The 56197-nt window shown below is 64.2% G+C and carries 53 protein-coding genes, 2 tRNA genes and 2 pseudogenes (1 of these 57 cut by a window edge); 28 read left to right on the top strand and 29 right to left on the bottom strand.

The genetic code is table 11. The annotated features are described in order from the left end of the window. Nucleotides 1-463 carry the beginning of a Flp pilus assembly protein CpaB gene (cpaB, locus tag EN786_RS24295; protein ID WP_245478519.1) on the bottom strand. The gene continues 473 nt to the left of window position 1, outside the view, so the window shows 463 of its 936 coding nt (coding positions 1-463); the start codon lies at nt 461-463; its stop codon lies off the left edge, out of view. 231 nt (nt 464-694) lie between these two features. Here cpaB and parE point away from each other — a divergent pair, with 231 nt between their 5' ends. Together parE and EN786_RS24285 are read left to right on the top strand one after the other, a co-directional pair. Further along, on the top strand, nt 695-2752 hold the full coding sequence (gene parE, locus EN786_RS24290; RefSeq protein WP_135908925.1) for a DNA topoisomerase IV subunit B: 2058 nt from the start codon (nt 695-697) through the stop codon (nt 2750-2752). 43 nt (nt 2753-2795) lie between these two features. After that, on the top strand, nt 2796-4871 hold the full coding sequence (locus EN786_RS24285) for an FUSC family protein (RefSeq protein ID WP_127310420.1): 2076 nt from the start codon (nt 2796-2798) through the stop codon (nt 4869-4871). On the opposite strand, the gene EN786_RS24280 is transcribed toward EN786_RS24285, so the two are convergent. Then, nucleotides 4868-5989 (bottom strand): DUF2336 domain-containing protein, encoded by a 1122-nt coding sequence (locus tag EN786_RS24280; protein WP_127310421.1) that lies wholly within the window; start codon nt 5987-5989, stop codon nt 4868-4870. The two genes, EN786_RS24285 and EN786_RS24280, sit on opposite strands and share 4 nt — an antisense overlap. 152 nt (nt 5990-6141) lie before the next feature. Between EN786_RS24280 and EN786_RS24275 the strand changes: the two genes are divergently transcribed. Both EN786_RS24275 and EN786_RS24270 read left to right on the top strand, forming a co-directional pair. Then, nucleotides 6142-6594, top strand: coding sequence for a MaoC family dehydratase (locus tag EN786_RS24275; RefSeq protein WP_127310422.1), 453 nt, complete (start codon nt 6142-6144; stop codon nt 6592-6594). After that, nucleotides 6594-7472, top strand: coding sequence for a CoA ester lyase (locus EN786_RS24270; RefSeq protein WP_127310423.1), 879 nt, complete (start codon nt 6594-6596; stop codon nt 7470-7472). The genes EN786_RS24275 and EN786_RS24270 overlap by 1 nt, the downstream gene beginning before the upstream one ends. 3 nt (nt 7473-7475) lie before the next feature. Here EN786_RS24270 and EN786_RS24265 read toward each other — a convergent pair whose 3' ends face one another. Genes EN786_RS24265 through EN786_RS24255 form a run of 3 tightly spaced genes read right to left on the bottom strand, consistent with a single transcriptional unit; the run spans nt 7476 to nt 9398 of the window. Further along, a complete protein-coding gene (locus tag EN786_RS24265) occupies nt 7476-8150 on the bottom strand; it encodes an isoprenylcysteine carboxylmethyltransferase family protein (RefSeq protein WP_127310424.1) in 675 nt (224 codons plus the stop codon). A 47-nt stretch (nt 8151-8197) separates the two neighbouring features. Continuing rightward, on the bottom strand, nt 8198-8806 hold the full coding sequence (locus EN786_RS24260) for a flavin reductase family protein (RefSeq protein WP_127310425.1): 609 nt from the start codon (nt 8804-8806) through the stop codon (nt 8198-8200). 7 nt (nt 8807-8813) lie between these two features. Next, the gene (locus EN786_RS24255; protein ID WP_127310426.1) at nt 8814-9398 is read right to left on the bottom strand and encodes a nitroreductase; all 585 of its coding nucleotides are present in this window, start codon (nt 9396-9398) and stop codon (nt 8814-8816) included. A gap of 151 nt (nt 9399-9549) precedes the next feature. Here EN786_RS24255 and EN786_RS24250 point away from each other — a divergent pair, with 151 nt between their 5' ends. Beyond that, entirely contained in the window at nt 9550-10515 is a 966-nt protein-coding gene (locus tag EN786_RS24250; RefSeq protein WP_127283324.1) for a hypothetical protein, read from the top strand. A gap of 12 nt (nt 10516-10527) precedes the next feature. Here EN786_RS24250 and EN786_RS24245 read toward each other — a convergent pair whose 3' ends face one another. From EN786_RS24245 to EN786_RS37785, 5 genes are all read right to left on the bottom strand, one after another. Beyond that, nucleotides 10528-11466 (bottom strand): GNAT family N-acetyltransferase, encoded by a 939-nt coding sequence (locus EN786_RS24245; RefSeq protein ID WP_127310427.1) that lies wholly within the window; start codon nt 11464-11466, stop codon nt 10528-10530. An 84-nt stretch (nt 11467-11550) separates the two neighbouring features. Beyond that, nucleotides 11551-13527 (bottom strand): threonine--tRNA ligase, encoded by a 1977-nt coding sequence (thrS, locus tag EN786_RS24240; protein ID WP_127310428.1) that lies wholly within the window; start codon nt 13525-13527, stop codon nt 11551-11553. A gap of 113 nt (nt 13528-13640) precedes the next feature. Then, nucleotides 13641-14459 (bottom strand): class D beta-lactamase, encoded by an 819-nt coding sequence (blaOXA, locus tag EN786_RS24235; protein WP_128346531.1) that lies wholly within the window; start codon nt 14457-14459, stop codon nt 13641-13643. A gap of 149 nt (nt 14460-14608) precedes the next feature. Next, complete coding sequence (yidD, locus tag EN786_RS24230; RefSeq protein ID WP_127283320.1) at nt 14609-14983, bottom strand: membrane protein insertion efficiency factor YidD; 375 nt, start codon at nt 14981-14983, stop codon at nt 14609-14611. An 82-nt stretch (nt 14984-15065) separates the two neighbouring features. Further along, nucleotides 15066-15227 (bottom strand): hypothetical protein, encoded by a 162-nt coding sequence (locus EN786_RS37785; protein WP_189340629.1) that lies wholly within the window; start codon nt 15225-15227, stop codon nt 15066-15068. Nucleotides 15228-15319: 92 nt separating this feature from the next. On the opposite strand from EN786_RS37785, the gene EN786_RS24225 reads away from it, so the two are divergent. Further along, nucleotides 15320-16225 carry a LysR substrate-binding domain-containing protein gene (locus EN786_RS24225; RefSeq protein ID WP_127311327.1) on the top strand — a complete coding sequence of 302 codons (906 nt, stop codon included), beginning with the start codon at nt 15320-15322 and terminating at the stop codon, nt 16223-16225. Between the two features lie 8 nt (nt 16226-16233). On the opposite strand, the gene EN786_RS24220 is transcribed toward EN786_RS24225, so the two are convergent. Next, nucleotides 16234-16680, bottom strand: a complete 447-nt coding sequence (locus EN786_RS24220; protein ID WP_127283318.1) for an iron-sulfur cluster assembly scaffold protein — start codon at nt 16678-16680, stop codon at nt 16234-16236. Between the two features lie 243 nt (nt 16681-16923). Here EN786_RS24220 and folE point away from each other — a divergent pair, with 243 nt between their 5' ends. The 3 genes from folE to EN786_RS24205 all read left to right on the top strand — a co-directional run bounded on the left by folE (nt 16924) and on the right by EN786_RS24205 (nt 19229). Further along, nucleotides 16924-17550 carry a GTP cyclohydrolase I FolE gene (folE, locus tag EN786_RS24215; protein ID WP_127283317.1) on the top strand — a complete coding sequence of 209 codons (627 nt, stop codon included), beginning with the start codon at nt 16924-16926 and terminating at the stop codon, nt 17548-17550. A 163-nt stretch (nt 17551-17713) separates the two neighbouring features. Continuing rightward, nucleotides 17714-18172 (top strand): phosphoribosyl-AMP cyclohydrolase, encoded by a 459-nt coding sequence (gene hisI, locus EN786_RS24210; RefSeq protein ID WP_127283316.1) that lies wholly within the window; start codon nt 17714-17716, stop codon nt 18170-18172. 85 nt (nt 18173-18257) lie between these two features. Beyond that, complete coding sequence (locus EN786_RS24205; protein WP_127311330.1) at nt 18258-19229, top strand: patatin family protein; 972 nt, start codon at nt 18258-18260, stop codon at nt 19227-19229. A 20-nt stretch (nt 19230-19249) separates the two neighbouring features. On the opposite strand, the gene recJ is transcribed toward EN786_RS24205, so the two are convergent. The 5 genes from recJ to EN786_RS24180 form a co-directional block, all read right to left on the bottom strand. Next, nucleotides 19250-21034: a single-stranded-DNA-specific exonuclease RecJ gene (recJ, locus tag EN786_RS24200; RefSeq protein ID WP_127311328.1), complete on the bottom strand. Its 1785-nt coding sequence runs from the start codon at nt 21032-21034 to the stop codon at nt 19250-19252. Nucleotides 21035-21099: 65 nt separating this feature from the next. After that, the gene (gene glpX, locus EN786_RS24195; RefSeq protein WP_128276238.1) at nt 21100-22083 is read right to left on the bottom strand and encodes a class II fructose-bisphosphatase; all 984 of its coding nucleotides are present in this window, start codon (nt 22081-22083) and stop codon (nt 21100-21102) included. A 136-nt stretch (nt 22084-22219) separates the two neighbouring features. Next, a complete protein-coding gene (locus tag EN786_RS24190) occupies nt 22220-23533 on the bottom strand; it encodes a homoserine dehydrogenase (RefSeq protein WP_135908923.1) in 1314 nt (437 codons plus the stop codon). 46 nt (nt 23534-23579) lie between these two features. Continuing rightward, nucleotides 23580-24797: an LL-diaminopimelate aminotransferase gene (locus tag EN786_RS24185; RefSeq protein ID WP_127283311.1), complete on the bottom strand. Its 1218-nt coding sequence runs from the start codon at nt 24795-24797 to the stop codon at nt 23580-23582. 46 nt (nt 24798-24843) lie between these two features. Continuing rightward, complete coding sequence (locus EN786_RS24180; protein WP_189340567.1) at nt 24844-25254, bottom strand: hypothetical protein; 411 nt, start codon at nt 25252-25254, stop codon at nt 24844-24846. Between the two features lie 97 nt (nt 25255-25351). Between EN786_RS24180 and phaC the strand changes: the two genes are divergently transcribed. The 3 genes from phaC to EN786_RS24165 all read left to right on the top strand — a co-directional run bounded on the left by phaC (nt 25352) and on the right by EN786_RS24165 (nt 28918). Continuing rightward, the gene (phaC, locus tag EN786_RS24175) at nt 25352-27190 is read left to right on the top strand and encodes a class I poly(R)-hydroxyalkanoic acid synthase (RefSeq protein ID WP_127310696.1); all 1839 of its coding nucleotides are present in this window, start codon (nt 25352-25354) and stop codon (nt 27188-27190) included. 326 nt (nt 27191-27516) lie between these two features. Then, nucleotides 27517-28668, top strand: a complete 1152-nt coding sequence (locus tag EN786_RS24170) for a D-Ala-D-Ala carboxypeptidase family metallohydrolase (protein ID WP_245478324.1) — start codon at nt 27517-27519, stop codon at nt 28666-28668. A 175-nt stretch (nt 28669-28843) separates the two neighbouring features. Continuing rightward, nucleotides 28844-28918: transfer RNA gene (locus EN786_RS24165), tRNA-Glu, on the top strand. Between the two features lie 147 nt (nt 28919-29065). On the opposite strand, the gene EN786_RS24160 is transcribed toward EN786_RS24165, so the two are convergent. After that, the gene (locus EN786_RS24160) at nt 29066-30991 is read right to left on the bottom strand and encodes an adenylate/guanylate cyclase domain-containing protein (protein WP_127285542.1); all 1926 of its coding nucleotides are present in this window, start codon (nt 30989-30991) and stop codon (nt 29066-29068) included. Between the two features lie 191 nt (nt 30992-31182). On the opposite strand from EN786_RS24160, the gene EN786_RS24155 reads away from it, so the two are divergent. Then, complete coding sequence (locus tag EN786_RS24155) at nt 31183-32055, top strand: FecR domain-containing protein (RefSeq protein WP_127285543.1); 873 nt, start codon at nt 31183-31185, stop codon at nt 32053-32055. 146 nt (nt 32056-32201) lie between these two features. Here the strand turns inward: EN786_RS24155 and EN786_RS24150 are convergent, their stop codons facing one another. The 4 genes from EN786_RS24150 to EN786_RS24135 all read right to left on the bottom strand — a co-directional run bounded on the left by EN786_RS24150 (nt 32202) and on the right by EN786_RS24135 (nt 36268). After that, nucleotides 32202-34406 (bottom strand): adenylate/guanylate cyclase domain-containing protein, encoded by a 2205-nt coding sequence (locus EN786_RS24150; RefSeq protein ID WP_127285544.1) that lies wholly within the window; start codon nt 34404-34406, stop codon nt 32202-32204. 713 nt (nt 34407-35119) lie between these two features. Continuing rightward, the gene (locus tag EN786_RS24145) at nt 35120-35416 is read right to left on the bottom strand and encodes a DUF982 domain-containing protein (protein WP_127285545.1); all 297 of its coding nucleotides are present in this window, start codon (nt 35414-35416) and stop codon (nt 35120-35122) included. Between the two features lie 113 nt (nt 35417-35529). Continuing rightward, nucleotides 35530-35766 (bottom strand): hypothetical protein, encoded by a 237-nt coding sequence (locus EN786_RS24140; RefSeq protein ID WP_127285546.1) that lies wholly within the window; start codon nt 35764-35766, stop codon nt 35530-35532. A 115-nt stretch (nt 35767-35881) separates the two neighbouring features. Continuing rightward, entirely contained in the window at nt 35882-36268 is a 387-nt protein-coding gene (locus tag EN786_RS24135) for a hypothetical protein (RefSeq protein ID WP_245478495.1), read from the bottom strand. A gap of 236 nt (nt 36269-36504) precedes the next feature. On the opposite strand from EN786_RS24135, the gene map reads away from it, so the two are divergent. From map to EN786_RS24085, 10 genes and pseudogenes are all read left to right on the top strand, one after another. Beyond that, the gene (map, locus tag EN786_RS24130; RefSeq protein WP_127285547.1) at nt 36505-37332 is read left to right on the top strand and encodes a type I methionyl aminopeptidase; all 828 of its coding nucleotides are present in this window, start codon (nt 36505-36507) and stop codon (nt 37330-37332) included. A 31-nt stretch (nt 37333-37363) separates the two neighbouring features. Then, nucleotides 37364-38134, top strand: coding sequence for a DNA repair protein RadC (gene radC / locus EN786_RS24125; RefSeq protein ID WP_127285548.1), 771 nt, complete (start codon nt 37364-37366; stop codon nt 38132-38134). Nucleotides 38135-38724: 590 nt separating this feature from the next. Further along, nucleotides 38725-38931, top strand: a pseudogene (locus tag EN786_RS24120) (JAB domain-containing protein); the annotation flags it as partial. Between the two features lie 142 nt (nt 38932-39073). Beyond that, nucleotides 39074-39838 carry a TIGR01458 family HAD-type hydrolase gene (locus EN786_RS24115; protein ID WP_348630777.1) on the top strand — a complete coding sequence of 255 codons (765 nt, stop codon included), beginning with the start codon at nt 39074-39076 and terminating at the stop codon, nt 39836-39838. Between the two features lie 154 nt (nt 39839-39992). Continuing rightward, on the top strand, nt 39993-40865 hold the full coding sequence (locus EN786_RS24110) for a cytochrome c oxidase subunit II (protein ID WP_127284343.1): 873 nt from the start codon (nt 39993-39995) through the stop codon (nt 40863-40865). Between the two features lie 21 nt (nt 40866-40886). Further along, on the top strand, nt 40887-42656 hold the full coding sequence (locus EN786_RS24105; protein ID WP_127284344.1) for a cytochrome c oxidase subunit I: 1770 nt from the start codon (nt 40887-40889) through the stop codon (nt 42654-42656). Next, the gene (locus EN786_RS24100; RefSeq protein ID WP_127284345.1) at nt 42653-43357 is read left to right on the top strand and encodes a cytochrome c oxidase subunit 3; all 705 of its coding nucleotides are present in this window, start codon (nt 42653-42655) and stop codon (nt 43355-43357) included. Before EN786_RS24105 ends, EN786_RS24100 begins: the two co-directional genes overlap by 4 nt. Before the next feature lie 11 nt (nt 43358-43368). Further along, a complete protein-coding gene (locus EN786_RS24095; RefSeq protein ID WP_127284346.1) occupies nt 43369-44091 on the top strand; it encodes a heme-copper oxidase subunit III family protein in 723 nt (240 codons plus the stop codon). Nucleotides 44092-44117: 26 nt separating this feature from the next. Then, nucleotides 44118-44516 (top strand): cytochrome C oxidase subunit IV family protein, encoded by a 399-nt coding sequence (locus tag EN786_RS24090; RefSeq protein WP_127284347.1) that lies wholly within the window; start codon nt 44118-44120, stop codon nt 44514-44516. A gap of 133 nt (nt 44517-44649) precedes the next feature. After that, the gene (locus tag EN786_RS24085; RefSeq protein WP_127284348.1) at nt 44650-45123 is read left to right on the top strand and encodes an aminoacyl-tRNA deacylase; all 474 of its coding nucleotides are present in this window, start codon (nt 44650-44652) and stop codon (nt 45121-45123) included. A 58-nt stretch (nt 45124-45181) separates the two neighbouring features. Here EN786_RS24085 and EN786_RS24080 read toward each other — a convergent pair whose 3' ends face one another. From EN786_RS24080 to tig, 4 genes are all read right to left on the bottom strand, one after another. Continuing rightward, nucleotides 45182-46000, bottom strand: a complete 819-nt coding sequence (locus EN786_RS24080) for a DUF2189 domain-containing protein (protein ID WP_127284349.1) — start codon at nt 45998-46000, stop codon at nt 45182-45184. 346 nt (nt 46001-46346) lie between these two features. Beyond that, nucleotides 46347-47276: a heme o synthase gene (locus tag EN786_RS24075; RefSeq protein ID WP_127284350.1), complete on the bottom strand. Its 930-nt coding sequence runs from the start codon at nt 47274-47276 to the stop codon at nt 46347-46349. A gap of 33 nt (nt 47277-47309) precedes the next feature. Next, nucleotides 47310-47690, bottom strand: a complete 381-nt coding sequence (locus EN786_RS24070; RefSeq protein ID WP_127284351.1) for a cytochrome c family protein — start codon at nt 47688-47690, stop codon at nt 47310-47312. 275 nt (nt 47691-47965) lie between these two features. After that, the gene (gene tig / locus EN786_RS24065) at nt 47966-49456 is read right to left on the bottom strand and encodes a trigger factor (protein ID WP_127284359.1); all 1491 of its coding nucleotides are present in this window, start codon (nt 49454-49456) and stop codon (nt 47966-47968) included. Nucleotides 49457-49797: 341 nt separating this feature from the next. On the opposite strand from tig, the gene EN786_RS24060 reads away from it, so the two are divergent. After that, nucleotides 49798-49880: transfer RNA gene (locus EN786_RS24060), tRNA-Leu, on the top strand. A gap of 32 nt (nt 49881-49912) precedes the next feature. Here EN786_RS24060 and EN786_RS24055 read toward each other — a convergent pair. From EN786_RS24055 to EN786_RS24045, 3 genes are read right to left on the bottom strand one after another with little or no spacing between them, the layout of a single operon-like run. Then, the gene (locus EN786_RS24055; protein ID WP_127284352.1) at nt 49913-51361 is read right to left on the bottom strand and encodes an aromatic amino acid lyase; all 1449 of its coding nucleotides are present in this window, start codon (nt 51359-51361) and stop codon (nt 49913-49915) included. Between the two features lie 54 nt (nt 51362-51415). Next, nucleotides 51416-52000: a GDYXXLXY domain-containing protein gene (locus EN786_RS24050; RefSeq protein WP_127309821.1), complete on the bottom strand. Its 585-nt coding sequence runs from the start codon at nt 51998-52000 to the stop codon at nt 51416-51418. Continuing rightward, on the bottom strand, nt 51997-53115 hold the full coding sequence (locus tag EN786_RS24045; protein ID WP_127284354.1) for a DUF2157 domain-containing protein: 1119 nt from the start codon (nt 53113-53115) through the stop codon (nt 51997-51999). The genes EN786_RS24050 and EN786_RS24045 overlap by 4 nt, the downstream gene beginning before the upstream one ends. Nucleotides 53116-53352: 237 nt before the next feature. Here EN786_RS24045 and EN786_RS24040 point away from each other — a divergent pair, with 237 nt between their 5' ends. From EN786_RS24040 to EN786_RS24025, 4 genes are all read left to right on the top strand, one after another. Beyond that, nucleotides 53353-53493: a DUF1127 domain-containing protein gene (locus EN786_RS24040; RefSeq protein WP_006335194.1), complete on the top strand. Its 141-nt coding sequence runs from the start codon at nt 53353-53355 to the stop codon at nt 53491-53493. A 51-nt stretch (nt 53494-53544) separates the two neighbouring features. After that, nucleotides 53545-53685, top strand: coding sequence for a DUF1127 domain-containing protein (locus EN786_RS24035; RefSeq protein ID WP_126054215.1), 141 nt, complete (start codon nt 53545-53547; stop codon nt 53683-53685). Between the two features lie 447 nt (nt 53686-54132). After that, a complete protein-coding gene (gene trmFO / locus EN786_RS24030) occupies nt 54133-55542 on the top strand; it encodes a methylenetetrahydrofolate--tRNA-(uracil(54)-C(5))-methyltransferase (FADH(2)-oxidizing) TrmFO (protein WP_127309820.1) in 1410 nt (469 codons plus the stop codon). Nucleotides 55543-55545: 3 nt separating this feature from the next. After that, complete coding sequence (locus tag EN786_RS24025) at nt 55546-56031, top strand: T6SS immunity protein Tdi1 domain-containing protein (protein ID WP_127309819.1); 486 nt, start codon at nt 55546-55548, stop codon at nt 56029-56031. A 34-nt stretch (nt 56032-56065) separates the two neighbouring features. Here the strand turns inward: EN786_RS24025 and EN786_RS24020 are convergent. Next, nucleotides 56066-56197 (bottom strand): annotated as a pseudogene (locus EN786_RS24020) (IS481 family transposase); the annotation flags it as partial.

Here is a 56197-nt window from a genome sequence, read left to right as displayed (position 1 = left end):
CGCCCGGCGTCACGAAGCCGCCGACGCCGGCGATCTCATCGGTGCGGATGGTCACCGCCCGCATCCCCGGCGACAGCATGTTGGAGAGCGTCGCGCGGCCGTTCGGCCCCGACAGTTTGGTGAGCAGCACCGGCTCGTTGACCTCGATCGGCGACAGCACCACGCGGCTGCCTTCCTTGAGCAGTTCGTCGACGGAGGTGAACGCGCCCTGCGGCAGAGAATCCTGCGGCCACGGGATTTCGTTGAGCTGAGCCTTGTCGAGCTGCATGCCGTAGCGCAGCGGCGCGTTCGCCACCACGATGGTCTTGAACTCGACCTTGGGCGCCTGGGGCACCACGATCGAGGCCGTTTTCTCTTCGGAATCGGCTCTCGCCTGGCTCTTGACCCAGAAATCGGCGGCAAAGATCGAGATCGCGCCGAAAACGGCGGCGATGCCGATCATGGTTATGGCCTTGCCCCTCACGCGAAACCCCTGACGCCCGTGGTCTTTTGTTCGTTAGGGCTTACGCTAGGGGTTATTGTTAAAGAAACACGTATCCGAACCCGTTGGATTCGACCTATTTCCGCCGGCTTGGTTATCGAAAGGTTTTAGGATAAGAGGGCTCCAAACCCCGAACGGAACAGGAACCTCGTTCGCCCGTCAAAAGCGTGGCAGTATCGAGGAGTGATTCGCAGTACCGGACTCTAGGCGAGCATGGACGACAGCAACGACCTTTTCGGCAACCTGGAAAAGCAACCGCAGCCGGTTCGCGCCAGCACGCGCCCTGCAGACCCGCTGGTGCAGGCGGCGGCCAGGCGCCCGGCTGCCTCGCGCGACGGCAGCGAGGGCTACAGCGCCGCCGACATCGAGGTGCTGGAAGGGCTTGAACCGGTGCGCCGGCGGCCCGGCATGTACATTGGCGGCACCGACGACAAGGCAATGCACCATTTGTTCGCCGAGGTCATCGACAATTCGATGGACGAGGCGGTCGCCGGCCACGCCACCTTCATCGATGTCGAGCTTTCGGCCGATGGCTATCTGACCGTCACCGACAACGGACGCGGCATTCCGGTCGATCCGCACCCCAAATTCAAGAAGCCGGCGCTCGAAGTCATCATGACGACGCTGCATTCCGGCGGCAAGTTCGACAGCAAGGTCTACGAGACCTCGGGCGGCCTGCACGGCGTCGGCGTTTCCGTGGTCAACGCGCTGTCCGACCACCTCGAGGTCGAGGTCGCGCGCGGGCGCCAGCTCTATCGCCAGCGCTTCTCGCGCGGCATTCCGGTGAGCGGCCTGGAGCACCTCGGCGAGGTGCACAACCGCCGCGGCACCAGGACCCGCTTCCATCCCGACGAGCAGATCTTCGGCAAGGGCGCCGCCTTCGAGCCGGCGCGGCTCTACCGCATGACGCGCTCCAAAGCCTATCTGTTCGGCGGCGTCGAGATCCGCTGGACCTGCGATCCCTCGCTGATCAAGGGAAAGGACACCACTCCGGCCAAGGCCGAGTTCCATTTCCCCGGCGGTCTCAAGGATTATCTGAAGGCTACGCTCGGCGACGAGTTCCAGGTCACGCGCGAGGTCTTTGCCGGCAAGAGCGACAAGCAGGGTGGCCACGGCTCGCTCGAATGGGCCGTGACCTGGTTCGGCGGCGACGGCTTCCTCAACTCCTACTGCAACACCATCCCGACCGCCGAGGGTGGCACGCACGAGGCCGGCTTCCGCAACGTGCTGACCAGGGGCTTGCGCGCCTATGCCGACCTGATCGGCAACAAGCGCGCCTCGATCATCACCTCGGAAGACGTCATGATCTCGGCCGCCGGCATGCTTTCGGTGTTCATCCGCGAGCCGGAATTCGTCGGCCAGACCAAGGACAGGCTGGCGACGATCGAAGCCATGCGCATCGTCGAGACGGCGCTCCGCGATCCGTTCGACCACTGGCTGGCCGACAATCCGCAGGAAGGCTCCAAGCTTCTCGATTGGGTGATCGCGCGCGCCGACGAGCGCGTCAAGCGGCGCCAGGAGAAGGAAGTGTCGCGCAAGAGCGCGGTGCGCAAGCTGCGCCTGCCGGGCAAGCTCGCCGACTGTACGCAGAACGCCGCGGCCGGCGCCGAGCTGTTCATCGTCGAAGGCGATTCCGCCGGCGGTTCGGCCAAGCAGGCGCGCGACCGCGCCAGCCAGGCGGTGCTGCCGCTGCGCGGCAAGATCCTCAACGTCGCCAGCGCCGGCAACGACAAGCTGGCGGCCAACCAGCAGATCTCGGACCTGGTTCAGGCGCTCGGCTGCGGCACGCGCTCCAAATACCGCGACGAGGATTTGCGCTACGACCGCGTCATCATCATGACCGACGCCGATGTCGACGGCGCCCATATCGCCTCGCTGCTGATCACCTTCTTCTATCAGGAGATGCCGAATCTGGTGAACGGCGGCCATCTCTATCTGGCGGTGCCGCCGCTCTATTCGATCCGGCAGGGCGGCAAGGTCGCCTATGCTCGCGACGACGCGCACAAGGACGAGCTGCTGCGCACCGAATTCACCGGGCGCGCCAAGGTCGAGATCGGCCGCTTCAAGGGCCTGGGCGAGATGATGGCCTCGCAGCTCAAGGAAACGACCATGGACCCGAGGAAGCGCACGCTGCTCAGGGTCGACGTGATCGAAGCCGCGGCGGCGACCAAGGACAGGGTCGACGAACTGATGGGCACCAAGCCGGAAGCCCGTTTCCGCTTCATCCAGGAGCGCGCCGAATTCGCCGAGGCGGACGTGCTGGATATCTGAGTGCTGACCGGTCCATAACAGGCTCCGTTGCGGAGACGAGCATGTGACCTTGGCGCGTGTGAAAGATCTTATCGAGGCGAGGTTCGGTAGCCTGACCCGGCCGACGCGTTCGGACTGGATCTTCGCCCTGCGCACCGTTTCGGCCGGGCTGATCGCGCTGCTCGCCGCCTACGCCCTCAAGCTCGACCACCCGCAATGGGCGATGATGACGGTGTTCATCGTTGCTCAGCCCGTCGCCGGCATGGTGCTGGCCAAGGGTTTCTACCGCCTGCTTGGCACGCTGGCAGGCGGGTTAGCGGCGATCGGCATCACCTCCCTGTTCGGCGCCAATCCCTGGCTGCTGGTCGTCGTGCTCGCGATGTGGATCGGGATCTGCACGCTGGTCTCGTCGCTGCTGCGCAACCCCGAAGCCTATGGCGCCGCGCTTGCCGGCTACACCGCGATGATCATCGGCCTGCCTGCTTTCGGCCAGCCGCACCTCGTCGTCGATCTTGCCGTGGCGCGCTGCGCCGAGATCGTGCTCGGCATCGTTTGCGCCGGCCTGACCAGCCGGCTGATCCTGCCGAAGCTGGCCGCCGACGCCATCATCTCGAGGCTGAAGCGCAGCATCCTCGACCTTGCCACCTATGCCGGCGGCGCTTTTTCGGGCGGTGACGCAGCCTCCCTGGCCGGCCTGCAGAGGAAGCTGATCGCCGACGCCCAGACGCTGGCCGAGATGCGCACCTACGCAAGGCTCGAAGCGCCGAGCTTTGCTCCCCGCGCCCATCCGGTCCGGCGCACGATCGGCCAGCTCCTGTGGGCGCTCTCGGCGGCACGCGCATTGCATTCGCATGCCGCGCCGAAGAATGCCGCCCTTATCCCGGTCCGCGGCGAATTGCAGGCCCTGGTCGGCGAAATGGCGACCAGCCCGGGCGCGCTGGATGACACCGGCCCGTGGGTGGCGCGGCTCGACGCGATCGCCCATGAGGCGCGGCAGACGCCCGAGGCGTCACCGGATCCCGAAAGCGACCGCCTCGGCGCCATCACCCGTCTCACCATCGCAGCCGATTTTGCCGAAGCGCTGAAGCAGGTGCTGCGCGGGCTGGACGCGCTCCGTTCGCCGGCTTCGCGGCCCTCGCGCGACCGCCGCCAGCCGGCGCTCGTCGTCCATCGCGACTATCATGCCGCCTGGCGCAACGCCGTTCGGGCGGGCCTTGCGACGCTGTTGGTCACGGCGTTCTGGCTGACGACGAAATGGTCGGAAGCCGCCGGCACGGTCATCCTCGTCGCCGTCGTCTCCAGCCTGTTCGCCGCCCGCCCCGACCCTGTCGACTCGGCGTGGGGTTTCTTCAAGGGCACCTTGCTTGCGCTGCCCTTTGCGTTCCTCGTCGGCCAGGTCGCACTGCCGGCGCTCCCCGGCTTCGGCTGGTTCACGCTCTTCGTCGTGCCGATCATGGTGCCGGCGGCTCTCGGCATGGCCAATCCGCGCCATGTCGGCGTCGCCACCGCCTTCGCCATCAATTTCCTCGCCTTCCTCAGTCCGCATCAGGCCATGACCTACGATCCTGGCCCGTTCCTCGCCGGGTCGGCGTCGATCCTGGTCGGCATTCTCATCGCCATCGGCGTCTTCATCGTCGTGCTGCCCGCCGATCCATGGGTCACCGTCCACCGCATCCTCCAGGCCATGCGCGAAGACCTGGCGCGGCTTTGCCTGCATGAACGCGTGCCCCGAAGGTCGGCCTTCGAGAGCCTGGCCTATGACCGGGTCAACCAGTTGATGCCGCTGTTGCAGCGCGTCGGCAGGAAGGGCGACGCCGTGCTCGGCGGTAGCATCGCGGCAGTGACCGTCGGGCTCGAGATCCTGCGGCTGCGCAGCGCCCAGCAGGATGCGGAGATCCCGCCGGAAACAGCTCTCTCGATCACCAACTTCCTGCGCGGGCTGGCGCGCGAGCTGCTGTTTCGCAGGCCCGGCGAACCGCAGACGGCGACTATCGCCGTCGCCAGGCAATATGCGGCGAGCATCGCCGAGCGCAGCGACAAGGCCGAAATGCTGCAGGTCGCCGCCTCGCTGCGCATCATCGCCGCCGCGATGGAGGACTATCCGGATTTCTTCGCGAAGGGCCGGGCTGACGCCGGCTAGGCCGCTGCGATCGCCAGCGCATGCCCTCGCGCGTTTTCGCGCAGCGCGTCGAGATGGATCGACTTCACCAGCCCGGCAAGGTCGCCCTCGGCCGATTGCCCGCCGAGCTCCTTCAGCATCAGCCAGCTCACTTCCTGCACGCCGGCGACGCGTTTGCCATTGGCCACCTCGCGCCACACTTTGAGCGCGCGCAGGATGATGCCGTGGGTGGCCGCGGCAAGGCCGGCGCTGCGGAACAGCGCCTGCAGCGCGACGTCGTGCCCACCGGCGAGCAGCGCCCTCACGCGTTGCTCGGATTGCTGGGCAAGCGCCACCAGCGCCGAGCCGAAGAAGTCGACCTTGCCATGCGCGATGGTGCGGATGATGAAGCTCGCGGTGAGGTCGCCACGCAGCCTGAGATGCTCGATCAGCGCGGCATGCTCATCGGCCCGCGTGCCTTCGATCAGTGTCACCGAGGCCTTCACGCAGGCATCGCGCATGACGCGATCGGCTCTTGCCGCGCCCATCAGCGCCAGCACCAGCGGCGAGCCTTTCAGCGTCTCGCCGAGCTTGACCAGCAGCATGTGCCGGCAGTCGGCGGGCAGGCGCCCGTCGGCGATCAGCGCCTCGCGCACCAGCGGCATATGGCCGTGGCGCTCAGCCATGCGGCGGAAGCTCAGCGATGCGATGTCGGCGCCGCTGTTGGCGAGCAGCACTGCGCAGGCCTCCGGCTCGCCGATTTCGGCGATCGCCGCCGCCAGCGCCATTGAGACGACCGGCCGGTCGGCAATCAGTTTCTGGGTCGCTTTCTGGCCGCCGGCGACCCGGTCGATCAAATCGGCATCGGTAAGCAGTGGCGAACGCGCCAGCACCATGGCGGCCACTTCCGGTTGGTCGGTGGCCAGCGCGCTGATGATCTGGATCGGCGCGTGATGGCTCATCGACAGCGCCTCGGCCAGCGCGAGCCGCACTTTCGACGAGGCGTCGTCGAGCAGCAGCGTCAACGCCGCTTCCGCGGCGCAGCGGTCCTCGAAAGGCAGGTCGGAATTGATATAGGCCCGCGCCAGGGCGCCGGCCGCGGCAGCACGTTCGGCAACCCTTGCCGTATCGATCCATTTTAGAAAATGCGAAACAATCATGCCGACCAGCTTGCGCCCTTGCCGGAACGTCCCGGCCCCGTTGGAAACCGTAGGCCTGAAATGGTTTACGAACGGTTCACCATGTTTATTAACTGGCTTGCGGGCACCGCAGGCAGCGCCTATCAACCCCTGAGCCGTTGAGGAGATCGTGCATGGCCGGGCTTTATCTTGAAGAGTTCGTCGTCGGCCACGTCTTCCGCCACACGCTGCGCAAGACCGTCACCGAGAGCGACAACATGCTGTTTTCGGTGATGACGCTGAACCCGCAGCCGCTGCACATCGATTTCGACTTCGCCGCCAAGAGCGAATGGGGCAAGCCGCTGGTCAACTCGCTGTTCACGCTGGGGTTGATGATCGGCATTTCGGTCAACGACATCACCGTCGGCACCACCGTCGCCAATCTCGGCATGAAGGAAACGGTGTTTCCGCATCCGGTCTTCCATGGCGACACCATCCGCGTCGAAACCACGGTGATCTCGGTGCGCGAGTCCCGCTCGAAACCCGATCGCGGCATCGTCGAGTTCGAGCACCGCGCCTACAACCAGGATGACGTTCTCGTCGCCAAATGCACCAGGCAGGCGATGATGCTGAAGAAAGCGGCCTGATGCGCTCGCTGCTGTTCGTTCCCGGCGACTCCGAAAAGAAGCTCGAAAAGGGTTTCGGCGCCGGCGCCGACGTCGTCATCGTCGACCTCGAGGATTCCGTCGCCGCCGGCAACAAGCCCGCCGCGCGCGACATCGCGGCGCGTTTCATCGCCGGGCACAGGCACCAGACGGCCTCCGCGATCTATGTACGTGTCAACGATCTGTCGACCGGCCTCACCGACGACGATCTCGCAGCCCTTGTTCCCGTTCGACCCGACGGCATCATGCTGCCGAAGTCGAACAGCGGCCAGGATGTCCAGCAGCTCTCGGCCAAGCTTAGGGTGCACGAGGCCGAGAACGGCCTGCCCGACGGCGCGATCAGGATCCTGCCGATCATCACCGAGACGCCGGTGGGCGTACTGGCGGGGAGTTACGCCGGAACCAGCGCGCGGCTCGCCGGCCTCACCTGGGGCGCCGAGGACCTGTCGGCCGCGATCGGCGCCCGCGCCGCGCGCGGCGAGAACGGCCGTTACACCGATGTCTTCCGTCTCGCCCGCGCCATGACCATCCTTGCGGCCGGTGCGGCCGAAGTCGCGGCGATCGACACCGTCTTTCCGGATTTCCGCGACATGGCCGCCTTCGAAGCCGAATGCCGCGAGGCCGAGCGCGACGGCTTCACCGGCAAGATGGCGATCCATCCGGCGCAGGTACCGGTCATCAACGCCGCCTTCACGCCGTCGGCGGAAGCCGTAAAACACTCACAGGCAATCGTCGATGCCTTCGCGGCGGCCGGAAATCCGGGCGTGGTCGGCATCGACGGCAAGATGTACGACCGGCCCCACCTGCGCCTGGCCGAGCGTCTGCTGGCGCGCGCCCGTGCCGCGGGGATTTCCACCTGACCGTTACCAGACAAGCGGAATCAAGCGATAGCGGACATTGGCCGCGTAGTCGTCATAGCCCCGCAGGCCGGTCCGCAGCGCCTGCTCCTCGATGAAGGTGCGGATCGCCAGCAGCACGATGAAGAAGAGCACCGATGCCAGCCCCCACCAGGAACCAAGCAGAAGCGCCGTGCCGGCAAAATAGAGGATGGCGCCGGCGTACATCGGATGGCGGACATAGCTGTAGGGACCTGTGGTGATCACATGCTGTCCGCGCTCGTCCTGGATCTTCACGACGGGCGCCGCGAAGCTGTTCTCCAGCATCGTCAGGTAGCAGATCCAGAGTCCAACCAGCAGGATCACCCCGCCGATCACCAATACCCACAACGGAACCGCCGACCAGCCGAAACGGAAGTCGAGCCCCATCAGAGCCAACCACGCGAAAATGGCGACGAGCAGTGTCGAAAGCAGCACCTTGTCGACCAGAGGCTGGCCCTTCTGGATGGGAGGGCTGAGCCGCTCGTTCATCAGGCCGGGATCGCGACGGGCCAGCGACATGCCGAGCGTCAGGCTGAGCCCGATCATCACCACCAGATACACCCAGGCTCCCGGCCAGTTCAGCGTGCCGGCCGAGAGGAACAGCACGGCGCCCATGAGGCCGAACCACACGAATGTCTGCAGGATCAGTCTCGCGATCATGACCAGCCTTTCGTGACTTGCCCCGCCGGCGTCTGCCTGAGCTCTGTTCAGCCCTTTTCCCAGCGCGGCCGGCGCATCGAGAAGATCTGGTCGACGCTGGCATAGTCCATGTAGCCGAGCCGGCCGACATTGCCGGCTCTGACGATGTCGAACATGCCGTCCTTCAGGTAAGCGTCGTCGATGTGGATTCCGACCACCTCGCCGGCGACGACGACGGCACTGGTCTGCGTGCCATCGAGCGCCCGCGGCCGGATGATCTCGGTCACCCGGCATTCGAGCGCGGCGGGCGCCTCGGCCACCCGGGGCGGCGCGACGAGGCGCGACGGCGCCATGGTGAGATCGGCGTAACCGAATTCGCTGACGCCGCGCGGCGCGTCGACCGCAGTGCGATTCATCTTCTGCGCCAGCTCGCGGCTGACCAGATTGGCGACGAACTCGCCGGTCTCCTCGGCGAAGGTGGCGCTGTCCTTCTCGCCCTCGGACGAGAACCAGACGATGAAGGGCTTCGTCGAAAAGGCGTTGAAGAACGAATAGGGCGCGAGGTTGATCTTGCCTTGCCGGTCGATGGTCGAGATCCAGCCGATCGGGCGCGGCGCCACGATCGCCTTGGACGGATCGTGTGGCAGGCCGTGGCCCTTCGACGGTTCGTAGAACATCTGGCCTCTAGCCTGCCCAAGGTCCGGAATAGTCGGCATAGAGTTTTGCCGGATCTGGCCGCGGCCGCTCCGGCGCCGGTCCCTCGTAGGAGCCGATATGGACGAAGCCGATGACGCGCTCTTGCGGCGCCAGGCCAAGGATCGCCCGGCCCTCCGGCACGTCGGAATACCAGTTGCTGATCATGTTGGTGCCGTAGCCCAGCGCGTTGGCCGCGATCATCAGATTCATAGCCGCCATGCCGCCCGAGAGGAACATCTCCCATTGCGGGATCTTCGGATTCTCCTTCGGCATCGACACCACGCCGATCACCAGCGGCGCACGCGAGAAGCGCGCCAGCTCCTGGTTGCGCCGGCCCTCGGGCAGCGGTCCCTCGCGCTGCTCGGCCAAGGCCGCCAGCTTCTTGCCGATCTCGACGCGCGCCTCGCCGCGGTAGAGGATGAAGCGCCAAGGCTCGAGACGGCCGTGATCCGGCACGCGCGTGGCGGCGGTGATCAGGGTGGCGATCTCGGCGTCGCTGGGCGCCGGTTCCTTCAGCTCCGGGATCGGCGCGGAGTTCCGGGTCAGCAGGAAGTCGATGATCGGCGACGCCATGGGCGCAAGTCTCCTAGAAGATAAGTTTTGGGCTGAAGCGCGCCGGCGGGAATTCGGGCGGCTCGGGCAGTGGCGCTTCGCGCCGGACAGCAAGAGCCTTGTAGACTCTCAGGCCTTGAAATTGCCACCGCCTTGGGCTTCAACGCAAGGCATGTTTGAGGGGACACTGCGCCTTTTCCTGGTCTGGCTCGCGGCCGCACTGCTCGCAGTGCCGGTTTCGCCGGTCTTTGCGCAGAACGCGGACGGCATCAGCAACCTGAAGCTGCCGGGAATTTCGAGCTATGCGACGCCGAAAGGCGACACATCGCTGGCCTTGAGCGGCGGCGGCGCCATTACGCTATCGGCGCAACTGACCGACAAGGGCGCCGACATCACCCGTGGCATCGTCTGGCGGGTCTTCAAGCCCGAGCCGGCCAGCGACGGCCAGCTGCCGATGGTGGCTTCGGCTCATGGCGGCACCGCCGTGTTCCAGCTCGAGCCCGGCAGCTATCTTGTCCATGCTTCCTACGGACGTGCCGGCGCCACCAAGCGCATCACCGTCGGCAAGGAAGCCAAGCGCGAAAGCCTGGTCCTCGACGCCGGCGGCCTCAAGCTCGACGCCGTGCTGTCGGGCGGCGTGCACATACCGCCGAAAAAGCTGCGTTTCTCGATCTACGAGGACAAGGTCGAGGCCAATGGCGACCGCGCGCTGATCGTCCCTGACGTCGAGCCGAACGCAGTGGTGCGGCTGAATGCCGGCACCTACCATGTCGTCTCCACCTACGGCTCGGTGAATGCCGTCATCCGCTCCGACATCCGCGTCGAGGCCGGCAAGCTTACCGAAGCGACCGTCGAGCACCGCGCCGCCGAGATGACGATGAAGCTGGTGCGCGAGGCCGGCGGCGAAGCGATCGCCGACACCTCCTGGTCGCTGCTCAACGAATCCGGCGACCCGATCAAGGAAACCGTCGGCGCCTTCGCCTCGATGGTGCTGGCCGAAGGCGACTACACCATTATCGCCAAGAACCGCGACCGCATCTACCAGAAGGATTTCACCGTCGTCGCCGGCCAGAACCAGGAGATAGAGGTGCTGGCCACCGAGGCTTCGGCGATCGATCCCGAGGAAGGCGCGGACTGATCGATCTGTCCGTCAGGCCGCCTTGCGCATGCGGCGCGGCAGAAATTGCACGCGACCGCGCGGCGCGACCGGCGCCAGGTCGAAGACGCCGCGATGGAGCCGGTCGAGCAGCGCCTTGCGGTCGCGCAGCGGCTCCAGTTCGTTCCAGGTCAGGATATCGCCGACGCGCACGTCGATGGCCTTGCCCGACAGCCGCGCGAATTCACGGATGAGCAGCGACAAGCGCAGCGTCAGCGACGCCTTGCCGACGAACTTCGCCACCCGCCCTTCGCGCTCGGCCATGTTCATGGGACCGCTGACCAGATGGAACAGCCGGCCGTTCTGGCCGGAAAAATGCATGGGGACGACCGAGGCCTTGGCGTCCTGGATGAGCCTGGCCGGGAACATCTTCCATGGCAGGTCGATTGCCCGGCCGAATCCCTTCGGCGCGGTGGCGACGCCGCCGGCCGGGAAGACAACGATGGTGATGCCTTCCTTCAAGAGCCGCACCGCCTCATGGCGCACCGCCAAATTGTTCTTCAGCGCCTCCTTGGTCTCGGAAAAGTCGATCGGCAGCGAATAGGGTTCCATCTCGCGGATCTTGAGCAGATCCTTGTGGATCATGACGCGGAACGGCCGTCCGAGCTGCTCGGCCAGCGACAGCACGGCAATGCCGTCGCCGATGCCGAACGGATGGTTGGCGACGATCACCAATGGCGTGTCGGGCAGCTTCGCCGGCGGCCATGGAGCGGCGTTCCGGACCCTGACGTCGATGAGTTCCAGCATGCGGCTGAACACGCGCTCGCCGCTCGGCGCCACCTGGCGCCGCCAGAAATCATAAAGTGCTGCAAAACGGTCGCGGCCGGACAGGCCCTCGACCGAATGGATGAACCAGCGCGTCAGCGCCGGCTGATGCGGACTGGCATAGGAAAGCTCGGGAAACGGCTTTTCCCGCAGTTTCAGCTTGAGCATGGCGGCTCGTTACAGGCTCGGCGTGACAGGCATATGAAAATGGCGGTGGAGCGCTCCACCGCCATGCCATCGGGAATGTGCGGATCAGGCAGCGCGTTTGCGCTTGCGATCCGGCGTTACCGCTTCCTCGCTCAACCGTGCGATCGCCTCGGCCAGGCCGAGCGATTCCTGGTCGCGCGACCCCAGCCGGCGGATGTTGACCGTCTGCTCCTCGGCTTCGCGCTTGCCGCAAACGAGGATGACCGGGACCTTGGCCAGCGAATGCTCGCGGACCTTGTAGTTGATCTTCTCGTTGCGCAGGTCCGCTTCCGCCAAAAGCCCGGCGGCCTTGAGCTTGGCCACCACCTCGTTCGCGTAGTCGTCGGCATCCGAGGTGATCGTCGCCACCACCACCTGCAGCGGCGCGAACCACAGCGGGAAATGGCCGGAATAGTTCTCGATCAGGATGCCGAGGAAACGCTCCATCGAGCCGCAGATGGCACGGTGCACCATCACCGGCTGCTTCTTTTCCGAATCCGAGCCGATGTAGAAGGCGCCGAAGCGTTCCGGCAGGTTGAAGTCGACCTGCGTGGTTCCGCACTGCCATTCGCGGCCGATGGCGTCCTTCAGCACATATTCGAATTTCGGGCCGTAGAAGGCGCCCTCGCCCGGGTTGATCGAGGTCTTGATGCGATTGCCCGACCGGGTGCGGATCGTGTCCAGCACGCCGCTCATGATCTCCTCGGCATGGTCCCAGGCCTCGTCGGTACCGACGCGCTTGTCGGGCCGCGTCGACAGCTTCACGCTGATCTCGTCGAAGCCGAAGTCGGCATAGGTGGACAGGATCAGGTCGTTGATGCGCAGGCACTCGGACGCAAGCTGCTCCTCGGTGCAGAAGATATGCGCATCGTCCTGCGTGAAGCCGCGCACGCGCATCAGCCCATGCAGCGCGCCCGAAGGTTCGTAGCGATGGACATTGCCGAATTCCGCAAGCTTGACGGGCAGATCGCGATAAGACTTCAACCCATGCTTGAAGATTTGCACATGGCCCGGACAGTTCATCGGCTTCAATGCGAACACCCGGTCGTCGTCGGTGTCGTCGCCGGCCACCGTCACCTTGAACATGGCGTCGCGATACCAACCCCAGTGGCCCGATGTCTCCCACAGGCTCTTGTCCAGAACCTGGGGTGCATTGACCTCCTGATAGCCCTGCTCGTCGAGGCGGCGGCGCATGTAGTTGACCAGGTTCTGGAACATCTTCCAGCCCTTGGCGTGCCAGAAGACGACGCCAGGGCCCTCTTCCTGGAAATGGAACAGATCCATCTCGCGGCCGAGCTTGCGGTGATCGCGCTTCTCGGCCTCTTCCAGCATCGTCTGGTAGGCGTCGAGCTGCGCCTGGTCGGCCCAGGCGGTGCCGTAGATGCGCGTCAGCATCGGGTTGTTGGAGTCGCCGCGCCAATAGGCGCCGGCCACCTTCATCAGCTTGAAGGCGTTGCCGATCTGCCCGGTCGAGGCCATATGCGGGCCGCGGCAGAGGTCGAACCAGTCGCCCTGCGCGTAGATCTTGAGGTCCTGGTCGTCCGGAATGGCGTCGATCAGCTCCAGCTTGTAGCGCTCGCCCTTGTCGGCAAACACTTTCTTCGCCTTCTCGCGCGACCAGACTTCCTTGCTGAACGGCTTGTTGCGCTGGATGATCTCGCGCATCTTCTTCTCGATCACCGGGAAATCGTCGGGCGTGAACGGTTCGTTGCGGGCGAAGTCGTAATAGAATCCGTTCTCGATCACCGGCCCGATGGTCACCTGCGTTCCCGGCCACAGTTCCTGCACGGCTTCCGCCAGCACGTGCGCCGCATCGTGCCGGATCAGTTCCAGCGCGCGCGGATCCTCGCGGGTGATGATCTCGACCTTGCCGGACTTGCCGAGCGGATCGGAAAGGTCGCGCACGGTGCCGTCGATGGCATAGGCCACGGCCTTCTTGGCCAGCGACTTCGAGATCGATTCGGCAAGGCCGGCGCCGGTCATCGCCGCGTCGTAGTCGCGGACGGAGCCATCGGGAAATGTCAGGGAAACGGAATTCAGCATGGAGTTCTCCTATCCAGTCCCGCAAACGAGCGCGGGTGGTGAAATGCCGGATGCGTCCGGCGGCGGCAGTCTTTTATGGGCAGATGCCGCCGCCGTAAAGCTGCAGCACCCCTCTATTTGACCAGGCCGGGCAAATCCTTCAGGAACCCTGCCCGCGTCTTCGGACCCTTTGGCATATCGCTGCGGTTCGTGTCGACGACCAGCCGGGCAAAGACGATCCGGCGCTCGCCCTTTGCGGCCCAGCCGACGAACCAGCCGAGCGAGCGCTCGTCCTCGCCGCCCTTGCCCAGTCTCGTGCTGCCGGTCTTGCCCTGCACCGCCCAGCCCCCGGCCTCGAAGCTCGGGACGATCGCCTCCGCCATCTGATGCGCCTTGGCCGAAACCGGCATCTTGCCGGCAAGCAGCAGCCGCAAGAAGGCAGTCTGCTCCGCAGGCGATATCTCCAGCGAGGAATTCACCCAGGAATGTGTGAGGCCGTCATTCTTGCCGGCATTGCCGGAGACATCCATGTTGCCATAGCCGAATTTCGAAACGTAGCCGGCGAAGCGCTCGCTGCCGACCTTGCGCGTGATTTCGCGGGAGTACCAGAGCACGGAATCGCGCTCCCAGACTGTCGGATCGACCGTCTTCCGATCGCGCTTCACCGCGTTGAACTCGGGCTTGTAGTCCCAGCTCGGCGTATGTTCGTCGGTGAGAACACCGGCATCATAGCCGATGAGCGCCAGCGGCACCTTGAAGGTCGAGGCCGGGCTGAAGCGCTGGTCGCAGACACCGTCGCGATAGAGTGTGTCACCGCTCGCCGCATCCTGGATCAGCGTGCATTCGATATCTCCGAGCGGCGCCGACTGCGCGCGCATCGGGAACCCGAGCAGCCAGGCCAGCAGGAAGAGAACGGCGGCAAAAACGAACGGAAGGCGATCTATCTGGCGCATGGCAGTCTCTCTCCTGAAGGGTACAGGAGCGACTTAGCGGGGCCTCTTGTCTCGATTTTGTCTCAAATGCGCGAGTTCACAGCAACATGCGGTTAACCTAACCAGATCGTTAAGACTTGATGGTCCGGCCACCGCTCCGTGGCAGACCCTCAGGCCTCGAGATCGCCGCGCTTCTTGCCGATCTGGCGGTAGCGCCAGGGCGTGAACCAGAGATAGCGTTTGGCGAGCGTCTCGGGCACAAGGTCGATGCCATGCGTTCCGAACGGACCGCAGCGCAGCACCCGGAAAAGCCCCATCCAGCCGCCGGCCCACAGGCCGTGGCGGGCGATCGCCTCATGCGCGTATTCGGAGCAGGTCGGCAGATGCCGGCAGGAATTGCCGACGAAGCCGGACAGCGTCAGTTGATAGAGACGGACAAGCGACGTGCCGAAGACACGGCCCGGCGTCCTGCGCCAGGGTCCCGGCCAGTTGCGCCCGCGCCGGACCGGCCCGGCGCCGTGCGCATGCCCTTGGTGATCGTGCACCGCAATCTCCGCATCGCCGCGTTCTCCCCGCCATAGATGTGGAGGTTGCGCGCCGAACGCAATCCCATGTCGGCGATCGTCCTCACGGCCGCGCACGACGGATGCGATGGCGATCGATCGACGCGCTTTCGCCGCGGCCGTGGCCGGGCCATCGTTCGCCGCATCCGCCCTGCCGCGTGTCGCCCCGCCACTGGAACGTCGCGATCCGCATGACATCGTGAAGAATGTTCAGGAACTGGATCATGTCAGCTCTCCTTTGAGTGCCGATTAGACCGCCGCTGGTCTTCTCCCTCAAACGAGTATAACGTCCAGGTCGGATAACTTGAGGTTATGCGAATGAAACGCGGCCGCCTGCCCCTCACGGCTCTCAGAAGTTTCGAAGCCGCCGGCCGGCATCTGAGCTTCAGCCGCGCCGCCGAAGAGCTTTTCGTTTCGCAGGCCGCCATCAGCCGTCAGATCAGGGAACTCGAAGCCTTCCTGCGCCAACCGCTGTTCCATCGCCTGCATCGGCGGGTCGAGCTGACGGATGCGGGGCAACGGCTGTTCGACCGATTGGTCAGAAGCTTCGACGACATCGACCGGGTGCTTTCTGACCTGGCGGCCTCGCCCGCGCAATCCGTGGTCCGCGTCAGCGTCGAACCATCGCTCGCCGCCGTGTGGCTGGTCCCGCGGCTCAATCGCTTTCGCCAATTGCGGCCCGACATCGACGTGTCGCTGGAAGTCGATGTGCGACCGATCGAGTTCCGCAGCGATCAGCCCGAACTCGCCTTGCGTTTCAGCGCGCACGCCACGTCATGGCCGCGCGCTGAAGCCGAGCGCCTGGTCTCGACTGTCGATTCACCTGTCTTGTCACCGGGCTTGCTGGCATCGGGCCCTCCCCTGGAAAAGCCGATCGACCTTCGCCATTACACCCTGCTGCACGAAGAAAACCGCCAGGGTTGGGCGCGCTGGTTCCAGGCTGCCGGCGTGCCCGCCGACGCGGTAGCCGCGCGAGGCCCGATGCTGGCAGACATCTCGCTTTCGAAGCAGGCGGCCCTGCTCGGCCATGGCGTGGCCCTCGGCGATCTCCTACAGGTCGGCGAGGAACTCGCGTCAGGCACTTTGATAAAGCCGTTCGACATCGATGTTGCTTCCGGCGCCTATTGGCTGGTGGCCAGGAGCTTGCGGGATCTGCCGGAACCCGCCAAGGCGTTCGCCGAGTGGATCAGAAGCGAGTTCGCCGTGACCAGAAGAGCTGCCTAGCCCGATCCTCAGGCCGCCTGCCCGGCCCGCTTCCTCTCGATCTGGCCGATGGCGTCGACCACGGCATCGAAGGTCAGCATGGTCGAGGCATGGCGCGCCTTGTAGTCGCGCACCGGCTCCAGGAATTTGAGGTCGGCGAAGCGGCCCTCGGGCGGCGCGCCGTTTTCCTTCAACATCTTCAGCATGGTTTCGCGCACTGCGCGCAACTCATCGGCGTGGGCGCCGACGACATTCTGGGCCATGATCGAGGACGAGGCCTGGCCGAGCGCACAGGCCTTCACGTCATGCGCGAAATCGGTGACGACGTCGCCGTCCATCTTGAGGTCGACGGTGACGGTCGAGCCGCACAGCTTGGAATGCGCGCGCGCCGTCGCATCGGGCTGCTCGAGCCGGCCGATCCGGGCGATGTTTCCGGCGAAGCCGAGGATTTTCGCATTGTAGACGTCGTCGATCATATTTTTCCAATCTGCCGCCGCCCAGCGAACAAGGATTGCCGCTGATGCGTCTTTCATTCGCTCGGCACGACCATATATAATGCTGGCAGTCGGGCATCGACAAGGCAGCCAAAAGCCGCCATCGCTGCCCAAATTTGTTCACGCCGCTTGCGGGCTGGAAACCGGGCGAGTTTCTAACACCCGAAAGGTCGTGGTCCGTTCAACTCGTTCCTCCTGAGAGAGGGACTACGGGAGACGCCTTTTATGGATGCCGTCATCAAGAAACTCATGCCACCCTCCGAATACATGGAGAAGCCGATCACCGATCGGCCGAGCGAAGCCGAGGTCGAGGCCGCCGTGCGCACGCTGCTGCGCTGGACCGGCGACAATCCGGATCGCGAGGGCCTGATCGACACGCCGAAGCGTGTGACCAAGGCGTTCCGCGAAATGTTCAACGGCTACGACATGTGCCCGGCCGACGAACTCGGCCGCACCTTCGAGGAAGTCGCCGGCTATGACGACCTCGTCATCGTCAGGGATATAAAATTCCATTCGCATTGCGAGCACCACATGGTGCCGATCATCGGCAAGGCGCATGTCGGCTACCTGCCCGACGGCAAGGTCGTCGGCCTTTCCAAGATCGCCCGCGTCGTCGACATCTTCGCCCATCGCCTGCAGACGCAGGAAGCGATGACGGCGCAGATCGCCGGCGTCATCCAGGACGTGCTCAATCCACGCGGGGTCGCCGTCATGATCGAGGCCGAGCACATGTGCATGGCCATGCGCGGCATCCGCAAGCAGGACTCCACCACGCTGACCTCGACCTTCACCGGCGTCTTCAAGGACACGCCCGAGGAGCAGGTCCGCTTCGTCACCATGGTGCGCGGCTGATCGTCGGCCGTCACCTGCCAAAGGCGTAGGCTTAGTCGAAAATGGTGGTTTCCGAGGTCCGGAGCTGAGCGTATGAAAAGTACGTGAGCACCGGAAGCGGCGGAAGCCGCCATTTTGCATGGCCCAGCCTCCCCTGAATATCTTTAATAGCTAAGGACCGGCGATGTCGGCACTGCAGTTCCCAGAGGCTCCATCGGACAAGAAAGCGCTGGAGGAAGGCACCGCCTTTTCGCCGCGCTTCGATGCAGCCGGCCTTGTCACCGCGGTCGTCACCGACGCCGAGGACGGCAAGCTGCTGATGGTCGCGCACATGAATGCCGAGGCACTGGCGCTGACGCTGGAAACCGGCATCGCCCACTACTGGTCGCGCTCCCGCAACGCGCTGTGGAAGAAGGGCGAGACCTCGGGCAATGTCCAGACCGTCGTCGAGATGCTCACAGATTGTGACCAGGATTCGATATGGCTTCGCGTGAAAGTGTTGGGCCACGACGCAACCTGTCACACCGGTCGACGTTCCTGCTTTTATCGGACGGTGGGGCTGAACGACGGCAAGGCGGTGCTTGCCGACGACGGCAGCAGGCCGCTGTTCGATGCGGGTGAAACGTATCGGAAGCCGGTGTGAACCATTCAATATTCACAAACCACTCATGTTCACTATTCTCAAACATCCTTGCTGTAGAAGGAATGTGGGATAAGGGGAGATTATGATGCTCGAATGGGCGTCATTACGTGGCAGACCAGATGTTCGAGAGGCCAACGGCCCCTCCTCGTCCGGTGGCGCATCCGACCAGAAGCCTGGCAAGAAGACGGGTATTTCGCTGGCGCTCGGCGGTGGCTGCGCGCGCGGCTGGGCCCATATCGGCGTGCTGCGCGCGCTCGACGAGGCCGGCATTGAAGTGTCGATGATCGCCGGCACCTCGATCGGCGCCCTGGTCGGCGGCTGCTACCTGGCCGGCAAGCTGGACCAGTTGGAGGAATTCGCCCGCAGCCTGACCAAGCGGCGCATCTTCGGCCTCCTCGATCTCAATCTGCGCGGCAGCGGCCTGTTCGGCGGCCTGAAGCTCGACGCAAGGCTGCGCGAGCATATGGCCGGCATCCGCTTCGAGGACCTGTCGAAGCCCTTCGTCGCCGTCACCTCGGAAATCCGCACCGGCCATGAGATCTGGCTGTCCAACGGTTCGCTGATCACGGCCATGCGCGCTTCTTATGCGCTGCCGGGCGTGTTCGAGCCGGTGAACTGTAACGGCCGCGTTCTGGTCGACGGCGCGCTGGTCAACCCGGTGCCGGTTTCGGTCTGCCGCGCCTACGAGCAGCCGCTCGTCGTGGCGGTCAACCTCCACTATGACCTGTTCGGCCGCGCCGCCGTCATCAAGCACAGCGCCGGCGAGCTGGTCATCGAGAAGGACGCGCCTCAACCCGGCCACATCGATGCTGCGCACCAGTCGCACCAGACGCGGCTTGGCATCACCGGCGTCATGGTCGAAGCCTTCAACATCATCCAGGACCGGATCTCGCGCGCCAGGCTCGCCGGCGACCCGCCCGACATGTCGCTGCAGCCCAAGCTCAGCCATATCGGCCTGACCGAATTCCATCGCGCCGACGAGGCGATCAGCCTCGGCTACCAGGCGACGAAGGCGCAGATCGGCGAACTGACCCGGCTGCAGACCGTTCTCGCCTAATTCACGATCACCCGAAAGCCTCAGGCCAGCGCCGCGTCGGTGATGCGGAACTGCACCGTGCGGTTGCCGTTCCAGTAGTTGCCGGACAGCGACCCGGCGATATGCACCGTCCTGCCCCGGTTCCTGAACAGGAATTCGCCGAGCGCCGTATCGACGGCGCGAAAGGCGATCGCCTGGATGCGGCCGCCGCTTTGCGACTGCAGCTCGGCGCGGATGTGATTGGTGCCGACCGGCCGCGCGTCGGTCAGCCGGTGGCGCGGCAGCGCGAACACCGGCGCGACATGGCCGGCGCCGAACGGACCGGCCTTTTCCAGCGCGTCGAGCAAGGCGAGCGTCGCCCCCTCGGCGGCGAGCGCGCCGTCGATCGCCAGGCTCTCCTCGTCCTGCAGCCTGAACATATCGGCCGCCGCGCGCTCTTCGAAAAAGGCGCGTAGCGCGCCGAGCCCGGCCCGCTCGACCGTGATGCCGGCCGCCATGCCGTGGCCGCCGCCCTTGACGATCAGCCCGGCATCGGCCGCCTCGCGCACCAGCCGCCCGAGATCGAAGCCAGACACCGATCGCCCGGAGCCGGTGCCGACGCCATTGGCGTTGAAGGCGATGGCGAAGGCCGGCCGCCTCGCATGGTCCTTGAGCCGCGAGGCGAGCAGCCCGACAATGCCCGGATGCCAGGTCTGGCTGGCGGTGACGACGATGGCAGGGCCATTGCCGCCGGCAAGCTCGGCATCGGCTTCGGCGCGGGCCTCGGCCAGCATCTCCAGCTCCATCTGCTGGCGCTCCTGGTTCAGCCGGTCGAGCGTCTCGGCGATCGTGCCGGCCTCGACCGGGTCGTCGGTGGCAAGCAGGCGGCTGCCAAGCGCGGCGTCGCCGATGCGCCCGCCGGCATTGATGCGCGGCCCGATCAGATAGGCGAGGTGGAAGGTGCTGATCGGCTCGCCGATGCGCGACACCCGGGCAAGGGCTGCCAGCCCCTCGTTCTTCTGCTGGCGCGCCACCTGCAGCCCCTTGACGACGAAGGCGCGGTTGACGCCGGTGAGCGGCACGACGTCGCAGACGGTGGCGAGCGCCACCAGGTCGAGCAACGACAGAAGGTCCGGCTGTGCCGCCTCGGGCAGCCGGCCGCGCAGCACCTTCGCCGTCTGCACCAGGCAGAGGAAAACGACACCGGCGGCGCAAAGATGGCCCTGCCCGGAAAGATCGTCTTCGCGGTTGGGATTGACCACAGCATTCGCCGCCGGCAGCGGCCCGCCGACCTGGTGGTGGTCGAGCACCACGACATCGGCGCCGGCTTCCTTCGCCGCCTCGATGGAGACGGCGCTGTTGGTGCCGCAGTCGACGGTGACGATCAGCTTGGCGCCGCGCGAGACGAGGTCGCGCATGGCTTCCGGATTGGGGCCGTACCCCTCGAAGATGCGGTCGGGAATATAGATTTCCGACGGCACCGAGAAATGCGCCAGGAAACGTTTGAGCAGCGCCGACGACGCGGCGCCGTCGACATCGTAGTCGCCGAAGATCGCCACCTTCTCCTTGGCGACGATCGCTTCCGCGATGCGCGCCGCCGCCCTGTCCATATCGGTGAGCGAGGCCGGGTTCGGCAACAGGTCGCGGATCGTCGGGTCGAGGAAGCGCTCGGTCTGCTCGGCGGTGACGCCGCGTCCGGCCAGCACGCGTGCGACGATGTCGGGCACGCCGTGGCCCTGGGCGATGGCGAGCGCGTTCATATCCTGCCGTTCGGTCAGCCGGTGCTCCCAGGAGACACCGGTGGCCGACTGCCTGACATCCAGGAAAAGCCGTCTTTCGCCCGTCATGCGACGCGCCGCCCGCATATTTTCATAGTGCCGATACTAATATGCGACGGCTAATCGGGACGGAATCAAAACTTTTCCAGATCCTGGTGGCGCGCCTTGATCTCGCGCACCGTCCGCGACGAGGACCGCAGCACGATGGTGTGGGTGGTGATGAAGGTGCGGCCGAACTTGACGCCGTCGAGCATGTTGCCGTCAGTGACGCCGGTTGCCGCGAACAGCACGTCGCCGCGCGCCATGTCCTTCGCCTGATAGACCCGTTTCGGATCGGAAATGCCCATCTTGGCGGCGCGCGCCACCTTCTCCGGCGTGTCGAGGATCAGCCGGCCCTGCATCTGGCCGCCGGTGCAGCGCAACGCCGCCGCCGCCAGCACGCCTTCCGGCGCGCCGCCGGTGCCCAGATAGATGTCGATGCCGGTTTCTTCCGGATCGGTGGTGTGGATGACGCCGGCGACATCGCCGTCGCCGATCAGCCGGATCGCCGCGCCCGTCGCGCGCACCGCATCGATCAGCTTGGCGTGGCGCGGGCGGTCGAGGATGCAGGCGGTGATGTCGGACACCGCGACACCCTTGGCCTTGGCCAGGCTGGCGATGTTGTCGGCCGGCGCGGCATCGATGTCGATGACGCCGTCGGCATAGCCGGGACCTATGGCGATCTTGTCCATATAGACGTCGGGCGCGAACAGCAGGCTGCCCTTTTCCGCGATGGCGATGACCGCCAGCGCGTTGGGCAGGTTCTTGGCGCAGATCGTCGTGCCTTCGAGCGGATCGAGCGCGATATCGACCGCCGGGCCTTTGCCGGTGCCGACCTCCTCGCCGATGTAGAGCATCGGCGCTTCGTCGCGCTCGCCCTCGCCGATCACCACCGTGCCCTTGATGGCGAGGCGGTTGAGCTCCTGGCGCATGGCGTCGACCGCGACCTGGTCGGCCGCCTTCTCGTCACCCCGCCCGCGCAGTCTGGCGGCCGCCACCGCTGCCCGCTCGGTGACGCGCACCAACTCCATGGTGAGTATCCGGTCGAGGCCGGCGACAATGTTCTGCGCGATGTTCATAAGCGGCAGTTCCTCGTTGAAACGCTGCCTCCCGCCAGAGGCGCGTTTCTTGTGTCAAAGCTCCGTGACAACGGCAAGACTTGGCCGCGGATTTTTTGAAATCCAAGCAATATCAATCGATTAAAGGAGAGTTTGGCTATTCCGCCCGCTCGATGCGGATCACCTGCGGCTTGTCGGTCAAATGGCCGTCCTTGGTGATGCCTTCGACAGCCTTGCGCACCGCGGCCTCCGTCGTCTCGTGGGTGACGAGGATGACGGTCTTCTGGGCGTCGGTTTCAGGCCCGGCCGCCTGCTGGACGATCGATTCCAGCGAGATGTCGTTATCGGCCATGCGCTTGGCGATCGCGGCGAAGACACCGATGCGATCGTGCACGGTGAGCCGGATGAAATAGCCGCCGGCATGGCTGCGCATCTGCGCTCTTTTGTAGGGCTTCAGCTCCTTCGCCGGGCGGCCGAAGACCGGACCGTGCTGGAAGCCCGGCCGGCTCTTGGCGATGTCGGCAATATCGCCGATCACCGCCGAGGCGGTGGCATTGCCGCCGGCGCCGGGGCCGGAAAGCAGGAGCTCGCCCAGGATGTCGGTCTCGATCGCCACCGCGTTGGTGACGCCGTGTACCTGCGCGATGACGGAAGCCGTCGGCACCATGGTCGGGTGCACGCGCTGCTCGATGCCGCTCTCGGTGCGCTGCGCGACGCCGAGCAGCTTGATGCGGTAGCCGAGGTCGCCGGCCGCGCGGATGTCGGCCTGGGTGATGTTGGAGATGCCTTCCATGTAGATGTCGTTGGCGGCGATCTTCGTGCCGAAGGCAAGGCTGGTCAGGATCGACAGCTTGTGCGCGGTGTCGTGGCCCTCGATGTCGAAGGTCGGATCGGCTTCGGCATAGCCGAGCCGTTGCGCGTCCTTCAGGCAGGCGTCGAAGGTGATGCCCTCGGCTTCCATGCGGGTCAGGATATAGTTGCAGGTGCCGTTGAGGATGCCGAAGACGCGGGTGACCGAATTGCCGGCCATCGCCTCGCGCATCGTCTTGATCACCGGGATGCCGCCGGCGACCGCCGCTTCGTAGTTGAGCAGCACGCCCTTCTTCTCGGCGATCTCGGCCAGCTGCACACCATGCTTGGCCAGCAGCGCCTTGTTGGCGGTGACCACATGGCGGCCGGCCTCGAGTGCTGCTTTCACCGAGGCCCGCGCGGGGCCCTCGTCGCCGCCGATCAGTTCGATGAAAACGTCGATATCGGCCGCCTCCGCCATCTTGACCGCATCGTCGAACCATTGAGCGCCACCAAGGTCGACGCCGCGGTCGCGCTTGGGATCGCGGGCCGAGACGGCTGCCACGACGATGTCGCGGCCGCACTGGCGGGTGAGCTCGGCCGCCTTGTCGCGCAGCACGCGCGCCACCGAGGCGCCGACCGTGCCGAGGCCGGCAATTCCAACACGCAACGCTTCAGCCATGTCCGGCGATGCCCCTCAAAAATTCGATCGGTGATGTCAGGCGAACTCAGCGGTGCGCGGAGAGCGGCACCACATTGTTGGGCTGCTTGGCGGTGGACGCCAGGAAGCGCTTGATGTTGCGGGCCGCCTGGCGGATGCGGTGCTCGTTCTCGACCAGCGCCACGCGCACGAAATCGTCGCCATGCTCGCCGAAGCCGACGCCGGGCGCCACCGCCACGTCGGCGTGCTCGATCAAGAGCTTGGAGAATTCGAGCGAGCCGAGGTGACGGAACTGCTCCGGGATCGGCGCCCAGGCGAACATCGAGGCCGCCGGCGCCGGAATGCTCCAACCGGCGCGGCTGAAGGAATCGACCATCACGTCGCGGCGCTTGTGGTAGACCTCGCGCACCTCGGCGATGTCGGCGCCGTCGCCGTTGAGCGCATGCGCCGCCGCCACCTGGATCGGCGTGAAGGCGCCGTAGTCGAGGTAGGACTTCACCCGCGTCAGCGCCGAGATCAGGCGCTCGTTGCCGACGGCGAAGCCCATGCGCCAGCCGGGCATCGAAAAGGTCTTCGACATCGAGGTGAACTCGACGCAGACGTCGATCGCGCCCGGCACCTGCAGCACCGAGGGCGGCGGATTGCCGTCGAAATAGATCTCGGAATACGCAAGGTCCGACAGGATGATGATGTCGTTCTTCTTGGCGAAGGCGACGACGTCCTTGTAGAAATCGAGCGAGGCGACCAGCGCCGTCGGGTTCGACGGATAGTTGAGGATCAGCGCCAGCGGCTTCGGGATCGAGTGGCGGATGCCGCGCTCGACCGCCGGGATGAAGCCGTCGTCGGGTTCCACCTGCAGCGAGCGGATGACGCCGCCCGACATGATGAAGCCGAAGGCGTGGATCGGATAGGTCGGGTTCGGGCAGAGGATCACGTCGCCGGGCGCGGTGATCGCCTGCGCCATGTTGGCGAAGCCTTCCTTCGAGCCAAGCGTCGCCACCACCTGCGTGTCGGGATTGAGCTTCACGCCGAAGCGGCGCTGATAGTACGCCGCCTGGGCGCGGCGCAGGCCCGGAATGCCGCGCGAGGAGGAATAGCGATGCGTGCGCGGATCGCGCACCACTTCGCACAATTTGTCGACGATGGCCTTCGGCGTCGGCAGGTCCGGATTGCCCATGCCAAGGTCGATGATGTCGGCGCCGCGCGAGCGGGCGCTGGCCTTCAGCCGGTTGACCTGCTCGAACACGTAAGGCGGAAGCCGGCGGACCTTGTGAAATTCTTCCATGTCAGTTCCAGACATTCAAAGGTGGTTTTCGGCGCGCGATATATCCCTAATTGCAGCTAGGGTCGAGGGCGGGATCGCATTTCGTCTCGATCTGCTTCAGCGCCTGGTCGCCATGGTTCTTGGCCAGCGAGTTGAGCGCCGCCGGGCTTGCGGTCTGGCCGCCGCCACCGCTCTTGGCGAGTTGCGCCTGCTGCTCGCCCTTCAACTGGGCAAGCTTGGCGTCCGTCTCCTCCTTGGTGAGCTGCTTGGCGGCCACTTGCGGCGGAATGTTGAGGTTCGGATAGGAACCGGTGTCCTTCGGCCCTTCGACGCCGGCGACCGGCGCCGTATTCGAAGTGTTGCTGGTCGAGCAGCCGCCCGCCGCCAGCATGCCGGCCGACAGCAACGCCATCGCCGTGGCGTTGCGGCAAATGCGACCAGCGTCCGAAAAAACCGTCTTGCCAATATTAATCGTCATATTGTTTTCCTGGCAGCCGGGTTAGAGCGTGTTGGACCCGGTCAGATGTCCCATGATAATATGTCAAGAAAACGCCCCGGGAGGAACCCCGCGAACCATGTCCAAAGCTGCCGATTCGGACAAAGCGGAAGATGGCGGACCTTCGTCGGTCGAGCAATATCTGGTCAAGGACCCGGAACGCTTCGCGTTGAACATGGCGCGCATGGTCGAGCAGGCCGGCAAGGCGGCTTCCGCCTGGGCCGAGCCGCGCGAGAAGGGCGAGGTGCGCGACCACGTCGCCGAGCCTGTCGTCGACATGGTCAAGACCTTCTCCAAGCTCAGCGAGTACTGGCTGGCCGACCCGCAGCGCGCGCTGGAGGCGCAGACGCGGCTGTTCGCCGGCTACATGACGGTATGGGCAAACGCCATCCAGCGTGTCAGCCCGAATGGCGAGGCGCCGCCTGACGACGCCGTCAAGCCCGAACGCGGCGACAAGCGCTTCCAGGACCCGGAATGGGGCCGCAACGCCTTCTTCGATTTCCTGAAGCAGGCCTATCTCGTCACCTCGCGCTGGGCGGCCGATCTGGTCGAGCATGCCGAGGGTCTCGACGAGCACACGCGCCACAAGGCCAGCTTCTACGTCAAGCAGGTGTCCAACGCGATCGCGCCGTCGAACTTCATCCTGACCAACCCGGAACTGTTCCGCGAGACCGTCGCCTCCAACGGCGAGAACCTGGTTCGCGGCATGAAGATGCTGGCTGAGGACATCGCCGCCGGCAAGGGCGACCTGAAGCTCCGCCAGGCCGACTATTCACCCTTCGAGATCGGCAAGAACGTGGCGACGACGCCCGGCAAGGTGGTCGGTCGCAGCGACGTCGCCGAGATCATCCAGTACGATCCGGTGACCGAGACCGTGCTCAAGCGTCCCTTGCTGATCTGCCCGCCATGGATCAACAAGTTCTACATCCTCGATCTCAACCCGCAGAAATCCTTCATCCGCTGGGCGATCGAGCAGGGCCACACCGTCTTCGTCATCTCCTGGATCAATCCGGACGAGCGCCACGGCTCCAAGGGTTGGGAAGCCTATATCCGCGAAGGCCTGCAATTCGGCCTCGACATGGTCGAGAAGGCCACCGGCGAGAAGGAAGTCAACGCCATCGGCTACTGCGTCGGCGGCACGCTGCTCGCCGCGGCGCTGGCGCTGCTGGCGCAAGAGGGCGACAACCGCATCAAATCGGCGACCTTCTTCACCACGCAGGTCGATTTCACCTATGCCGGCGACCTGAAAGTATTCGTCGACGAGGACCAGGTCGCGGCGGTCGAGCGGTCGATGAACGAGAAGGGCTATCTCGACGGCACCAAGATGGCGACCGCCTTCAACATGCTGCGCTCGGGCGACCTGATCTGGCCCTATGTCATCAACAACTACATGCGCGGCAAGGATCCCCTGCCCTTCGACCTCTTGTACTGGAATGCCGATTCGACCCGAATGGCGGCGGCCAACCATTCCTTCTACCTGCGCAACTGCTATCTCGAGAACAACCTCTCGCGCGGCACGATGGAGCTTGCCGGCCGCACCGTCTCGCTGGGCGACGTCAGGATCCCCGTCTACAACCTGGCCACCAAGGAGGATCACATCGCGCCGGCGCTCTCAGTGTTCCTCGGCTCGCGCTATTTCGGCGGCACCGTGGAATATGTGGTGGCGGGCTCCGGCCACATCGCCGGTGTCGTCAATCCGCCGGCCGCGAAGAAGTATCAGTACTGGACCGGCGGCAAACCGGTGGGTGATTTCGGCCAGTGGTTCGCCGCCGCCGTGGAGCATCCCGGCTCCTGGTGGACGCACTGGCAGCACTGGGTCGAGACCCAGGACAAAGCCCGCGTGCCGGCGCGCAAACCCGGCAAGCATATGAAAACCTTGGGCGATGCGCCGGGCACCTATGTCAAGGTGCGCGTGTAACAGTCTGTAATGTCTGGTGAGTTGACGGCCCGCTAAAACAGGTCGAAATGGTGACGTCAACTATCTGGCGGCTTCAATTCGCCTGGAAAAAACGATTACTTCCGAGGCTTGCAGATTTGACACAGGTCCCGTTTCCGGTTTGGGAACAGAACAGCCGTTGCGAGGGGCGTAGAACGCTGCGGCGATGACCAGCCGGCCGGATACCGAGGGGGAATTTGGGTTTGAAATCAGGTGGTTGGCGTCTCGCGCGGAGGGAAGGTCGCAGCATTGCGGCAGCGCTTTTCTCCGTGCTTCTGGCCTCCTGCACCTCCGCCGGCGACCCCACGATGTCGGTCGGCATGCCCGGCTACAATGCCACCTCCACCGAGATGAGCGCTGCAACCAGCGCCAAGCCAGCGACCTCGACCGATTCGTCTCTGCAGGTGACCTCGGCCTCGTCGGAGGCGGTGTCGACCGTGATGGGCGAGGACGACAAGCCTCTGCCTGAGAAGGTTGCCTACGTGCCGGTGACGAAGCCCGGATCGGCCTTCCCGATCAACGTGCCCGCCGGCGCCGACACCATTGCCGGCAACACGCCGCAGCCACTGGTGCAGCAGGCCCAGGCAGCCGAGCAGACGCAGGCCGTCGCGCAGCAGGTCGCCGCTGGCGATGCCGCCGCGACCGCGGCCAAGCCGCAGGCCGAGGCCGCCGCGCAGCCGATGGACAACGGCGTCTACGTGACCGCCGGCGAAGCATCCCAGCAGCCGACCGCCGCGCCGAAGAAGGGCCTGTTTGCCTCGCTGTTCAGCACCACGCCGGCGTCGGCGGCGCCCACGCCGCTGGTCAACACGCGCTCGGGCGAACAGCCGGCCGCCGCCAAGGCGACTGCGCCCGCCAAGCCGATCATCACGCTCGCTTCCGCCACCGCGGCCGAAAAGCCGGTGCAACTGGCTTCGCTCGACGACCCGAGCAACCATATCACCGGTGCCGATGCGTTGCCCGGCGTGCGCCAGACGGCGCTGTTCGAGATCAAGCGCAAGTCCGGCATCGACGACGAGAGCGACGTCGACCTCAACGAGGATGAGGGCGGCTCCTACCAGGTGGCGTCGGCCGCCGGCATGGCGCGTCTCGCGCCCAACGGCCTCTTGAAGCAGAACGAAAGCGTCGACGTCGCTTGCCTGAAGCCGTCGCTGGTGCGGGTGCTGAAAACGATCGAGGGCCACTACGGCCGCAAGATGGTCGTCACCTCAGGCTATCGCGACCCGTCCCGCAACCGCCGCGCCAACGGCGCCAAGAATTCACTGCACATGTATTGCGCCGCCGCCGACATCCAGGTTCCCGGCGTCTCCAAATGGGAGTTGGCGAGCTACGTCCGCTCCATGCCCGGCCGCGGCGGCGTCGGCACCTACTGCCACACCGAATCCATCCATGTTGACGTCGGTCCCGAGCGCGACTGGAACTGGCGCTGCCGCCGGCGCAGCGGCGGCGGCGACGGCTGATCCTTCACCAGCCTTGCCGATTGCCGGCACTGTTTCCGAAACCGCTTGGGCTCGAAACCCATCCCTCGGCGTGCCCAAATCGCGATTTTTGCCACTGTTGAAAAAAGTTGTCGCAGGCGGCGGCAGACGGGTTGCCGGTTGCGAACAACGCAATTATAAGCCGCTTCATCTGAGCGCGCCCATCGTCTAGCGGTCAGGACACCGCCCTTTCACGGCGGTAACAGGGGTTCGATTCCCCTTGGGCGTACCAAATTCCCAAGTGCCTTGATTTCATTGAGTGTTCGAAGACGCTTCCGAACAAACGAGAGAGCTGTTCCACCGAGCGCAGCGCTGTGTTGTCCTCGCAGTCCCCTGTGCCCCCCACAGCCGTCATCGCAATCCTGTACGGGAAGTGGCGCTAAGCTCCACCAGACCGCGCTTCGGGCGCGCTGGTTGATCGGCCTTCCGCCTCGGCCAAGCTGATCTCCAGGCGCTCGATCAGCGCCCGATAGCGCGGATGATCGCGCAGCGGATTCATATCCACGTCCTGCGCCATCCAGTGCACTTGCTGCAATCCAAGCTGCGGCACGCTGTGCTCCAACGTGTCGATCGCCTTTTCGACGGCGCCGATCGCCGCCAGGAAACACGCGACATTGTAGTGGCTGTTGTAGTCCTCCGGATCGATGGTGATCGCGCGCTCGGCCCACTCAAGGGCGCGTTCCTCCAGGCCGAGATTGTGGAGGATGTAACAGCCATAGGCATAGGCTGCCCCATCGTCCGGATACAGTTGCATGGCTTTCTCGATGCGGGTCAGCACCCCCCGTGAAAGCCTGTGGGCCTCCTCCTCGTCGCCCAGGGTCTTGCGGCAATCCCACAGCATGCACATCGCACCATAGCTGTTGCGATCGACCTCCGCCGCCTTCTCATAGGCGGCTGCGGCCTCTGCAAACCTGCGCTCCATGCGCAGCACGTCGCCCAGGGTCCTGTGCGCCTCGTAGAGATTGGGATCGAGCGCGATTGCTCGCCGGCAGGCAACGCCTGCCAACTCGATCTGCTCCTTCTGGAAATGTGCCATCGCGTCGGCCACGTGTGCTTCCGCCAGCGTCGAGTCCAATGCCAGCGCGCGCTGCGCCTCGGCGCTTAAGGTGACGAGATTTGCGCTGCGATCTCCGGATCTCAGCAACATGCCTTCAGCCAGCGCCAGCCCGGCCCGCGCCAGCGCGTATTCGGGATCGATCTCGAGCGCTCGCTGGTAGAGGCGTCGGGCGGAAAGGTGATTGCGACGGCCCAGACGCAGGAAATGCTGCCGTCCCATCAGGTAATATTGATAGGCTTCGACGTTCTCGGTCGTGCGCTTGCCGATGGCAGCATGCTCGGCCGGCATCAGCCGGATTTTCAGGGCATCGACGATGGCCCGCGCGATCTCGTCCTGGAGCGCAAATATGTCGTTGAGATCGCGGTCGTAGCGCTCGGCCCACAGATGATGCCCACTCATCCCGTCGATCAACTGCGCGGTGATGCGAACGCGACTACCCGCCTTGCGCACGCTGCCTTCCAGCACATGCGAAACGCGCAATTGCCGCGCCGCTTCGCTCACGTCCATTGCCTTGCCTTTGAGGGCGAAGGTCGTGTTGCGCGCAGTGACCGCCAATGCGCCGACCTTGCTGAGGTCCGTTATGATGTCCTCGGTGATTCCGTCAGAGAAATATTCCTGCTCGGGGTCGCCGCTCATGTTGTTGAAGGGAAGGACGGCGATCGACGGCTTGGCCTGGGCGGCCGGCTCGGTTTTCTCTCGAGCGATCGAGGCAATGGATCGGGGCGGCGCGTCTGCGAAGAGGTCGACGTTATAGACCCTGACCGGCCGCTCGATGTTCTTCAATATCTGCTCGCCCGTATCCTCGAAGGCCAAGTCGAGCCGGTTGCCAACATTGTCGCGGACCGAGCCGGATACTGCTACGCCCCCCGGCCTGGCCATGCTCTCGATACGCGCCGCGATGTTGACGCCGTCGCCGTAAATGTCGTTGTCCTCGACAATGACATCGCCGAGATGGACGCCGATGCGGAACTCGATCCGCCTGTCTTCCGAAACGTCGACATTGCGCTCGCGCATTTTGCGCTGGATCTCGGCGGCACACGCCACGGCGTTCACCACGCTTGGGAATTCGACCAGCATGCCGTCGCCGGTGAGCTTGACGATCCGCCCCCGGTGTTCGGCAATCTTGGCGTCCGCCATCTCGCGTCGGTGGGTCTTCAGCGCCGACAGCGTGCCCGCCTCGTCCAGCCCCATGAGCCTGGAGTAGCCGACCACATCGGCAGCGAGGATCGCGGTAAGCCGGCGCTCCATTAGTGAAGTCCGAGTTGTTCAGAGAAGTCCAAAGTATCAGGTTCGATGGTACGTGCTACATGGAAATTCCGCTGCCGCAGCCCTTGGGCACCAGGAGGGATTGTGGCTCTGCCCTACTCCATTTGAGGTATGCCCTGACGTAAGGACAGCCTTTTGCGCATGTGCTAATAAGCCATGGCAGGAGGGATGCCATGCCGTCCTTGAGGTGGGCTGCTGTTGTCGCGCTTGCCGCGACGCTCAGCAATACGACACCGATAGCCGCCGCCGAAACAGTCGGCAAGGCCGTCGTGATCAAGACTGCCGTCACCGGCGCAACCGGACCGCTGGTGGTCAGCGCGCCCGTTCATCGGGACGAACGTATCAGGACATCCAATACCGGGCTTGGCCAATTCGTGTTCCTGGATGGCACCAAACTGGCTGTAGGGTGGGGCTCTTCCGTCGTCATCGACAAGTACGTCTTCAACGATGATAATTCGGTGAAGAACCTTACTATCCGCGCCGCCAAGGGAACGTTTCGCTGGATAAGCGGAAGCTCGTCCTCGTCCGCCTACCAGATCGTCACGCCCGCGGGCACGATAGGGGTGCGGGGAACAGCATTCGACGTTCACATCGCGCCCAACGGCAAAACCGCCGTCGTGCTCCTGAAGGGGTCGGCTCGGTTCTGCAGCGGTGGCGGATGCAGGGAACTGAAGCAGCGCTGCGATTGTGTGGTCGCGTCGCCATCAGGCGCAATGAGCGACGTTACCAAGGTCAATCGATCTGTGCTCACCGCACTCGGCACCCAGCGGGCGTTGCCGTTTCTGACCGGCACTCAGCAGCTTTCGGGAGGCTTCGGTACCGGCGGAAATTGCGGGCTTAAGGTCGCCATTCAGCAGGAGCATACGCCGCGGCCGCAGCAGCAACGGGCGCCCAGTCCACCCAGTCCGGGCACACCCAATCCGCCGGATCCGCCGGACCCGCCGGCCCCGCCAACGGATGACGGCAACAACGGTCATGGAAATGACCCGGGCAAGCACGACCCCAGCAATCCCGGAAAATCCTACGGTCCTGGCCGAAAATACTGATAGGGCAAGCGCAACAGACAGCCGCTCTTTTTCCTGGCGCGTCCTGCGCTCGGCTTCGCTGGCCGGTCGGGGCTGAGTCCTTCTAGATCGGTGTGGCCGAAAAAGAGCAGCGAGCGCGGCGGCCAACTGCCGTGTCCAAATGCAGGTCAGGAGTTGGAGCCGAATTGTTGCTCCGCATAGCCGGCAGTCGCTTCCACCCCCGCTCCCGCCCGTTTGGCAAGAAAATCATCCGCTCTGCGCGATATCCTGCCATAGAAGTCCTGCAAGCCCGCCGGCAAGCCCGCGGCCTTGGCTTTGGCCGCCGCGATGATCTTTCGGCTGCCTGGCGAGCGCGAACGCAACGCCTCGATGAGCTTGCCGTGCAGAAGCCGCAATTCCGCAAAATCCGGCGACGAGGCAACACTTTCATCGCCGACGACGGCATTGATTCTCGTCCTCGCCCTTTTTCCCTTGAGCTCCAGCGATCCCGCGTCGAGGAAAGCCCAGCCTGGCAGCGATCTTACGGTGTCGTCGGACGCGAGGATGTCGAAGCTCACCGTCTTGCACACCGTCTCGATACGCGCTGCGGTGTTCACTGCGTCGCCCACCGCCGAATAGTTGAATCGCGACTCAGCACCCATGTTTCCCACGCAGGCGACGCCGGTATGGATTCCGATGCCGATGCGAACCGCCTGCTCGGCCCCGAATCCGAATGCGTCGCTTTCGTTGAGGCGGGCAATCGTCTCGCGCATGGCCAATGCCGCGCGAACGGCTTTGGCGGGATGATCGGCGACATCGATTGGGGCATTCCAAAAGGCCATGATCGAATCGCCGATGAACTTGTCGAGTGTGCCTTCGTTGGCGGTGACATGACGGCTGAGCGCGTCGAGAAGCGTGTTCAGAAACCCCACGACGGCGGTGGGCGGCAGTCTTTCGCTGATCTCGGTGAAGTTGCGTACATCGACAAACATCACGGTCAACTCGCGGTCGTCGCCGCCAAGACGAAGCGCGTCGCGGGTGTGCTCGATACGGTAGAGCAGCGATGGCGACAAATATTGACCGAACGCCCGCCGGATAGCGCGCCGCTCCCGGTCAGTCACCAGGAAGCGGAAAGAGGTGGTCGCGAAATGCGTGATCGAGCCCATGACGATTGGCGCAAACGGGTCGAACAGCAGTCCCGCAAGCGAAAAGGCAAGCCATGATGCAACGAGCGCCATGCCGGTGATCGCCAGGCCGCAGGCGAGAGCAATCGCAGGGCTCACGAAAATCGTGAGAAGCACCAGAAGGCTGCCCAGCATCGCGATCGACGCGATTTCCAGCCCGTTTGCCCAGTCGGGCCGCGACAGATAGTGGCCGGACAGCACCTGTTCAACCATCTGCGCGTGGAGCGAGACGCCCGGCACGTTCTCACCGAGCGCCGTGACACGAATATCCTGCAGCCCGGCGGAGGAAGTGCCGACAAACACGATGTTGCCTTCGATCGCGGCCCTTGTTTGGGGCGAGACGCCATTGGGTGCAAGCACGTCCTTCGCCGAAACATACCGTTCCGCCCTGTCGGGGCTGACATAGAGCCAGAGTTCGCCTGCCGAGGTCACCGGGATAACGAAGTCGCCGATCTTGACGGAGGTCATTATGCCCTGCCCCTCGGGCGCGCCGGCAATCAGATAGGTGGAGGCGCCCTGCGCTACCCTCATGGCTTCGAGAGCAAGACCCGGATAAAGCTGCTCGCCATCACTCAGAAAGAGTGGAGCTGTCCTCACCACAGCGGTCGATTTGCCTGGATTGAGGCTGATATGTCCGATGCCGGCGGCATTGGCCTCAAGCTGCGGCCGCAGCGGTGTGGCTGCCTTGATATGGGGAGGAGCATCGACCGGGCTCTCGCCGGTAAAGGCAATGCCAGCCTTCACCTGCGGGTGATAGGTCCCTTCGTTGGAGATGCCGTAACCCAGGACAACCGGCTTGCCGGCGATCGACCGGGCGAAGATCTCGTCGTTGTCGGGCAGGCGATCGAGCAGGGCAGGATCGATGCCTGGCACGTCGCGGACAACAGTGCGAGGCGACAGACGATCGGGCTCGGCGAAAAGGATGTCGAATGCGACGACTGCCGCGCCAAGCTCCGCCAGTTTATCGACCAGGGCGGCCATGCGATCCCTGGGCCACGGCCACTGCCCGAACTGCCGCAACGAAGCCTCGTCTATGTCGACCACGCGGACGGGCATCGCCTCGAAGCTGCGAGGTGCCAGCCGCTGATATTGGTCGAAAGTCGCTTCGCGGGCGAGTCTCAACGGCTGCGGGTCGCTCGCCCGGACAATGGTCAGCGCCGCTACCAGCGACAGGCCCAGGACGACGCCGGCCAACTGAGCGCGTGTCATGACCTCTGCACCAGTTGCTGAGCCGCGTCCTGCATGGTCCCGCCGGGAAGTAGCTTCTCGAACCCCAGGCTAGGCTGCATTGTTCCCGGCGAAAGCGCAATCGCTAACCCTACCGCCCTAAGGAGTAGTGCAGTTCTGGCGCTGGCGACTTGCGTAGCCACGACGAACCCAACCGCCGAAAACGCGAGATCGCGCCTCGGACAGAAACGCGCTGTTAAGGCCGTTCGCGGGTGACAGGAGTCGGCCTCCGCTCGAAAGTGTAAAGTTCGGCCTGCTCTCAGCCGTGGAGGCGGGAATGCATTTGCTTCGGATGGCACTCCTGTGCGCGGCCATTGTCGGCTTGGCAGGGCCGCTGGCCGTTAGCGCTGAGGAGCAGCCTGCTCCGCCGAACGGGCAAGCGGTGCCAGAGCAGCCGTCAGTTCATTGCGAGGGGCAAAATTGCCTGCCCCCGGCCGAGGACCCTGTCCTGGAGTGCAAGGGGCAAGACTGCGCGCCGGCTCCAGCGACGGACCAGACGCCAGCTCCGGAGATTGAACAGGTCAAGTGAGCAAGCATCAGCCGGAACCTGGAACAGGCAGTCGAGCGACGTCGACCGAATGGGCACAAGGTGCCTGCGCTTTCGCGAGGCGCCTGGAGGGCTTCAGGGTTGGGACGGCGACAAGCCGGACCTGAAATTCAGCCGCTAGATGCCGGCAAAGGCGGACGATGCGAGCTTAGGCCCGCAGTCCCCTCGCCTCGCCGCCGCGCTTACCGGGAACCATCATGTCCCTGGCGAGCAGGCCGCTGACGCGGCAGAACGCCATGAACGCGCGGCAGGCATCCTCGGTCTTGACCACGTCCACCGTGGCGCCGAAGCAGGCATTGAAGGCGGCCTCATGGACCTTGCCCTGGCGGCGGGCCGGCCAGGCCTGCAGGAAATCCAGCGCCTGCTCGACGCCGTAGATCTCCTCGACCGGCAGGCCGGGCGCCGGGGTAATGCGCACCGGCACCTCGAATTGCAATCTGTCCATTCCAAGTCTCCCCGACCGGTGCTGTCACGGCACCGGCGTTCGTCCTGAAAAATCGCTTTGGCCGGGCTTTTGACTCAGGAATGTGTCCTGAGTGCGGTAAGCCCGGCCTGCGCTCATTGGTTGGCCGGATCGGTCTCTGCCTCGAAAGCCATGCGGCTGACGAAGAACAGGGCGTAGGCCGAGGGCACGGCGAAAATGGCGCCGAGCACCATCGCCGCTGTTCCCGCCATGCCGAGCGTCTCGGCGACCGCCCAAAAAACGGTTCCGATGCAGATGATCACCTGGACCGAGAGAAACAGCGCGGCCGAGACACCGCGCGTCAGTGTCTTGAATGTCTTGATGCGTTGCATTGAATATGTTTCCGAAAATGGCGCGCCACGCGGCGACGGACGGCCAACGGCCGCCGCGCGGTTCGCGACGCGAAAAGTGGGGAATGGTTGAAGGTGCGGTCTGGGACCGCTCAATTCAAGCGAAAGGCGGCGCGCGCGGCTGGTTGGTGCTCGCCTGCCGGGCGGAGGTGGCGGCTGGAGCGGCCGCCGCCTGGATCGGCGAAACCTGGTCGACGAGGAGTGCAAGGGTCGCCGGCGCAAGCGCGCCATTGGCGCTGCCCAGGAACTTGACCGGCAGCGCCCGGCCGGCGCGGATTTCGAGCGCCTGCGTCTTGCCGGTGATGCGCAGCAGCGCGACCTGGTCGCCCTGCCGCGCCACGCTGATGCCGGCGCCGCCCGAAGCGGCAGCGCTGATCGCCTGTTGCTGGGCGAGACCGAGCAGCGACACCAGCAGCAGGGCCATCAGCCCCGAGCAGGCCGCCCTGATCGCCGACAGCGATGAGTTTGCGCGCGCGTACGCCATCAAGTCTCCAACTCTTCCCTTCGCCTACCCCGTCGAGCTGCAAAAGGAAAGCGCTGCGCCGACCCGGGCGCCGGACCAGGCGGCGGCTTGGACATCCTCCGTAGAGGCCAAATAGAGCGGGCTTAAGTCCGTCAGCGGCAGTTCGTCCTTGAACCTTGCGGCTTCCGGTGCCAAATCTGGGAAGATTTTCGCGACGGCTCGCATCAGGAGCCAACCCACCCGGTAAACGGACGTAAATGGTCACCTATCTCGACGCCGCCACGGCACCGCTCAGAAACACCGGCCAGATCCGCCTCTATGGCGAGGAAGGCTTTGCCGGCATGCGCAAGGCCTGCGAACTGACGGCACGTTGCCTCGACGAGCTGGTGCCGATGGTCGCGCCCGGCGTCACCACCGAGACGATCGACCGCTTCGTCTACGAGTTCGGCATGGACCATGGCGCGCTGCCGGCGACGCTCAACTATCGCGGCTACACAAAATCGTCCTGCACCTCGATCAACCACGTCGTCTGCCACGGCATTCCCGACAACAAGCCGCTGAAGGATGGCGACATCGTCAACATCGACGTCACCTACATCCTCGACGGCTGGCACGGCGATTCCTCGCGCATGTACCCGGTGGGCACCATCAAGCGCGCCGCCGAGCGCCTGCTCGAGGTCACCCACGAGTGCCTGATGCGCGGCATCGCCGCGATCAGGCCCGGCGCCCGCACCGGCGCCATCGGCGCCGCCATCCAGACCTATGCCGAGGCAGAGCGCTGCTCGGTGGTGCGCGATTTCTGCGGCCACGGCGTCGGCCAGCTCTTCCACGACGCGCCCAACATCCTGCACTACGGCACTGCCACCGAGGGCGTCGAGATGCGGCCGGGCATGATCTTCACCGTCGAGCCGATGATCAACCTCGGCCGCCCGCATGTGAAGGTGCTGTCGGACGGCTGGACCGCGGTGACGCGCGACCGCTCGCTGTCGGCGCAGTACGAGCACACGATCGGCGTCACCGACACCGGCTGCGAGATCTTCACGCTCTCGCCGAAAAAACTCGATCGGCCTGGTTTACTGGCCTAGTCTTCCCTCAATGCCTTCGGGGGGCGGGTTCATGGGAAAAACCGGCGACGACGAGCGGGGATTTTTCTCCGAGCGGTGGATCGAACCGCCGGCCGGCAAAGCGGCGGCCGAAAAGAAGGCGACACCAGAACAGCCGCACTATCATGGCCATCGCGACCGTTTGCGCGAGCGTTTCACGGCCGCCGGCCCCGACGCCCTCCCCGACTACGAGCTTCTCGAACTGCTGCTCTTCCGGCTGATCCCGCGCGTCGACACCAAGCCGATCGCCAAGGCCTTGCTGGCCCGCTTCGGCACCTTCGCCGAAGTGCTCGGCGCGCCGGTTGCGCTGCTGCAGGAAGTCAAGGGCATCGGCCCTTCGGTGGCGGTCGACCTGAAGGTGATCGCCGCGGCGGCGCAGCGCATGGCGCGCGGCGAGGTGCGCGGCCGCGAAATCGTCGCGAACTGGACGCAGCTTCTCGACTATTGCCGGTCAGTCATGGCCTTCGAGAACCGCGAGCAGTTCCGCGTGCTCTTCCTCGACAAGAAGAACGGGCTGATTGCCGACGAGGTGCAGCAGGTCGGCACCGTCGACCACACGCCGGTCTATCCGCGCGAGGTGGTCAAGCGCGCGCTGGAACTCTCGGCCAGCGCCATCATCCTGGTTCATAACCACCCCTCCGGAGATCCGACGCCGTCGCGCGCGGACATCGAGATGACCAAGCAGATCATCGACACCGCCAAACCGCTCGGCATCGCCGTCCACGACCACCTCATCATCGGCAGGAACGGCAACGCGAGCATGAAGGGGCTGCTGTTGATTTAAGGCTGGAGGCCGGCATCAGCGCGCGCGTACAAGCCTATTGGCGCCCCCCCGAAACACTGCGCCCGAAATCAGCTGAAGGATTTTGAATTTGTCAAGCATGCTACGAGAGGACCGCTCACCATTGCGAATCACGGTCACTCGACGGCGAGATGCATAAATATTTTAGGTACCACTAGATCTATCTTGCGATAAAATCATGCCATTAATAATTTCATATATTATCACCAATGGGTGCATAGTTAGATGATCGGAAGGAAAATCTTCTCTGTATATAGATTTCATACAAGTCGCGTACACCCCCAGAAGCTCGTATAAATCATCATCTTCAATAGAAGATCTAGGGAGACCTTTGCGAGTCCTGGCGGCACTATAACTATAAAGCTCTATCAGACCATTAATCGCGCTGGAGAGATATCTTCGATCGAGCGCCATTTCATTTCTGGAGGCTAGAGTATCCAGATGGCTCATTAAGGGCCTAAATAGCTCAGTGCCTTGATCGGGGGTATTCATTGCTTCCACCCATCCCACGGCTTTGGTCCCAATCCCAAACCTTGAAGCCAGCCCTCTGGGTAGTCAATACCGCCACAATCATTGTCAAGCGCGCGCTGGAGCTTTCGGCCAGCGCCATCATCCTGGTCCACAACCACCCCTCCGGCGATCCGACGCCGTCGCGCGCGGACATCGAGATGACCAAGCAGATCATCGACACCGCAAAGCCGCTCGGCATCGCCGTCCACGACCACCTCATCATCGGCAGGAAAGGCAATGCGAGTATGAAGGGGTTGCTGCTGATCTGAGCTCGGTGTCGATCTCCGCCCCGCGCCGGCGACATGGCTCGACGAAGGCACAAGTAGCAGGACAGCTCTTCGCCGCAACCTCGTTCCTTTCGCATTTGACGCATAGCGGACTCCTCGTCATGCTGGGGTGATGACAAGGGGCGTGCTGTTGGACCTTGCAGGCGTCATCTATGATGGCGGGACCGCCATACCGGGCGGCGTCGACGCTGTCGCTCGATTGCGCCGGGCTGGCCTTTCCATACGCTTCGTCAGCAACACCACGCGCTCGTCGAAGCAACGGGTTCTCGACCATCTCGCGGCGATTGGCCTGATCGCGGCCAAGGCGGACGTCTTCACGCCGGCGCAGGCGGCGCGGGAATGGCTGCTTCGCAACGGCCGCGCGCCGTATCTGCTGGTCCACCCCGGTCTCGAGCCGGACTTTCACGAACTGCCAAGTCGCGACAAGCGCGCCGTCATCATCGGCGATGCCGGCGAGACCTTGACCTATGCGGTGCTGAACGACGCCTTCCGCGAATTGACCGCGGGGGCCGAACTGCTGGCTCTCGCCACCAACCGGACATTTCGCGATGCCGATGGCGGGCTCAGCCTCGATGCGGGACCGTTCGTGGCGGCGCTGGAATTTGCCTCGCTGAAACGCGCCACCGTTCTCGGCAAGCCGTCACCGGCATTCTTTCTCTCGGCGCTGGCTTCGATGAACTGCCCGCCGGAACAGGCGATCATGGTCGGCGACGACGCCGAGGCCGACATAGCCGGCGCGCTCCGCGCCGGACTTTCGGGTGCCCTGCTGGTGCGCACCGGCAAATATCGCCGCGGCGACGAGAAGCGGTTCGATCCGCCGCCGACCGCAACCGTCGCCGATCTCGCGGCGGCGGCCGACTGGATCATCGCGCGCTCCGGCCCGGGCTGAAATCGAGGCTCCGCGACCGCGGGACTCGCAAGTTTGTCCACATATATATCCCACCCATAGTCGGCTCTGGAATTTCAACCGCAAATCACGCTATGATGATCTTGGCACTCGCCGGGACGGCTCCGCGCCCCCTCGATTGCCGGGAGGACGGGACATGGCCATTGCGCTTGTACTCGTTTTGGTTGTTGTGGGCTCGGTGCTGTTTCACTTCCTGAGCCCATGGTGGTGGACGCCGATTGCCTCGAACTGGGACTATATCGACCACACCATCATCATAACCTTCTGGATCACCGGCGTCGTCTTCGCCGCCGTGGTGCTTTTCATGGCCTATTGCGTGTTCCGCTTCCGTCACCGGGAGGGCAGCCGCGCCGCCTATGAACCGGAGAACAAGCGCCTCGAATGGTGGCTGACGGTCATCACCGGGGTCGGCGTCACCGCCCTTCTGGTGCCCGGCCTGTTCGTCTGGAGCCGCTTCGTCAATGTCCCGAGCGACGCGACCGAGGTCGAAGTCATCGGCCAGCAATGGCAATGGAGTTTCCGCTTGCCCGGCAAGGACGGCAAGCTCGGCACCTCGGACACCCGCGACATCACGGCTGAAAATCCGCTCGGCGTCATCCCAGGCGATCCCAACGGCCAGGACGATGTTGTGGTCGAGGCCGCCGATCTGCATCTGCCGATCGGCAAGCCGGTCAAGATGGTGCTGCGCTCGGTCGACGTGCTGCACGATTTCTACATACCGGAGTTCCGCGCCAAGATGGACATGATCCCGGGCTCGGTCACCTATTTCTGGTTCACGCCTACCAGGACCGGAACCTTCCAGGTCCTGTGCGCGGAACTCTGCGGCCAGGGCCACCCGCTGATGCACGGCGTGGTCATGGTCGACACCGAACAGGACTATCTGGCCTGGCTGGGCCAGCAGCAGACTTTCGCGCAACTGTCGGCGCCCCAGAAGACGGGCTCGGCCGACCAGGCGACGGCGTCTGGTCTGAACGTTGCGGCAAAGCTCGAAACTGTCGAGGCTCGCTGAACAGGGCACGGAGGTGCCGCCATGGTCGATATCACGCCTGCAGATGCCGTCCCGCCCGCCGAAGTCGCGGAAATGGAGCTCTACCATCCGCACAGTTGGTGGACGAAATACGTCTTCTCGCAGGACGCCAAGGTCATCGCCATCCAGTATTCGGCGACGGCAACGGCGATCGGCTTCGTCGCGCTCAGCCTGTCCTGGCTGATGCGGCTGCAGCTCGGCTTCCCCGGCACCTTCGACTTCATCACCCCCGAGGCCTATTACCAGTTCATCACCATGCACGGCATGATCATGGTGATCTACCTGCTCACTGCGCTCTTCCTCGGCGGCTTTGGCAACTACCTGATCCCGCTGATGGTCGGCGCGCGCGACATGGTCTTTCCCTATGTCAACATGCTGAGCTACTGGATCTACCTGCTGGCCGTGCTGGTTCTGGTGTCGAGCTTCTTTGCGCCTGGCGGACCGACCGGCGCCGGCTGGACGCTCTACCCGCCGCAGGCCATCATGACCGGCACGCCCGGCGGCCAGGACTGGGGCATCATCCTGATGCTCGCTTCCCTCATCCTGTTCATCATCGGCTTCACCATGGGCGGCCTGAACTATGTCGTGACGGTGCTGCAGGCGCGCACCCGCGGCATGACGATGATGCGCCTGCCGCTCACCGTCTGGGGCATCTTCACCGCCACCGTGATGGCGCTGCTCGCCTTTCCCGCGCTGTTCGTCGCCTGCGTCATGATGCTGCTCGACCGCGTGCTCGGCACCTCCTTCTTCATGCCGGCGATCGTCGAGATGGGCGAACAACTGCAGCACAATGGCGGCAGCCCGATCCTGTTCCAGCATCTGTTCTGGTTCTTTGGCCACCCCGAGGTCTACATCGTCGCGCTGCCGGCCTTCGGCATCGTCTCCGACCTGATCAGCACCCATGCGCGCAAGAACATCTTCGGCTATCGCATGATGGTCTGGGCCATTGTCGGCATCGGCGCGCTGAGCTTCGTGGTCTGGGCGCACCACATGTATGTCAGCGGCATGCACCCCTATTTCGGCTTCTTCTTCGCCACCACCACGCTGATCATCGCCATTCCGACCGCCATCAAGGTCTACAACTGGGTGCTGACGCTGTGGCGCGGCGACATCCATCTCACCATACCGATGCTGTTCGCGCTCGCCTTCATCGTCACCTTCGTCAATGGCGGGCTGACCGGCCTGTTCCTCGGCAACGTCGTCGTCGACGTTCCGCTGTCGGACACGATGTTCGTCGTCGCCCATTTCCACATGGTCATGGGCGTCGCCCCGATCCTGGTAATCCTCGGCGCGATCTACCACTGGTATCCGAAAGTCACCGGCCGCATGCTCGACGAGACGCTCGGCCGGTTCCATTTCTGGGTGACCTTCCTTGGCGCCTATCTGATCTTCTTCCCCATGCACTATCTCGGCCTGATCGGCATTCCGCGGCGCTACGCGGAGTTGACCGACATGACGATCATGACGGAGTCGGCCCATCATCTGAATTCGTTCATATCGATCATGGCCTTCATCGTCGGCTTCGCCCAGATGGTGTTCCTGTTCAACCTGATCTGGAGCATCCGCCATGGCCGCGAGGCCGGCGGCAACCCATGGCGGGCGACGACGCTCGAATGGCAGACGCCGCAGACGCCGCCGGCTCACGGCAATTTCGGCAAGGAACTGCCGATCGTCTATCGCTGGGCTTATGACTACAGCGTGCCGGGTGCCAAGGAGGACTTCATTCCGCAGAACGTGCCGGGCAATTTCGGCCTCTCCAAGGAGCCGGCATGAGCGTCATCCTGGTCTTCCTGGCTGTGATCGCCGGCTTTGCCGGCTGGTGGCTTTCGCACCAGCGGCTGACCGCCAAGCCGTGGCTGGAGCAAGGCCTGGCCGGCGATTTCGTCGGCCTCGACCGGTCGGCCTTGCCCACCGCCAAGATCGGGCTCGGTGTCTTCCTCGCCGTGGTCGGCTGCCTGTTCTCGCTGTTCACCAGCGCCTATTTCATGCGCATGGGCCTGTCGGACTGGCGGCCGCTGCCTTTGCCGCGCCTGCTCTGGCTGAACACCGGCGTGCTCGTGCTGAGCAGCATCGCGCTGCAATGCGCCGTGGTCGCCGCGCGCAAGGGCCAGATCGACAATGTCCGGCTCGGCCTTGCCACGGCCGGTTTCACCTCTTTCGCCTTCCTGATCGGACAGTTAATGGCGTGGCGGCAATTGACCGAGGACGGCTACCTGCTCGCTGCCAACCCGGCCAACAGCTTCTTCTATCTGATCACCGGAATGCATGGCCTGCACATACTGGGCGGCCTGATCGGTCTCGGCAGGACCAGCGTCGGCGCCTGGAACGGCGCACGCCCTGAGCGGCTGCGCCTCGGCGTCGAACTCTGCGCCATGTACTGGCATTTCCTGCTTTTCGTCTGGCTCTGCATCTTCGCCCTTCTGGCCGGCTGGGCCGCCACATTCATCGACATTTGCCGTGGGCTGCTGACCTGAGGAGGCAGGGTATGTCCGAGACGACTCTGACGCATAGCGGCCAAACGGCGCCAAGGCCGGCCGGCTTGAAAGGCATTGCCGCCGACTGGGCCTCGGACCAGCGCGCGTTCAAGAACGTGTCCTGGGGCAAGGCCATGATGTGGATCTTCCTGCTCAGCGACACCTTCATCTTCGGCTGCTTCCTGCTCTCCTACATGACCGCGCGCATATCGACGCGCGTGCCGTGGCCGAACCCGAGCGAGGTCTTTGCGCTGCGCATCGGCGGCCAGGAGATCCCCCTGATCCTGATCGCCATCATGACCTTCGTGCTGATCTCGAGCAGCGGCACGATGGCCATGGCGGTCAATTTCGGCTACCGCCACGACCGCCGCAAGACCGCGATCCTGATGCTTTTGACCGCGGCGCTCGGTGCGACCTTCGTCGGCATGCAGGCCTTCGAATGGACCAAGCTGATCACCGAAGGCGTGCGGCCCTGGGGCAACCCATGGGGCGCCGCGCAGTTCGGTTCGTGCTTCTTCATGATCACCGGTTTCCACGGCACCCATGTGACCATCGGCGTGATCTTCCTGATCATCGTGGCGCGCAAGGTCTGGCGTGGCGACTACGATGTCGGACGGCCCGGCTTCTTCACCAGCCGCAGGGGCCGCTACGAGAACGTCGAGATCATGGGCCTCTACTGGCACTTCGTCGACCTGGTCTGGGTCTTCATTTTCGCCTTCTTCTATCTTTGGTGAGAGGCAGGCTTTGGTGAGAGGAAGCTATGGCTGAAGCAACCGCAAACGGCCTCGGGCAACACGCACTGCACGGCGACCACGCGCATGATACTGCGACGGTCGCCGTGGCCGAGGCGCATCAGGAACATCCGATCAAGCTCTATCTGGTGGTCTGGGTGTGGCTGTTCATCCTCAGCACCTGCTCCTACCTGGTCGACTATTTCGGTCTGCACGGCTATCTCAGATGGTCGTTGATCCTGATCTTCATGATGCTCAAGGCCGGACTGATCGTCGCTGTCTTCATGCACATGGCCTGGGAAAGGCTGGCGCTGGCCTATGCGATCATCCTGCCGCCGATATTGGTGCTGGTGTTCACGATGATGATGGTCTTCGAGTCCGACTACACGCTTTTCACCCGCATCACGTTTTTCGGTGCCGGACCCTGACGCTCAGCCGGAGTTGCTGGACGGCCGCCTCGCCTTGAAACAATGGATGGCTGAGCCATCTTTGTCGGCATCGGAAACGGTGGGAGACCGCCGTCATTTCAATGCGTCACAACTCAAGACAAGAGGCGCCAAAATGACGATCGCGAACAAACTCAAGCATTTCATCGATGGCAAGGGAGTTTTCTACGACACCGTCGAGCATCACCGCACGTCCACCAGCCGGCAATCGGCCATAGCCGCCCATGTGCCAGGCAGCATCATGGCCAAATCGGTGGTCGTTCACCATGAGCTCGGCTATGCGCTGGCCGTGGTCCCGAGCACCCACAGGATCGAGCTCGGCACCTTGCAAAGCATCATGGACAAGCGGCTCGGGCTCGCTTCCGAAGACGAGGTGGTCTCGCTCTTCGGCGATTGCGACGTGGGCGCCGTCCCGCCGATCGGCGCCGCCTATGACGTGCCGGTGATCCTCGACGAAAGCCTCGGCGCCGCCGACGACATCTATTTCGAGGGCGGCGACCACAGGACGCTCGTGCATGTCAGCGGCAAGGACTTTCGCAACCTGACCACGGATGCGCGCCAGGCTCGCTTCAGCCATCCGGCCTACTGAGAAATCGAGAGAACTACCGAGAGATCGGGGCCGCGCCGAAACGGCGCGGCCCCAAAGCTCAACCTGCCGGCTTGGCCGAAGGCGGCGGTTCCACCACCTTGCGGTAGACATGCCAGGTGGCATGGCCGAGGATCGGCAGCACCACCGCCAGCCCGGCGAACACCGGGATCGAGCCGATGATCAGCGCGACGGCGACGATCAGCCCCCAGACCGCCATGACGACCGGGTTCGCCATCACCACGCGCACCGAGGTGTGGATGGCTTCGTAGGCGCCGACATCGCGGTCGAGCAGCAGCGGGAAGGCGACCACTGTGGTGCACAACACCACCACGGCAAAGACGAAGCCGATGGCGTGACCAAGCACGATCAGCGTCCAGCCGCGTCCGGTGGCGAATATCTCATTGATGAAGCCGGACAGCGATGCAGGCGGCGCCGGGCCGAAAAGCTGCACGTAGAATGCCTGGGCGGTCAAAAGCCAGGCGATGAAGATCGCAAACAGCATGATCCCGACGGCGGCGATCGACGGCAGGGCGGGAGAGTTCTTGACCTCGAAGGCATGGCTCCAGGAGGCATCGATACCGGCCTCCCGTCGGCGGCTGATCTCATAGAGGCCGATTGCCGCGAACGGGCCGAGCAGCGCGAAGCCGGAGACCAGCGGGAACAGCAGCGGCAACGCATTGGCGCCCGACGTCCAGGCGGCGAGAACCACGCCCACCAGCGGATAGATCAGGCAGAGGAACACGATATGCGAGGGCTTGACCATGAAATCGTCGACGCCGCGTCTGAGAGCGTCGAAAAGATCGGAAACGCCGATTTTTCGAATTCTTGTATGCTCCAGCGTTTCGCTGGCACCTGCAATCACGTGAAAGCTCGCCATGAACCATTCCTCCAGATCAGGTCCGGCAAGGTCGCGGTTTCATGGTGCGATCGATCTGCGTGATTGGTCACGCCAACCGCGACCTGCACCGCAATCACCATACTCTCTTGCGCGGGACTTGTCGCCCTTTGTCGGCTAGGGTTCCCGCGGTCGTCAGCCATAAGCTGGTTCAAAAACAGCTTTTTCGCTATTCTCTGCCGGGTCGAAGGTGAAGGTCATGGACACGCGGACGCTTCTCATACTCGGCCTCGGGATACTCATTCTGCTGCTGCTGGGGTTTTTCGCGCTGCCGGCGTGACGTCGCCGGCAGTCATCCCCTCCGGCGACTGAGGCTCATGCCATCGGTTCAGAATGAACCGACCGCGCGCGCGACAATGGTATCGGCGAGCAGCGTGGCGAAGATCGCGAAGAGATAGGCGATCGAAAAGGCAAACAGCGCCTTCGCCGGCCTCATCTCCTTGTCGGGCGCGGCCAGCACCTTCCAGGCATGCCAGATGAAGCCGATGCCCAACGCGGTTGCGACTGCCCCGTAGAAGCCGCTGGCGAAACCGAACGGCCAGGGCAGCACGCCGATCGGCGCCAGGATGAGCGCATAGGCGAAGATCTGCCTGCGGGTCGACGCCTCGCCCGCCACGTTCGGCATCATCGGAATGCCGGCGGCGGCGTAGTCACCGACCTTGAACAAGGCCAGCGCCCAGAAGTGCGGTGGCGTCCACAGGAAGATGATCAGGAACAGGATGGAGCTTTCGATCCCGACGGCGCCGGTGGCCGCCGCCCAGCCGATGACTGGCGGAAGCGCCCCCGCCGCGCCGCCTATGACGATGTTCTGCGGCGTCGAGCGCTTCAGCCACATGGTGTAGATGACGACGTAGAAGAAGATGGTGAAGGCAAGCAGCGACGCGGCGAGCCAGCCGACCAGCACGCCGAGCGTCATCACCGAAAGCGCCGAAAGCACCAGGCCGAAACCGAGCGCCTCGCCAGGGCTGACGCGGCCCGACGGCACCGGCCGCTTTGCGGTGCGCGACATCAGTGCATCGATATCGGCGTCGTACCACATGTTGAGCGCGCCCGCCGCCCCTGCCCCGATGGCGATCGCCGCTATCGCGATCACCGCGATGACCGGGTTCATCGCGCCGGGCGCCGTCATCAAGCCGACGAAAGCGGTGAAGACGGCAAGCGCCATGACGCGCGGCTTGAGCAGTGCGAAGAAATCGGCGGCCGTCGCTTCCGAGAGGCGAATGCCGGTGTCCTCGAGGCGACTTTCCCTAGTCGACATTGCAGGCGACCACCGATGGAGGCAGGAGAATGACTATTGCGAGAATTGCTTGAGATAAGCGATGACGTTGGCCACGTCCTGGTCATTCTTGAGACCGGCAAACGCCATCTTGGTCCCTTTGACCATGGCCTTGGGATCGTGAAGGTAGGTCGTCAGAGTCGGCTCGTCCCATTTGACGCCGGACTTGCCGGCATCGATCATCGCCTGGGAGTAGGTGAAATCAGGGTGCGTGCCCGCCGTGCGGCCAATGACGCCATGCAATGACGGGCCGATCTTGTTCTTGTCCTCGTCCGCGATGTGGCAGACCTTGCATTTGACGAAGACCTTCTCACCCGCCGCGGCGTCCTGCGCCTGCGAGGGATGCGCGGTGAAGGCTGTTACGGACATGGCTGCAATAAATGCGATGGCGCGCATATGGCACTTCCTCCCTGGTCGTCATCCTTGCCTTTGACGATTTACGCAGCCGCTCACGTCGGCTTGCGCCCCTAGATGGCAAGTACGGAATATCCGCACTGCCGCAGTGGAATTGCGGCACCTACATACCACGGATTCCAGCCGGCGGATAGAAAAAGCCAGAGATTGCGAAGGTTTAGAGCGCGCGCTGAGAGCGGGTCGGCACACCGACGAGACAGCCACAACGAAAAAGGCCGCCCGAGGGCGGCCTTTCACGATTGAACAAAGTGCACCGCTTATTCGGCGTCCTTGGCCGCCTTCTTCTTCGGCGCGGCCTTCTTCTTGGGCTCTTCGGCGTCGTCGCCGGCCTTGGCTTCACTTGCCTTGGCTTCTGCCTTCTTCGACGCGGCCTTCTTCGCCGGCTTTGCCTTGGTCGCGGTCTCGCCCTCTTCGTCGTCGGCCATCAGCTCTTCCTTGCTGACCTTGACGTCGGTGACCGAAATCTGGCCGAGCAGATGGTCGACCACCTTCTCCTCGAACATCGGCGCGCGCAGCGTGTTCAGCGCATCCGGATTGCTGCGGTAGAATTCGAAAGCTTCCTGCTGCTGGTTGGCCGGGAAGCGGCGAACCTGCTCGAACAGACCGCGCTGCAGCTCCTCGTCCGAAACGGTGACGCCGGCCTTCTCGCCGATCTCGGCGAGCACCAGACCGAGGCGCACGCGGCGTTCGGCCAGGCGCATATATTCGGCGCGCGCCTCTTCCTCCGTCGTCTCCTCGTCGGCGAAAGTGCGGCCGGCGGCTTCCAGATCGCGATTGACCTGGCTCCAGATGTTGTTGAACTCGGCCTCGACGAGCTTCGAGGGCGCCTCGAACGCGTAGGACGCGTCGAGCTGGTCGAGCAGCTGGCGCTTGACCTTCTGGCGCGTCATCGAGCCGAACTGGTTCTCGATCTGGCCGCGCACGATCTCGCGCAGGCGCTCCAGCGATTCCAGGCCAAGGTTCTTGGCGGTCTCGTCGTTGATCTCCAGTTCGCCGGGCTTCGCCACTTCCTTGACGGTGACGTCGAAGGTGGCTTCCTTGCCGGCCAGATGCGCTGCCTGGTAGTTCTCCGGGAAGGTGACGGTCACCTGCTTTTCGTCGCCGGCCTTGGCGCCGATCAGCTGGTCCTCGAAGCCCGGGATGAACTCCTTGGAGCCGAGCACCAGCGGCTGGTCGTTGCCGGCGCCGCCCGAGAAAGCCTCGCCGCCGATCTTGCCGACATAGTCGATCGTCACGCGGTCGCCCTCGGCGGCCTTGCCGGTCTTCGGCTCATAGCTGCGGGCCGATTCGGCGATGCGCTTGACCTGGTCGTCGATTTCCGTGTCCGGCACGTCGAACACCTGGCGCGTCACCTTGATGTCGGAAAAGTCCTTGATCTCGATCGCCGGGATGATCTCGTAGTTGAGGCGGAACTCGAAATCGGCGCCGCCGGCCAGGATCTTCTCGGCCTCTTTCTCGTCCTCGGTCATGATCACTTCAGGCTGCATGGCGGCCTTCTCGCCGCGCCCCGAAATGATCGAACGGGTCGAATCGTTGAGGATCTCGTTGACCACTTCGGCCATGAACGACTTGCCGTAGACCTTGCGCAGGTGCTGCACCGGCACCTTGCCGGGACGGAAGCCGTTGATACGGACCTTGTTGCGGGCATCCGTCAGCCGCGCCATCAGCTTGGCTTCCATGTCACCGGCCGGCACGGTGATCTTGATCTCGCGCTTGAGACCGGAATTGAGCGTTTCGGTGACCTGCATCATAAAACCTTTGTTCTCACCCATGAGGCTGCCAGGCGGTTCATGCCGCTTACAGCCTGCCGGTATAATCTTGCCGGGAATGGCTTTTGGTACGGAAGCTGGCGGCTTGACCGCTAAAGCGGCTCAAATCCTTCCAAACTGCGTTCCAAGATGTGAATAAGTCTTTGTTTTTCCTACTTCTTATCACATTCTGCAGAAGCGGATCGTCGCGTCCCGTCACATTCGACACGCCTTTTGTCACACGCCGGCCTAATTTTCAACCATCTTCGCATTGTGGCGAATGACAGCCATTTGGGCTGCGACATTGACAGAATGATGGCTACATGGGATTGCCGGGCGGCGCGGGTATGGCGGAACTGGTAGACGCACCAGATTTAGGTTCTGGCGAGCAATCGTGGGGGTTCGAGTCCCTCTACCCGCACCATCCGCTTCGGCTGACAGACCGAGGCGCCGCGGCTATGCCTCGAAGACCTTGCCGGTAAACCATTCGCTCAATCTCGCCAGTTCCGGCCCCAGCACGCGGTCATCACTGACCGGCGGCACGATGGCCCTGATGTCGGCAACGAAGGGCCGAAGCGCCGGCGGCGCCTCGCGCCCGGTGACGTAAAGCGCCTGCGAGGCGATCATCGCCAGCATCGCCATCGCCGCGTCCAGGCAGCGGCCGGCGATCGCCTCTTTCGTCCAGGCGAGGAACGCCGTCGTCGCGACATCGTCCTGGCCGGCGCCGGCAGATTCCGTGCCCGGGATGAAGGTGCGTTGCGCCGCAAGCTTCGCCTGTTCCAGATAGCCGGTGATCGCCATCGGCACGTAGCCGACATTGCCGTGGCCGTCGCTGTCGGCCCAATGCCGGTCGGCCATCAGCAGATCGGGAAGCAGCGAGACCTTGCCGTTCAGCAGCTTTGAGGCATGGCGGTCGCAGAGCAGGCAGATGTCGGCCCAGATCGCCGCCAGATCGTCGAGCGCCGGCGTCGCCATCGCATTGTGATAACCGCCGGTGCTGATGCAGCGCCCGAGCGGATGGGCCTCGTCCGGCGGGACGTAGACCGGATTGTCCGAGATCGACGCCAGCGACACGGTCGCCGCCCGTTCTGCGCCGGACAGCGCGCGATGCGCCTGTCCCAGCACGCGCGGCACGATGCGGTAGCTGACGGGCGCCTGATAGTTGCGCCGCCCGTCGCCGGCGCCGACGAGATACTCCCTCAGCCCTTGCAGCGCCGCCGCTTCCTGCTCGTCGCCCCAAAGCCCGTCGAGCGCGGCATCGTAATGCTCGAGCGGAGCGCGAAACGCCTCGATCGACAGCGCGAACACCTTGTGCGCCATTTGAATGCGGCGACGCGCGGCGAGGGCGGCGTCGGCGACCAACGCCGCCGCGCAGGGCGAGCCGTTGATCAGCGATCCCCGCTCCTTGACCTCCAGGTCGAAGCGCGTCGAAAGCGCGGCGAATAGCGGATAGAGAGCCAAGATCTCGCCGGCGCCCCCCTGGCCCTGCGACGGCACGATCGGCATCGGCCCGCCGTCCAGCATGGCAGCGACAGCTTCAGCGATGCGCGGCGAAGTGGCGGCGTTGCCCTCGATGAAATTGGTGAGGCGGGCAAGAACGATCGCCCTGACCACACGCTCCGGCAGCGGCTCGCCAAACGAAGTCGCGGCCGCGAACGCCTTGATGCGCGCGTGACGGTCCCGTTCGTCACGCTCGAGCTTCCGGCTCGCCAGTTCGCCCATCGCGGTGGTGACGCCGTAGATGATCGGTGGCGGCTCGGATTCGATAAGACGCAGGAACGAGGCGCGGCACGCGGCGATCCGCTGCAAGGCCTTGTCGCTGATCCGCACCCCCTCCTTGCGCCAGGCGACACGAAACACAGTATCGAGGTTGATGTCGCCCCGCGCCGTCAGCTCAATCGTCATGCTTCACACAGTTCGGAGGGGATCATCAGGGTCACGCCGGGTGGCAATGCGGAGCTAGTAGAGCGGCTCCTCGAACAGCGTCTTGTCGCCGTCCATCAGCGCCTTGATCTGCGGGGTGCCGTCGCCGGCGATGGCGACACGGACGGCGAACGGCCGCACCCGCATGTCGTTCTGGATCGCCATGCCCTCGCCTTCCGGCAGATAGAAGCGCTCGATGCCGTAGTCCGGAGTGATCGATGCGCCCTCTTCGCGCAGGCCCCAACCGTCGTTGATATGTCCGACGATATCGGCTTCGTCCGCGGCGGCCGGCGCTGGCGCGGCGCCAAACCAGGCCGTTGTCGGTTGCCAATAGCCGTCTGCGCCCTTTTTCAGCCGGACCACGATCGAGGTGTCGTCGCTCACGAGTTTGTCGGCCGGGATGTTGGCTATCAGCTTTACCGGGATGCGCGATATCTCGTAGCCCAGGAAAATATAGTCGCCACGCAAGAGGTCGCGCGGATCGATTGGCTCGACCTTCAAAAGCACCTGCTTGCCGTCGCGCAGGATCGCCGCCCGCCCGGCGATGATCCAGCCGAGGAAGCCGATCTGGACGAGCGCCAGCAGCAGCGCCGAGATGATCAGTCTTTTGCCGGTCATCATGCAAGGGCTCCTTCGCTGCGCGGCGTGTTCATGCGCTTTTCGACGCGGATGATGACCAGCGCCATTGTGCCGAGCAGCAGCGCGGCGGCCAGGAAGAAGCCGGCGGTGCCGAGCATCGACTGCAGCATCACCACATAGATGATGGCGAGCTCGAAGGCGAAGCCGGCATAGGCGACCCAGCGCAGACCCCTGCTCTCGCGGCCGCCCAGCATGATCGCAGCGACGATGGCGGCGAGCGCCACCGCCGAGGCAATGGCGAAGGCGCCATTGTAGCTCGCCTCGTCGGCCAGTTCGAACTGGACCATCGCCATGCCGGTGAGGAAACCGATCAGCGCGTGCAGGGGCAGACGGCCGCCGAGTTGCACGATCCTGTCGATCGGCTCGGCGGCGAAGACCGCGGCTGCAAAAAGCAGCGCCGAAACGAGCGCCAGCGGAACCGACACCTGCAGCGTGTTGTGATCCATCGACAGCAGCACGAGATAGAACAGGACCGACAGGATGATCAGGTGCCGCGCCGCCTGGCTGCGGGTCCAGAACGAAATCGCGAACAGCACCAGCACAATGGCCGGGAAGAGATGGGGAAATTCCGAGCGCCGGAAAAAGCCGCCCCATTTGAGGAGCAGCCAGGCGTCGGCGATGCCGACGGAAACGACAGTGAGCGGGTTCGAGCGTAGCGCGACCGCTGCCAGCGCCGTGCCGGCGCCCCACGTGAGCAGCGCCGAGGCCTCGTCGCCGGTCAGATGATACATCTGGCCGATCAGCGCGATCGATCCGCCGAAGGCCGCCGCCGCCACGATCCACAGCGCCTCGCCTATGGCCGCGTGGTCGCGTGTCTTCAGCACCGCGCCGCCGACATAACCAGCCAGGATGGCGGTGAACAGCGCCGCGACGCGGACCAGGCGCGGAATGGCTTCCCAGTTGGCTGCGACGAAGATCAGGATCGCGGCGCCGAACAGCAGCGCCGCCATCATCGCCAGGATCGACCCGAAGCTCAGCGACTTGCGCTCGTTGGCCTCGATATCGCGCACCAGCGCCTCGGCCGTCGGCGCGTCGATCAGGCCGGTCTGCCGCCATCGGGCGATGTCTGACCTGACCCGCGAAGCATAGCTCGCCATTTTCTTTTCCCCCTGCCCTCGGTCTTTTATTCAGGCCACCCGGTCAAACCGTTGACGCTACGGCATTTTCCGATTCGGGTTTCTTTATGTCGAAGCCGTGAACGCGCGTTAATGTTGCATTGCACAATTTGCATTGCTGCCATGCGCCAATGGCACTTTTAAATCGATATGACCCCACCTATTTTCTGTTCGTACACAAACGGAATGATCCGAACGAAAGACGAAACGAGCACTACCATGAACCTGATCCGCAACTACCGCAACTGGCGCCGCTACCGGGACACCGTCTCCGAGCTGAGCCGCCTGTCGAACCGTGAACTGACCGACCTCGGCATCAGCCGCAGCGACATCCACTACGTCGCTCGCAAGGCGGTCTAATCCTCTTCGGACCGCGAATGGTCCGAACCAGTTTTGAAGAAGAGAACGACAATGAACCTGATCCGCAACTATCGTAACTGGCGCGTTTATCGCGAGACGGTTACCGAGCTGGGTCGTCTGTCGAATCGCCAGCTCCATGATCTCGGCATCGTCCGTGACGAGATCAAGATGGTCGCCCGCAAGGCGGTCTAAGTACAAGAATTTCGCCAGGGTCGACCTCCTCCCCGACCCTGACGGATACGGCCAACCCTTACCTCCTCCCAAGGGTTGACCATTGAAACGGCGCCCGCCGGACCTCCTCCCCCGGCGGGCGTTGTTCCCGAAGCGAACGCAGTTCGTCTTCGAAGCGAACATAGTTCGTCTTTCGAAGCGAACATGGTTCGTCTTCCAAAGGTTTCGCCCCTTTTCAAACGGCGAAAGGAATTTCGTCAGAGCCGACCTCCTCCCCGGCGATGACGAATACGGTCGATCTTCACCTCCTCCCGAGGATCGACCCCCAAAACGACACCCGCCGGACCTCCTCCCCCGGCGGGTGTTGTGTTTCTGAGGCCGGCTTTGCCGCCCTTCGGCCCGCCATCGGCCCTTTCCAGTCCTTCGCGCCAATTGCAATCGCGGCGACAAGCGATTATTCCGGCGCCTATGAGCAAAAATCTCGTTCACGTCATCGGCGGCGGCCTCGCCGGCTCCGAAGCCGCCTGGCAGATCGCTGAGGCCGGCGTTCCGGTCGTGCTGCATGAGATGCGGCCCGTCCGCGGCACCGATGCGCACAAGACCGATGGCCTGGCCGAGCTCGTCTGCTCCAACTCCTTCCGTTCCGACGATGCCGAAACCAACGCGGTCGGCCTGCTCCATGCCGAGATGCGGCTTGCCGGCTCGCTGATCATGAGCGCCGGCGACGCGCACCAGGTGCCGGCCGGCGGCGCGCTGGCCGTCGACCGAGACGGGTTTTCCGAGGCGGTGACCCGAAAGATCGAGGCGCACCCGCTGATCACCATCGAGCGCGAGGAAGTGCCGGGCCTGCCGCCGGCGGACTGGGATGAGGCGATCATCGCCACCGGTCCGCTGACCGCGCCTTCGCTTGCCCAGTCGATCGCGCAGGCGACCGGCGCCGATGCGCTCGCCTTCTTCGATGCGATCGCGCCGATCGTGCATTTCGACACGATCGACATGAACACCTGCTGGTTCCAGTCGCGCTACGACAAGGTCGGCCCCGGCGGCACCGGCAAGGACTACATCAACTGCCCGATGGACAAGGACCAGTATCTCGCCTTCGTCCAGGCGCTGGTCGACGGCCAGAAGACCGAGTTCAAAGAATGGGAAGGCACGCCCTATTTCGACGGTTGCCTGCCGATCGAGGTGATGGCCGAGCGTGGCGTCGAGACACTGCGCCACGGACCGATGAAGCCGATGGGGCTGACCAACGTCCACAATCCATCGGTGAAGGCGTACGCCGTCGTCCAGCTGCGCCAGGACAATGCACTGGGCACGCTCTACAATATGGTCGGCTTCCAGACCAAGCTGAAGCATGCCGAGCAGGTGCGCGTGTTCCGCACCATTCCGGGCTTGGAGAACGCCGACTTTGCCCGCCTCGGCGGCTTGCACCGCAACACCTACATCAACTCGCCGACGCTGCTCGATGCCTCGCTGCAGCTGAAGTCACGGCCGGGCCTGCGCTTTGCCGGCCAGATCACCGGCTGCGAGGGCTATGTCGAGAGCGCCGCGATCGGCCTGCTCGCCGGCCGTTTCGCCGCTGCCGAAAGGCTCGGCCATCAGGCCGCGCCGCCGCCACTCACCACCGCCTTCGGCGCGCTGCTCAACCACATTACCGGCGGCCACATCGTCTCCGACGACGAGCCCGGCAAGCGTTCCTTCCAGCCGATGAACGTCAATTTCGGGCTGTTCCCGCCTGTCGAGGCACCGAAGTCCGACGGCAAGCGGCTGCGCGGCAAGGACAAGACCGTTGCCAAGCGCCACGCGATCACGTCGCGCGCCCTCGCGGATTGCAGGCAATGGCTGGGGTTGCCCGTGCGGGCCGAAGCGGCGGAGTAATCGGTGACTGATGTCATCTGGCAGGACATCGCGTTCCAATTTGAGCCAGATGTCGCGCATACGGTAGCGAAAGCGTGGTCGTGGCTTTTGCCAGAGCCTTGGACCCCACTTGTCTGCTCAATGGTGGGAGGCATGTTTGTCGAGCGACCCAACAATGAGGTTCATTGGCTAGACACCGGAACCGGTTTGGTCGAGCGGGTGGCTCGCAATCGGACACTTTTTGATGAGATGATCCGAATCTCTCATGATCTCGTTGACGAGTGGTTCCTGCCACCGCTTGTGGGACGCCTTCATGCCGCGGGCAAGAAGCCTAAGGTGGGAGAATGCTACGGCTTTACCATCTTGCCAGTCTTCGCCGAGGGCAAATTCGACGTCGAGAACATGTTCGTAGTTCCAGTCAGCGAGCAGTTCATCGGCATGGCCGAGGTTCATCGCCAGATTAACGAATTGCCCGACGGCTCACCGGTGCGGATCAAGGTCGTCGATTAGGTTGGTAAGCTGCTCCGCCGGCTCAGCGGCCGCACTAGGTGTGGAGCCTCAACAGGTTGTCCTCGGTTAGAGCGAGGCGACTGATAGGTGTTTTGGACTTTAGGCTCCCGTGGGGACGGTGCCAATTGTATCTGTGCAGCCAGACCGGCAACTCTGCGGCGCGGTG

Source organism: Mesorhizobium sp. M4B.F.Ca.ET.143.01.1.1 (assembly GCF_004792275.1).
Taxonomy (GTDB): domain Bacteria; phylum Pseudomonadota; class Alphaproteobacteria; order Rhizobiales; family Rhizobiaceae; genus Mesorhizobium; species Mesorhizobium abyssinicae.
This window is presented reverse-complemented; position numbering and strand designations above follow the sequence as displayed.

Bases quoted from the DNA above. Each gene is read 5' to 3' on its own strand.
- parE (WP_135908925.1), top strand. From the start codon at position 695: ATGGACGACAGCAACGACCTTTTCGGCAACCTGGAAAAGCAACCGCAG.
- EN786_RS24280 (WP_127310421.1), bottom strand. From the start codon at position 5,989: ATGATTGTTTCGCATTTTCTAAAATGGATCGATACGGCAAGGGTTGCC.
- EN786_RS24275 (WP_127310422.1), top strand. From the start codon at position 6,142: ATGGCCGGGCTTTATCTTGAAGAGTTCGTCGTCGGCCACGTCTTCCGC.
- EN786_RS24270 (WP_127310423.1), top strand. From the start codon at position 6,594: ATGCGCTCGCTGCTGTTCGTTCCCGGCGACTCCGAAAAGAAGCTCGAA.
- EN786_RS24265 (WP_127310424.1), bottom strand. From the start codon at position 8,150: ATGATCGCGAGACTGATCCTGCAGACATTCGTGTGGTTCGGCCTCATG.
- EN786_RS24260 (WP_127310425.1), bottom strand. From the start codon at position 8,806: ATGTTCTACGAACCGTCGAAGGGCCACGGCCTGCCACACGATCCGTCC.
- EN786_RS24255 (WP_127310426.1), bottom strand. From the start codon at position 9,398: ATGGCGTCGCCGATCATCGACTTCCTGCTGACCCGGAACTCCGCGCCG.
- EN786_RS24250 (WP_127283324.1), top strand. From the start codon at position 9,550: ATGTTTGAGGGGACACTGCGCCTTTTCCTGGTCTGGCTCGCGGCCGCA.
- EN786_RS24245 (WP_127310427.1), bottom strand. From the start codon at position 11,466: ATGCTCAAGCTGAAACTGCGGGAAAAGCCGTTTCCCGAGCTTTCCTAT.
- thrS (WP_127310428.1), bottom strand. From the start codon at position 13,527: ATGCTGAATTCCGTTTCCCTGACATTTCCCGATGGCTCCGTCCGCGAC.
- blaOXA (WP_128346531.1), bottom strand. From the start codon at position 14,459: ATGCGCCAGATAGATCGCCTTCCGTTCGTTTTTGCCGCCGTTCTCTTC.
- EN786_RS37785 (WP_189340629.1), bottom strand. From the start codon at position 15,227: ATGATCCAGTTCCTGAACATTCTTCACGATGTCATGCGGATCGCGACG.
- EN786_RS24225 (WP_127311327.1), top strand. From the start codon at position 15,320: ATGAAACGCGGCCGCCTGCCCCTCACGGCTCTCAGAAGTTTCGAAGCC.
- EN786_RS24220 (WP_127283318.1), bottom strand. From the start codon at position 16,680: ATGATCGACGACGTCTACAATGCGAAAATCCTCGGCTTCGCCGGAAAC.
- folE (WP_127283317.1), top strand. From the start codon at position 16,924: ATGGATGCCGTCATCAAGAAACTCATGCCACCCTCCGAATACATGGAG.
- hisI (WP_127283316.1), top strand. From the start codon at position 17,714: ATGTCGGCACTGCAGTTCCCAGAGGCTCCATCGGACAAGAAAGCGCTG.
- EN786_RS24205 (WP_127311330.1), top strand. From the start codon at position 18,258: ATGCTCGAATGGGCGTCATTACGTGGCAGACCAGATGTTCGAGAGGCC.
- recJ (WP_127311328.1), bottom strand. From the start codon at position 21,034: ATGACGGGCGAAAGACGGCTTTTCCTGGATGTCAGGCAGTCGGCCACC.
- glpX (WP_128276238.1), bottom strand. From the start codon at position 22,083: ATGAACATCGCGCAGAACATTGTCGCCGGCCTCGACCGGATACTCACC.
- EN786_RS24190 (WP_135908923.1), bottom strand. From the start codon at position 23,533: ATGGCTGAAGCGTTGCGTGTTGGAATTGCCGGCCTCGGCACGGTCGGC.
- EN786_RS24185 (WP_127283311.1), bottom strand. From the start codon at position 24,797: ATGGAAGAATTTCACAAGGTCCGCCGGCTTCCGCCTTACGTGTTCGAG.
- EN786_RS24180 (WP_189340567.1), bottom strand. From the start codon at position 25,254: ATGACGATTAATATTGGCAAGACGGTTTTTTCGGACGCTGGTCGCATT.
- phaC (WP_127310696.1), top strand. From the start codon at position 25,352: ATGTCCAAAGCTGCCGATTCGGACAAAGCGGAAGATGGCGGACCTTCG.
- EN786_RS24170 (WP_245478324.1), top strand. From the start codon at position 27,517: ATGTCGGTCGGCATGCCCGGCTACAATGCCACCTCCACCGAGATGAGC.
- EN786_RS24160 (WP_127285542.1), bottom strand. From the start codon at position 30,991: ATGGAGCGCCGGCTTACCGCGATCCTCGCTGCCGATGTGGTCGGCTAC.
- EN786_RS24155 (WP_127285543.1), top strand. From the start codon at position 31,183: ATGCCGTCCTTGAGGTGGGCTGCTGTTGTCGCGCTTGCCGCGACGCTC.
- EN786_RS24150 (WP_127285544.1), bottom strand. From the start codon at position 34,406: ATGACACGCGCTCAGTTGGCCGGCGTCGTCCTGGGCCTGTCGCTGGTA.
- EN786_RS24145 (WP_127285545.1), bottom strand. From the start codon at position 35,416: ATGGACAGATTGCAATTCGAGGTGCCGGTGCGCATTACCCCGGCGCCC.
- EN786_RS24140 (WP_127285546.1), bottom strand. From the start codon at position 35,766: ATGCAACGCATCAAGACATTCAAGACACTGACGCGCGGTGTCTCGGCC.
- EN786_RS24135 (WP_245478495.1), bottom strand. From the start codon at position 36,268: ATGGCGTACGCGCGCGCAAACTCATCGCTGTCGGCGATCAGGGCGGCC.
- map (WP_127285547.1), top strand. From the start codon at position 36,505: ATGGTCACCTATCTCGACGCCGCCACGGCACCGCTCAGAAACACCGGC.
- radC (WP_127285548.1), top strand. From the start codon at position 37,364: ATGGGAAAAACCGGCGACGACGAGCGGGGATTTTTCTCCGAGCGGTGG.
- EN786_RS24110 (WP_127284343.1), top strand. From the start codon at position 39,993: ATGGCCATTGCGCTTGTACTCGTTTTGGTTGTTGTGGGCTCGGTGCTG.
- EN786_RS24105 (WP_127284344.1), top strand. From the start codon at position 40,887: ATGGTCGATATCACGCCTGCAGATGCCGTCCCGCCCGCCGAAGTCGCG.
- EN786_RS24100 (WP_127284345.1), top strand. From the start codon at position 42,653: ATGAGCGTCATCCTGGTCTTCCTGGCTGTGATCGCCGGCTTTGCCGGC.
- EN786_RS24095 (WP_127284346.1), top strand. From the start codon at position 43,369: ATGTCCGAGACGACTCTGACGCATAGCGGCCAAACGGCGCCAAGGCCG.
- EN786_RS24090 (WP_127284347.1), top strand. From the start codon at position 44,118: ATGGCTGAAGCAACCGCAAACGGCCTCGGGCAACACGCACTGCACGGC.
- EN786_RS24085 (WP_127284348.1), top strand. From the start codon at position 44,650: ATGACGATCGCGAACAAACTCAAGCATTTCATCGATGGCAAGGGAGTT.
- EN786_RS24080 (WP_127284349.1), bottom strand. From the start codon at position 46,000: ATGGCGAGCTTTCACGTGATTGCAGGTGCCAGCGAAACGCTGGAGCAT.
- EN786_RS24075 (WP_127284350.1), bottom strand. From the start codon at position 47,276: ATGTCGACTAGGGAAAGTCGCCTCGAGGACACCGGCATTCGCCTCTCG.
- EN786_RS24070 (WP_127284351.1), bottom strand. From the start codon at position 47,690: ATGCGCGCCATCGCATTTATTGCAGCCATGTCCGTAACAGCCTTCACC.
- tig (WP_127284359.1), bottom strand. From the start codon at position 49,456: ATGCAGGTCACCGAAACGCTCAATTCCGGTCTCAAGCGCGAGATCAAG.
- EN786_RS24055 (WP_127284352.1), bottom strand. From the start codon at position 51,361: ATGACGATTGAGCTGACGGCGCGGGGCGACATCAACCTCGATACTGTG.
- EN786_RS24050 (WP_127309821.1), bottom strand. From the start codon at position 52,000: ATGATGACCGGCAAAAGACTGATCATCTCGGCGCTGCTGCTGGCGCTC.
- EN786_RS24045 (WP_127284354.1), bottom strand. From the start codon at position 53,115: ATGGCGAGCTATGCTTCGCGGGTCAGGTCAGACATCGCCCGATGGCGG.
- EN786_RS24040 (WP_006335194.1), top strand. From the start codon at position 53,353: ATGAACCTGATCCGCAACTACCGCAACTGGCGCCGCTACCGGGACACC.
- EN786_RS24035 (WP_126054215.1), top strand. From the start codon at position 53,545: ATGAACCTGATCCGCAACTATCGTAACTGGCGCGTTTATCGCGAGACG.
- trmFO (WP_127309820.1), top strand. From the start codon at position 54,133: ATGAGCAAAAATCTCGTTCACGTCATCGGCGGCGGCCTCGCCGGCTCC.